The organism is Micromonospora sp. WMMD754 (assembly GCF_049315235.1).
GTDB lineage: Bacteria > Actinomycetota > Actinomycetes > Mycobacteriales > Micromonosporaceae > Micromonospora > Micromonospora sediminicola.
On sequence record NZ_CP186058.1, the window covers coordinates 5384132 to 5439141 of the forward strand.

The following is a 55010-nucleotide window of genomic DNA, read 5'->3' on the forward strand; positions in this document are numbered from 1 at the left end:
TTCCTGCACGGGTCGGCGATGGCGAAGGTGGTCAACGCAGGGACGAACCTGGGGGCGCTGGTGGTGTTCGGGGTGACCGGGCACGTGTGGTGGTTGTTGGGTGCGGCGATGGCGGTGTGCAACGTGGCGGGGGCGATGGTGGGCGCGCGGATGGCGTTGCGGCGTGGCGCCGGGTTCGTGCGGGTGGTGCTGCTGGTGGTGGTGCTGGCGTTGGTGGCGCGGCTGGGTTACGACCAGTGGACGGCGGTGCGGTGATGGCCGTGCGGGCGGAGCACGACCGGGCGGTGTTGGCCGGGTTGCTGGGTCGGGATCCGGTGTTGCACGCGTACCAGTTGGGTGATCTGGACGATTTCTTCTGGCCGTACACGTCGTGGTTCCGTCGTGGTGACGAGGTGGTGTTGCTGTACCACGGGGTGGAGTTGCCGACGTTGTTGGCGTTCGCGGCGCCGGAGCGGGTGGCGGCGTTGTCGGGGTTGCTGGTGGAGGCGGCGCCGGTGCTGCCGGCGCGGTTGTGGGCGCACCTGTCCCCCGGCCTGGAGGCGACGGTGTCGCGGTGGTACGCGGTGTCGGACGCGGCGGCGCACCTGCGGATGGCGTGGACGGATCCTCCGCGTGCGGCGGCGGTGCCGGCGGTGGGTGAGCCGTTGGGTCGGGTTGATCTGGCGGAGTTGCGGGAGTTGTACGCGGTGGCGTATCCGGGGAACTGGTTCGATCCGCGGATGCTGGACACCGGCCAGTACGTGGGGGTGCGGGAGCGGGGCCGGTTGGTGGCGGTGGCCGGGGTGCACGTGTGGTCGCCGCGGTGGCGGGTGGCGGCGTTGGGGAATGTGACGACGCATCCGGACGTGCGGGGGCGTGGTCTGGGGGCGGGTGTGGTGGCGGCGTTGTGCGCGCGGCTGCTGGCGTCGGTGGATCACGTGACGCTCAACGTGCGGGCGGACAACGCCGCGGCGGTGCGGTTGTACGAGCGGTTGGGGTTCACCGCGGTCGCCGGGTTCACCGAGTGCGCGTTGACCCGGCTGACCGGACCGGCGGCTGGGTCAGCGGGCGCGGCTGGGTGAGTCGAACCGGCCGGCGCGGATCTCGCGCAGCGCGCGGCGGCGGGTGTCGCCGCGCAGCGTGTCGACGTAGAGGCGGCCGCGCAGGTGGTCGGTCTCGTGTTGCAGGGCGCGGGCGAGGAAGCCGGTGCCGGTGACGGTGAGCGGTTCGCCGTGCTGGTCGACGCCGTGGGCGGTGGCGTGCAGCGCCCGGGGGGTCGGGAAGTAGAGCCCGGGGATGGACAGGCAGCCCTCGTCGTCGTCCTGGAGTTCCTCGGACAACTCCAGGGTGGGGTTGACCATGTGGCCGCGGTGGCCGTCGGCCTGGTAGACGAACACCTGGGCGTTGACGCCGATCTGCGGGGCGGCGACGCCGGCGCGCCCGGGTGCGCCGAGCAGGGTGTCCATCAGGTCCTGCACGAGGGTGCGCAGCTCGGCGTCGAAGCTGGTGATCGGCTCGCTGGGGGTGCGCAGCACGGGGTCGCCGATGATCCGGATCGGGCGCATAGTCATGCCCGGAAGGCTATCCGTTGCTTACCGGCTCGGGGTGCCCACCCGTCGGCGCGGCGGGCGGGTCGTAGGGTGGGCGCGCTGTCGGATCCGTCGTGGGAGGGGTGTGGCATGTATCCACCGGTCGAGCCGTACGCGCGGGGGATGCTGGACGTCGGTGACGGGCAGCGGATCCACTGGGAGACCAGCGGCAATCCCGACGGCCGTGCGGCGCTGGTGGTGCACGGTGGCCCCGGGTCGGGTGCGGGCGCGTCGTGGCGGCGGTTGTTCGACCCGGCCGCCTACCGGATCGTGCTGTTCGACCAGCGCGGCTGCGGGCGCAGCACCCCGCCGGTGTCCGATCCGGCCACCGACCTGTCGGTGAACACCACCGGGCATCTGGTGGCCGACATGGAGGCGCTGCGCGCGCATCTGGGGGTGGACCGGTGGTTGTTGTGCGGCGCCTCGTGGGGGTCGACGTTGTCGTTGGCGTACGCCCAGCGGCACCCGGATCGGGTGAGCGCGCTGGTGTTGTTCAGCGTGGTGGCCACGACCGCGCGGGAGGTCGAGTGGGTGACCCGGGACATGGGTCGGATTTTCCCGCAGCAGTGGGCGCGGTTCCGCGACGGGGTGCCGGAGGTCGACCGTGACGGTGACCTGGCGGCCGCGTACGCCCGGTTGGTGAACGACCCCGACCCGGCGGTGCGGGAGCGGGCGGCCCGCGACTGGTGCGATTGGGAGGACGTGCACGTCTCCCTGGCCGGCGGGTTCGCGCCGGATCCCCGGTTCGCCGACCCGGTGTTCCGGTTCGGGTTCACCCGGCTGGTCACCCACTACTTCGCCAACCGGGGGTTCCTGCCCGACGGGCAGCTGTTCCGCGACGCGGGCCGCCTGGCCGGGATTCCGGGGGTGATGGTGCAGGGCCGGTTGGACGTCAGTGGTCCGCCGGACGTCGCGTGGCGTCTGGCGCGGGACTGGCCGGACGCGCGGCTGGAGATCGTGGAGGCCGGTGGGCACGGCAGCGGGCACGGTGTGGGTGAGCGGGTGGTCGCCGCCCTGGACGCGTTCGCCGCCGCCTGAGCCGTCACCGGCTGCGGCCGCAGGGGTCAGCCGGCGGCGAGCAGGGCGCGCACCGGGGCGGCCTTGGCGGCGGCCTCGGCGACCTCGGCGGCGGGGTCGCTGCCCCAGGTGATGCCGCCGCCGGCCCACAGGTGCAGCCGGTGGGCGTCGGCGGCGGCGGTGCGGATGGTCAGTCCCAGGTCGAGCCGGCCGGGGCCGATCCAGCCGAGCGCGCCCATGCCGGCGCCGCGTCCGACCGGTTCCAGCGCGGCCAGGTGTGTCAGGGCGGCGTGTTTGGGTGCGCCGGTGACCGACCCGCCGGGGCTGACCGCGTGCAGCAGGTCGGCCAGGCCGAGGCCGTCGGCGGGCGCCGCGGACACGGTCGACTCGGCCTGCCACAGGTCGCACCAGCGGCGTACGGCGAACAGTTCGTCGACGCGTACGGAGCCGGTGCGGGCCACCCGGGCGAGGTCGTTGCGTTCCAGGTCGACGATCATCACGTGTTCGGCGCGTTCCTTGGCCGAGGCGAGCAGTTCGCGGCGGCCGGCGGGGGTGGCCGGGCGGGTGCCCTTGATCGGTCGGGTGACCAGGCGGCCGTGTTCCAGCGCGACGAGTGTCTCCGGGGAGGCGCAGCCGACCGCCCAGCCCGCGCCGGTGAGGGTGCCGCCGTAGCGGGCGCCGGGCAGCGCGGCGAGGCGGGCCAGCGCCGGGCGGGGGTCCCCGGCGTACGGGGCGGCGGCGTGGCCGACGAGGTTGACCTGGTAGACGTCGCCGCGTCCGATGGCGGCGCGGACGGCGTCGACGGCGGCGGCGTGCTCGGCGGCGCTCCAGCTGTCCTGCCAGTCCCCCAGCCACCATCGGTCGGGCGTCGGGCGGCGGGTGGGTGGCCGGTCGGTGTGGTGGTAGACGACCACGGCCAGGTCCGGCAGCGCGGGGGCGGGGCTCGGCGCGCCGGGTGGGGCGCCGAGCGTGTTCGCGCCGGCGGCGGCGGAGAGGAACAGCGCCGCGCCGCACACCCCGTCCGGCGTGTGCCGGGCGGGTCGGGCAAGGTCGTCGGTCGGTACGCCGTGCGCGGCGAGGAAGCGTTGCGCCAGCTCAGCGGGGTCGCCGCCGTCGCCGACGCGCCACTGCAGCCGGGCGGTCTCGACCAACCGGCCACGGCACGCGGAGGGCGCGCCGGGGGCATCGACCGGCACCTGTGGGAGCGCTTCCACAACGTCTGGCCGGTTCCGGCTCATCCGTTCAGCCGATTCTGGGTGAACAAGACGCATCCTTGCTCGATGCCGCTCAGTTTTCCTTGGTACTGTGCGTCACTGGTCATGTGAACCATGACACAGTGCCCCCACAGTCCGGAGAACCCGATGTGTCAGCACCAGCCCACCTGCCCCTCCGCCGACGCGACCGACCGAGAAGCCGCCCGCGTCCTCGCCTGCTTCCCTGAGCAGGGCTGGAGCCTGCTCTGCAACGGCGTCATCGTCTTCGAGGACACCGGTGAGCTGCTCCCCGACGGGCGGACCATCGCCCCGCACCGGGGACCGGCCCGCCACGCCCTCGTCGCCTGAGCGATCACGCAGCGTCAGTGAGCGTACGCGCCGACGGAGATCGTCGGCGCGCCGGCCGGGGCGGCCGTGTCCCCACCGCCCCGGCGCGATGCGCTCAGTCCTCCTCGAACGCCTCCGGCGCCGGACACGAGCAGACCAGGTTCCGGTCGCCGTACGCGCCGTCGATGCGCCGCACCGGCGGCCAGTACTTCCCCACCCGGTCCGTGTCGCCCGGGTAGGCGCCCACCGACCGCGGGTACGGGTGCGGCCACTCGTCGGCGGAGACCATCGCCGCCGTGTGCGGCGCGTGGGACAGCGGGTTGTCCCCCGCCGGCCACTGCCCCGAGCCGACCTTGTCGATCTCCGCGCGGATGGCGATCATCGCCTCGCAGAACCGGTCCAGCTCGGCCAGGTCCTCGCTCTCGGTCGGCTCCACCATCAGCGTCCCCGCCACCGGGAACGACATCGTCGGCGCGTGGAAGCCGTAGTCGATCAGCCGCTTGGCCACGTCGTCGACGCTCACCCCGGTCGCCTTGGTCAGCGGCCGCAGGTCCAGGATGCACTCGTGGGCCACCAGGCCCTTGTTGCCGGCGTAGAGCACCGGGAAGTGCGCGCGCAGCCGCGCCGCCACGTAGTTCGCGGCGAGCACCGCCACGCCGGTGGCCCGGGCCAGCCCGTCCGCGCCCATCATCCGCAGGTACGCCCACGGGATCGGCAGGATCCCCGCCGACCCGTACCGGGCCGCCGAGATCGCCGGCCGCCCGTCGGCCGGGTCGCCCGGCAGGAACGGCGCCAGGTGCGCCCGCACCGCCACCGGCCCGACGCCGGGGCCGCCGCCGCCGTGCGGGATGCAGAACGTCTTGTGCAGGTTCAGGTGCGACACGTCCGCCCCGAACTTGCCCGGCTTGGCGAACCCGACCAGCGCGTTGAGGTTCGCCCCGTCGACGTACACCTGACCGCCGGCGTCGTGGACCTTCGCGCACAACTGCGCGATGCCGGTCTCGTACACCCCGTGCGTCGACGGGTACGTCACCATGATCGCGGCGAGCGCGTCCCGGTGCTTGTCGATCTTCGCGTCGAGGTCGACCAGGTCGACGTTGCCGTCGGCGTCGCAGCCGACCACGACCACCCGCATGCCGGCCATCACCGCCGACGCGGCGTTGGTGCCGTGCGCCGACGACGGGATCAGGCACACGTCGCGGTGCCCCTGGCCGCGCTCGCGGTGGTAGGCGCGGATGGCCAGCAGCCCGGCCAGCTCACCCTGCGAGCCGGCGTTGGGCTGCACGCTGACCGCGTCGTAGCCGGTGACCTCCGCCAGCCAGCCCTCCAGCTGGGCGATCATCTCCCGGTAGCCGGCGGTCTGCGTGTCCGGCGCGAACGGGTGCACGTGCGCGAACTCCGGCCAGCTGATCGGCTCCATCTCGGTGGTGGCGTTGAGCTTCATCGTGCACGAGCCCAGCGGGATCATGCCCCGGTCCAGGGCGTAGTCGAAGTCGGCCAGCCGGCGCAGGTAGCGCAGCATCGCCGTCTCCGAGTGGTGGGTGCGGAACACCGGGTGGGTGAGGAAGTCCGACGTGCGGGCCAGCCCGCCCGGCAGGCCCGCGTCGACGTCCCCGTCGAACCCGTCGACGCCGAACGCCGCCCACACCGCCTGAAGGTGCGCGGCGGTGGTGGTCTCGTCGCAGGAGACACCGACCCGGTCGGCGTCGACCAGCCGCAGGTTCACGTTGCGCTCGGCGGCGGCGGCCACCACCTGCGCGGCGCGGCCCGGCACGGTCGCGGTGACCGTGTCGAAGAACGGCACGTCGGCCACGTCCACACCGCCGGCGCGCAGCCCGGCGGCGAGCCGGGCCGCCGCCTCGTGGGTGCGCCGGGCGATCGCGCGCAGCCCGTCCGGGCCGTGGTAGACCGCGTACATGCCGGCCATCACGGCGAGGAGCACCTGCGCGGTGCAGATGTTGCTGGTCGCCTTCTCCCGGCGGATGTGCTGCTCGCGGGTCTGCAACGCCAGCCGGTACGCCGGGTTGCCGTCGGCGTCGCGGGACACCCCGACCAGCCGGCCGGGCAGCATCCGCTCCAGGCCGGCGCGCACGGCCAGGTAGCCGGCGTGCGGGCCACCGAAACCCATGGGTACGCCGAAACGCTGGGTGGTGCCGGCGGCGATGTCGGCGCCGATCTCCCCCGGCGGGCGCAGCAGCGTCAGCGCCAGCAGGTCCGCCGCGACGGTCACCAGCGCGCCCACGCCGTGCGCCGCCTCGACCAGCGCCCGGTGGTCGCGGACCGCGCCGGACGCGCCCGGGTACTGCAGGTGCAGGCCGAAGAACTCCGCCGGCAGGTCGTCGCGCTCCACGTCGAGCACGCGCACCTCGATGCCGAGCGGCTCGGCGCGGCTGGTGATCACCGCGACGGTCTGCGGCAGCGCGTCGGCGTCCACCACGTACACCGGGCTCCTGCTCCTGGACGCGCGGCGGGCGAGGGTCATCGCCTCGGCCGCGGCGGTGCCCTCGTCGAGCATCGAGGCGTTCGCGGTGGCCAGGCCGGTCAGGTCGGTGACCATGGTCTGGAAGTTCAGCAGCGCCTCCAGCCGGCCCTGGCTGATCTCCGGCTGGTACGGGGTGTACGCGGTGTACCAGGCCGGGTTCTCCAGCACGTTGCGGCGGATCACCGCCGGGGTGTGGGTGCCGTGGTAGCCCAGGCCGATCATCGACACGGCGACGGTGTTGCGGGCCGCGAGGGCGCGCAGCTCCGCCAGGGCCTCCCGCTCCGAGGCGGGCGCGGGCAGGTCGAGGGTGCCGTGCCAGCGGATCACCTCGGGGATCGCGGCGTCCATCAGCTCGTCGACGGAGCTGTAGCCGACGGCCTCCAGCATCCGGCGCTCGTCGTCCGGGCCGGGGCCGATGTGCCGGTCGGCGAACTGCTCTGCGGTCATGGGCGGCGCTCCTTGTGGGGGCGAGGTCGACGGGTCGGCCTCCCCCTGAGTCGCGCTGACGCGCTCCACAGCGCCTGCCCACGTGGTCCTTTTGCCTGAGAGGTTCCGGGGAGAATCTGCCCCTTCGGCGCCGTCGGCGAGACGGTCTCTCCCACGTGGGTGGTACCGGCACCTCCCACGCTACCAGCGGGCGTGTTTCCGGCTCATGTCCCGGGGGTGATCACCGCGCCGCCGGCACCGGTTCGGCGAGCGCGGCGGTCAGCGCGGTGAGGGTGGCGCCCAGCGGGGCGTCCAGGCGCAGCGTGGCGTACCCGTCGCCGCGGGTGGCGCCCTGGTTGACGATGCCCACCGGGATGCCGTGCTTCGCCGCGCGCAACACGAACCGCCGCCCCGACATCACCGTCAGGGACGACCCCAGCACCAGCAGCGCCCGGGCCCGCTCGACCAGCGCGAAGCAGTCGGCCACCCGGGGCGCCGGCACCGTCTCGCCGAAGAACACCACGTCCGGTTTCAGCATGCCGGTGCCGCACACCCCGCAGTCGACGGCGCGGAACCCGGTCACCGCCTCGTCGGGCAGGTCCACGTCGCCGTCGGGATTGACGTGCGCCGCGACCGCGTCGAAGCCCGGGTTCGCCTCGGACAGGCGCCGGTGCAGCTCGTCGCGGCCGGTGGCGTTGCCGCAGTCCAGACAGGTCACCTCGTCGAGGCGGCCGTGCAGCTCGATCACCCCGGTGGCGCCCGCGGCGGTGTGCAGCCCGTCGACGTTCTGGGTGATGATCCCGTCGAGGAGCCCGGCGCGCTGCAGGCGGGCCACCGCCCGGTGCCCGTCGTTGGGCGCGGCCCGCGCGATGGTGTGCCACCCCAGGTGGCTGCGCGCCCAGTAGCGCCGCCGGGCCACCGGGTCGCGGGTGAACGCCTGGTAGGTCATCGGGGTGTGCCGGCGGGCCGCGCCGCTGGGCCCCCGGTAGTCGGGAATGCCCGACTCGGTGGACAGGCCGGCGCCGCTGAGCACCACCACACCCCCGGCGGCCACCAGCCGCGTCAACGCCTCGAACTCGTCACTCACCCGTCCATGCTCCCTCGCCCACCCCCACACCTCCCACCCCCGCTGCCCGCATCACTCGGCCGATCATGAGGGTGGCGCCGCCAACCTCATGATCGGCGGGGCCGGTCACCCGGCGGCGCACGGTGTGGCGGGCTAGGTTGAGGGCATGCGCGTCGTCATCGCCGGAGGCCACGGAAAGATCGCCAAGCTGCTGGAGCGGGAACTCGCCGGACGCGGGGACACCGCCGTCGGGTTGATCCGCAACCCCGAGCACGAGGCCGCGCTGCGCGCCGCCGGCGCCCAGCCGCTGGTGTGCGACCTGGAACACACCGACGTCGACACCCTCGCCGCCCACCTCGCCGGCGCCGACGCGGTGGTGTTCGCCGCCGGGGCCGGGCCGGGCAGCGGCGCCGACCGTAAGGACACCGTCGACCGGTGCGCCGCCGTGCTGCTCGCCGACGCCGCCGTCCGCGCCGGCGTCCGCCGCTACCTGCTGGTCTCCTCGATGGGCGTGGACGACCCGCCCGCCGCCGGCACCGACGCGGTGTGGGCGGCGTACCTGCGGGCCAAGAAGGCCGCCGAGGACGAGGTCACCGCCCGGGACCTGGACGTGACAGTGCTGCGCCCCAGCCGGCTCACCGACGACGAACCGGCCGGCCGGATCACCCTGGCCCGGCACGTCGACGCCGGCGCGGTCAGCCGCGCCGACGTGGCCCGGGTGCTGCTGGCCCTGCTGTACGCCCCGGGCACCGCCGGCCGCACCGTCGAACTCGTCGGCGGGGACACCCCCATCGCCGAGGCGGTCGGCGCCCTCGCCGGCTAGCTCCCGTCCGCGTCGAGGTAGGCGGCCAGCGCGGCGGCGCCGGTGAGCAGGGCCCGCCCGCGCGCCCCCAGCCGGGCCCGCCAGTCGCCCAGCACCGCGTCGAGGTCCGCCACACCCCCGGCGGCGCGGACCTCGACGAGCAGCGGGACGATCCGGGCCAGCGGGTAACCGCCGCGCCGCAGCTGACCCACCAGCAACGCGTCCCGCACGTCCGCCGGCCGGTACACCCGGTAACCGGTGCGCGGGTCCCGGCCCGGGCACAGCAGACCCGCGCGTTCCCACTGCCGCAGCGTGGCCGGCCGGACCCCCAGCCGGCGGGCCAGCGCACCGACGAACACCGCGCCGCGCCCCGACGCCACGTCCTCGCCGGTCCCGGCCGGCAGGTCCGCCAGCGCCGCCGCCACCGCGTCGAGGGTCCGGCGGTCGTCCAGCAACCGGGCGTGACCGGTGTCGACCAGCCGCAGCGCCTCGTCCACCGCACCCCGGTGCACCGCCCGCATGATCGCCGTCGCCGCCCGATGGCCGTGCCCGGCGACCAGGGCCAGGAACGCCCGCAACGCCGCCGCGTGCCGCGCGGTGTAGGTGCGGTAGCCGTGCCCGGTGCGCGCCGCCTCCGGCAACACCCCGGCCGCCTCGTAGTTACGCACCGCCTGCGTGGACACGCCGTACGCGCGCGCCAGGTCCACCGGCCGCAGCCGGTCCCGTGCCCGCGGGTGCCGCCCCACCACCCCGCCCGGATCATCGAAGATTCCACCGTCGACCCCGACGATACGGGCGACCGTCCGGCCCGGCCCACCGACGTCGGTGGGCCGGGCCGGACGGTCGGGGTGGGCCGGGCCGGCGGCTGAGGGCCTACCGCTGGTGACGCGGCAACGCCGGCTGCGCCGCGACGCCGCCCACCGGCGCCTCACGGGCGATCCGCTCCATCGTGCGCGCCAACTGCTCGCTGCCCTCGTCCAGGTGCCGGGCCGCCGCCTGCATGTGCGACATCATCATCTCGCCGAAGATCCGCAACGCCTCCCGCGCGGCCACCGAGTCGTCGAAGCTCCCGCCGGCGCTGCTGCGGTACTCCGCCACCACCCGCTCGGCCTCCTGCTTCGCCTCCTCCGCCGCCGCCCGCATGTAACTCTCGTACTGCGTCCGGGCGTACTCGGCAACCCGGCGGGCGTAGTCGTGGGCCTGCGCGATGATCTGCTCGGCCTCCCGCTGCGCCGCCGACAGCAGGTTGACCTCCTTCGCCGCCGGCATCGCCGGCTTGTCGGCGCTCGGGATCACCCCGTGCCGGTGCAGCTCCAGATGGTCGTTGAGCCGCTCGTTCTCCGCCCGCAGGTTCGCCACCTGCGCGGCCAGCAGATCCAACTCGTCGGCCACCTGCATCCGGAACCGGTCCACGTCGGCCTGCTCGTAGCCGCGGCGGGTGAACGCCGCCGACCCGAACTCCCACCGCCGCACCCGGTCGGGGGTCAGCCGCACCTGCACCGGCCCGGACACCTGCTGCGCGTCGTACCGGCTGATCGGAGTCGCACTCATTGGATACCTCCGTCAGGGGTCGTCACGGTCCGCCACGCCGGCCCGTACCAGTGCTTGCCGAAACCCTCGTGGTGCACCTGACCCGGCTGGTAGCCGGCACCGGTCAACGCCGCCACCGAATGGCTCACCATCTCGTCGGAGCCGCACACGTACACGTGCCGCGACCGCCAGTCCCCGTCGGCCAGCACCCGGTCGGCGAGCCGCACCGGCTCCCCCGGCCGCGCCGGATCCGACCCGGCCACGTACGACACCCGCAGCCACGGATGCGTCGCCGCCAACTTGTCGATCGCCTCGCTGTCGTAGAACTCGGTCCGCGAGCGGGCCCCCACGTACAGGTCCACCCGCCGCCCCGAACCCTCCGCCGCGACCTGCTCCACCAACGCCTTCACCGGCGCCCAGCCGGTGCCACCGGCCAGCAGCAACAGATCCGACGACCCGGCCGGCCACAACGTCAACCGGTCCCCCACCGGCGACGCCAGGTGGACCTGGTCACCGGTCGCGCACCCGTACACCAGCCGCGACGACACCGCGCCACCCGGCGCGGCCCGCACGTGCAACTCCACCGTCCCGTCCGGGCGCGGCGCGTTCGCCGGCGAGTAGTACCGCCACGACCGCACCGCCGGATGGGACACCCCGATCGACTGCCCCGGGGTGAACGGCAGCAGGTACTGCGGTCGCACCGTCAGCACCGCCACGTCGAACGTGCGCCGCTCGTGGGTCAGCACCTCGGCCACCCACCACGGCGGGGAGTGCGCCTCCGCCGCCTGCGCGGCCTCCGTCATCACCTGCGCCACCAGCCCGTACGCGGCCGCCCAGTCCGCGGCCAGCTCGTCGGTCCACGCCTCCGCGCAGAAGTGCCGCAACGTCTCCAGCAGCGCCGCACCGACCGCCGGGTAGTGCTCGGCGCGCACCGCGTACTTGCGGTGGTCCGCGCCGAGCTGCTGCAGGAACCCGACCAGCCGGTCCACCTGGTCCACGTGGGACACGATGTGCCCCAACGCCGACACCAGACGGTCGCGCTGCCCGGCCATGTTCGTGCCGAACATCTGCCGGGTCTCCGGATGCGCCAGGAACAGCGTCGAATAGAAGTAGAGCGGCACCTGGTCGCCGTGCGCGGCGACCAGGGCCCAGCTCTGCTTGAGCCGTGCCGCGTCCACGCTCAGGCGTTCCCCGCCGACACGACCTGCTCCCGCACCTGACCGAGCACCACCTGCACGTCGGCGATCACATCCGCCGGCACACCCAACTCCACCAACGTGGCGGTCAGGTGCTGCCCGACCTTCGCGTAGTGCTCCCCCGGGATGCGCAACGGCTGGTGCGCCTCGGCCAACCCCCGACCCGTGTACTCGTTCGGGCCGCCCAGCACGACCGCCAGCATCAGCGCCAGGTGCCGCCGCTGGTCGGCCATGTTCACGTCGGTGAAGTAGCCGGCGAGATCCGGGTCGGCGAGCACCTTGTCGTAGAACAGCTCCACCGCGGCCTTCACCGCCGCCGCGCCGCCGATGCGCTCGTAGTGGGAGATCGGGGTGGTCTCGTTCGTCACCGTCATGCTCGGTCCTTCCGAAGGGGTCCGCGGCAGCGCCGCGGCAGGGGCATCGCCAGCCGGCGCGGCGTCACACAGCGTTCCGCGATGACGTCGACACGCCGACGACCGTGAGGGACCATAGCGCGCCCGCCGCGACACTTCACGCCTGGCCTATCGGGTTCCCGACAACTGTCAACTACGGACAGTCAACACGTCCACCCAAGACGGTGAACACACCGCGAGCAGGCCGACACGCAAGGTCAACACGGCACGCCCACGGTCCCTTTCGGACATTGCCCCCGGACCGGCCGCGACCTGCACACATCCGCGACGGCCCGGCCCCGCCGGCAACGACGACCCCTACCTCGCCGCCGCCCACACACCCCGTCACCGAACGAGAAATCGCGCCGGGCCGCAAGGCCACGACGCGATCCCGTGCACGAGACGCCGACGGATCACCCGGCGCGACGCCGCGCCCGCCGCGCCGCCAACTCGTCCCCCACCGAATCCGCCTCCGGCTCCACCACCGCGGCGTCGTCCTGCTCCGGGACGCCCACCGGCTCCGCCGGCAGGTGCGACAACGAACCCTGGATCTCCTTGAACGCGCCACCGATCGCGATCCCGAACACACCCTGGCCGCCCTGCAACAGGTCGACCACCTCCTCCGGCGACCGGCACTCGTACACCGTCGTCCCGTCGGAGATCAACGTGATGCCCGCCAGATCGTCCACGCCACGCGACCGCAACGCCTCGATCGCCTTACGGATGTTCTGCAACGACACCCCGGCGTCCAGCAGCCGCTTCACGACCTTCAACACCACCAGGTCGCGGAACGAATACAACCGGGACGTCCCCGAACCCGACGCGTCCCGCACACTCGGCACCACCAGCGCCGTGCGGGCCCAGTAGTCCAACTGCCGGTAACTGATGCCCACCGCCGAACACGCGGTCACACCCCGGTAACCCACCTCGCCGTCACCGGCCTGCTGTTCCGCACTCGGACCAGGATCCCGCGGCTCGTGCATCCGGACCAACCTCCCCGCGCCCGTGCGGTGCCACGTCGACTCCCCGTACGCGCACCCCTCGACACGGCAACCCTAACGCCGGCCCCGCCCCCACACCGGCAGGAGACACCCGACACGCCGCGCCACCGGCCCACGACAGCACACACGGCGGCCAGTCGCCACCCACCGTGACCACCACCGCCGCGCACCCCGGCCACCCGGCCGGCACACTCAACCCGCGAAATCCTCCGGCCGCACCTGGTCCAGGAACTCGCGGAACTTCTCCACCTCGTCCTCCTGCTCGTCGGGGATCACGATCCCCGCCTCGCTGAGGACCTGCTCCGCACAACGAATCGGAGCCCCCACCCGCAACGCCAACGCGATGGAGTCACTCGGCCGCGCCGACACCCGCACCCCGTCACCGAGCAGCAGATCCGCGTAGAAGACGTTCTCCTTCAACTCGGTGATCTCCACCGCCCGCAACGGCGCCTGCAACGCCGCCAACACGTCCCGCAGCAGATCGTGCGTCAACGGCCGCGCCGGCTTGACCCCCTGCTGCTCGTAGGCGATGGCCGTCGCCTCGACCGCACCGATCCAGATCGGCAGATAACGGTCCCCCTCGACCTCCCGCAGCAGGACGATCGGCTGGTTGCTGGGCAACTCCACCCGAACTCCGACCACGCTCAGCTCGCGCACCGCCGCCTCCGTGTCGTCGTCACCTTCGCACCGCGCCCTTCCCTGCACGGTACACGGACCAGGACACGGGAGTCCCACGCGCTACGTGCACCACGCCTCGACGGACGGGCTTACCCCGGCAAGCCTACGACACGCTTCCCGCACCAGATCTTTCCGCGCCCACCCACGACGAAGGGCCGGGCACCCCACGGCACCCGGCCCCCCACCACCGACCTCACCGGCCCAACGTCGACCGCAGCCCCACCCGCACCAACGCCGCGTGCAACTGCTGCGACAACGCCGTCAACTCCCGCGCCGTCTCCGCCGCCCGGGCCCGAGCCGCCGGATCACTCTGCCGCACCAACGGCGCCACCAACTGCGCGAACAGACCGACCTCCCGATCCGCCGCCGACCGGTACGCCCGCAGGTGCCGCGGCTCCAACCCGTACGCCGCCAACCCCGCCACCGCACTCGCGATGATCAACGCGTCCGCGTCGTACCACCCCGGCGGATCCGACACCAGCACACCGAGCCGCTCCAACTCGACCAACGTCGACTCGTCGATCCCACTGCGGGAGATCAGCTCCGCCCGACCCAGCCGCACCTCCGACGACCCGACCGGCTGCACCGACTCCCGACCCGGAACCTCACCACCCGGACCGACCGCCACCAGATTCGGCCGCGACCGCCCCACCGGCGCATCCGAGACGTCCCACTCCGCCAACTGCTCCCGGATCACCCGCAACGGCAGATACTGATCCCGCTGCGCCGTCAACACGAACCGCAGCCGAGCCACGTCGTCCCAGCCGTACTTCCGATAACCCGCCGGCGTGCGCTGCGGCTCCACCAGGCCCTCGGCCTCCAGGAACCGCAACTTCGAGATCGTGACGTCCGGAAACTCCGCCCGCAACTGCGCCAGCACCTCGCCGATACTCATCAGCGCTGGCGCCCGCGCCGCCCCGGACGGCGTCGAAGCCGCAGGCTCGTTCACCCCCGGCCGGCCTCCTCCTCCGGGCGCGGACCGGCGATGAACACCACCCGGAACTTGCCGATCTGCACCTCGTCACCGTTGCTCAACGTCGCGGCCTCGACCCGCTCCCGGTTCACGTAGGTGCCGTTCAGGCTCCCCACGTCCCGCACCGTGAACGTCCCACCGTCGCGGTGGAACTCCGCGTGCCGCCGCGACACCGTCACGTCGTCGAGGAAGATGTCACTGTCCGGGTGCCGCCCACTCGTCGTCACGTCGTGGTCCAACAGGAACCGGGCACCCGCGTTCGGGCCCCGGCGAACCACCAGCAACGCCATACCCGGCGGCAACGAGCCGGACATGCGGCTCGGCACCACATCGGTGTCCGGGCCCTCCAGCACTTCGTCGAGCGAACCGAGATTGAGCGTCGAAGTGACGTCGAGCGGGGGGAACTCGTCGTCTGGGCGCGTCATGGGACCACCTCACGGATCTGTTCGGTCGGCGTCGGGGAATGGCGGGTCTGGCCGCCGGGCAAACCCACACCCGGCGGCTGGCTCCCCGTGCCCGGGAAGGCGCACTCCGCAACGCTCAAACTATTGGTTCTCGGTCGACTGGGCGAGCCTAGCCAGCGCCGAAATGCAGGGCAACCGGACGCGCGGAACCAAGCCCACCGCCCGGAACGACACGAACTCAGCTCTCGGTGAGCTCGCGGTACGCGTCAGCGGTCAACAGACCCTCGACCGCCGCCGGATCATCCGGAGTGATCTCCACCAACCACCCCGCACCGTACGGATCCGTGTTGATCACCTCAGGGGTGTCGGCCAACGCCTCGTTGCGCGCCGCCACCGTACCGCTCAACGGCGCGTAGATCTCCGACACGCTCTTCGTCGACTCGATCTCGCCCAGCGACTCACCCGCCGCCACCACCGCCCCGGCGTCCGGCAGCTGCACGAACACGATGTCACCCAGGGCGTCCTGCGCGAAGTGCGTGATACCGACGCGGACGACACCACCGTCACCACCGACCACCCACTCGTGCTCGGCGGTGTACCGCAGATCCTCAGGAATCACCAACTGCGTCCTTCGTCATCGGTGCACCGGAGAAACCGGCGCGGCCGCGGCCGGTCAGGAAACCGGCCGGGCGTGGTCCAGCTTGATCGGCGCGTGCAGCTGCGAAACCTCCACAACCTCACGATCCTCGGACGTCACGTTACCGCCGGCGTCCCGCACCGATGAGACCACCCCGCCCGGAATGTTCAAGGCCGTACGCATCGTCGCCGGATCACCGATCACCAGGATCGTGTACGGAGCACTCAACCGCCGCCCGTCCACCACCAGGCCACCACCCGAGCCGTCCACGAAATACGTCGACGCGATGATCCGCACCGCGGTGCCGTCCGCACCCTGGATCTGCATCGCCTCCGCGCCCGCACCCCGCAACTCCTGCACCGCGTCCAGGATCCGCGTCGACGACGTCGCCTTCTCCGGCCCGCGGAACTCCACCTCCAGGCCCGGCCCCACCGCCGGCAGCGTCCCCGCCAGGATGCCCAGCTCGTCCGCCCGCCGCGTCGCCTCCTCCAACGCCGCCTGCCGACCCTGCTCACCCGAACGCAACTGCCGCTGGCTGTCCTCCAACGCCTCGATGTCCTGCCGCAGACGCCGCTCCCGCGAATCCAGATCCGACGAGATCCGGACCAGGTCCTCCTCCCGCGTCGCCGCGAGCGTCGGATCCGTCGACGTCGTCTTCAGCTGCACCACCAACGTGAAACCCAACAACGCCAGCAACACCGCGATCATCGCGCCCGCCGACGTCAACCGCCGCGACACCGAAACCCGCTCCGGGCCCGGCTCCCCCGGCTCCACCTCCGGCTCAGGCTCCGGCTCGGGCCGGGGCGACACGACCGCGCCCGGCTCCTCAGCCGGCGCCGGCACGTCCTCCCGCTCCACCGGCGCCGCCGGCTCAGCCTCCGGCGCCAACGGGCTCAACTCGTCCGGATCCGGCGCGTCCGGACGCGGATCCGGCTCACCCGCCGGACCCGACGGCCGCCCCGGCCCCGCCGGCTGCGGCCACCCCGTACCCGTCTCCCTGTGCTCCTCGCTCATCGCCACCAACCTACGCCCGGAACAGGTGCCGGCGGATCGCCGCGACGTTTCCGAAGATGCGCACGCCCAACACGACCACCACACCCGTGGACAACTGACCACCCACGCCCAACTGGTCACCCAGGTACACGATCAGACCAGCCACCAGCACGTTCGAGATGAACGACACCACGAACTGCTTGTCGTCGAAGATCCGGTCCAGCTTCGCCCGCACCCCACCGAACACCGCGTCCAACGCGGCCACCACCGCAATCGGCAGATACGGCTGCAACGCCGCCGGCACCGTGGGGTCCAGATACACCCCGAGCACCACACCGGCGAGCAACGCCAGCACCGCGATCATCGGCCACCTCCGGAAGGGCTGGGAGAACCCGAGCCGGACGGCCCGGGACTGGACGAACCGGCGACACCGGAACCCGACGGACGAGGGCTCGGACTCGCCGGAGGCTCGGCGTAGCGTAGCTGTGGCTCAGGAGCCGCCGGCAGGGTGAGGTCGTCGACCTCCTTCACCGCGAACGACAACCCCGCCGTCCGCGCCAGGTACCGCATCAACTCCGCCGCCCGGCTGTCGTCGAAGCGGTCCCGCATCGACCCCGGCCCGATCGCCTGCACCTCGTACGGACTCGTCACCGGCCGGTAGTCCACCAGGATCGCCTCGCCCGCCTGCCGGATCGTCGTCGTCGCCGTCAACCGCTGCCCGTTGACCGCCACCGCCTCCGCGCCCGCCGCCCACAACGCGTTCGCCACCTTCTGCAGATCCGAGTACAACACCTGCGACGGACCCGCCTCCTCGCCCGTCACCGCGTCCTTGTCCCGCGGCGCGTCCGTCAACCGCACGACCACACCGTCCCCGCGCACCCGTCCCACGCCCGTACCGGCCTCCAGGTTGCGCAACCGGGACGCCTGCGACCCGCTCAACGCCGCGTCCCGCTGCCGGCCGACCTCCTCGCGCAACCGCTCCGCCCGCTCGGTCAACCGGTCGGTCTCCGCCTCCCGCTGCTTGATCTCGGCGATCAGCCCGGCCCGCGCCGTCGCCCGGCTCGGCTCCTCGGCCATCGTCTCCCGGTACGCCACCGCGAACAGGAACCCGATCACCAGCAGGACCACCAGGCTCACCGGACGACCCAGCACCGCACGCACCCGCGACACCGGACCCACCGCCCGCCGCGCCGCCGCGTCCCCGTAACCCGGATCGAGCGGATTGCGGAACAGCTCGGTCAGGAAGTCCGGCGCGTACACCCGGGCGGACGGGTCGCGCTCGCCGTCACGCGGCGACGGCGCCGTCACGCCGCCGCTCCCGTACGCCGCGCCCGCATCCCCCGGACCAGCCGGCGAGCCTGCACCACGTACATCGCGCCGGCCACCCAGTAGAGGACCAGGCCCCACCACGCCAGCCCCCAGCCGATCGCGCCGGCCGCCGTGGCCACACTCGGCGCCGCGTCCGCCAACAGCAGGAGCGGGAACGCCGCCAGCAGCAGGAACGTGGCGGTCTTGCCGACGTAGTGCACCGGCGGCGGGCCGTAGCCGTAGCGGCGCAGCACCCCCAGGGAGCCGAGCAGCAGCAGCTCGCGGGCCAGCAGCGCCGCGGTGAACTGCCAGGGCACCACCTCGCGGGCGGTGAACGCGAGCAGCGTGGCCAGGATGTAGAGCCGGTCGGCCAACGGGTCCAGCAGCTCGCCCAACCGGCTCACCTGGCGCAGTCGGCGCGCGATCCAGCCGTCGACCCAGTCGCTGGTGCCGCCCACGGCCAGCACCACGATGGCGACCACGTCGGCCCGGACCACCAGGAACAGGTACAGGAACAGCGGCACACCCAGGAGCCGGACGAAGCTGATCAGGTTGGGCAACGTGAGGACGCGGTCCCCCGCGACCGTCGCCGCATCCTCCGGGTGCTCCGCTGGAGCCGGCCGACGCGACACCGAACCCTCCCTCCGCAGCACGGTCCGGCAGCCGAACGTGCGGCCGCCGGAGGGACGTGCGCGTTGCCGGCCGGTCTGACGCCGGCGCCCTCTGCGATCCCGGGCTGGGACCTCCCCGATGCGGCCCACCATCGCTTCGATCATGGGCCGGCCAGTTGCGCTGCCACTATATCGGGCCGCCCGGTCCGCTTCGGCCGCCGCGCTGCGTCGCTGCTCAGCGTTGTCACGGTGGGCAGCGTCACAACCGCTAAGGCATCCTAGGACACTAGCTGGCAACCGGCGCGGGAGGTGGCACCTGCGGGACGCGGGAGGAGATCAGGCCGTGCGGGCGGTGGCGTCGGGCCCCGTCTGGGGCACCGTCGTCGTCGTGGCCGCCTGCCCGAACGCCAGGAGCGCCAGCAGCAGCTCGTGCTGCACCCGGTTGGGCATCCGGTCGAGCACCGCCTGGACGGCCCGGTGCCGCCGCTCCTGCAGCTCGCGCAGCAGGGTCTCGGCCGCCGCGGTGGGAACCAGCCGCACCTCGCGCCGGTCCCGCGGGTCGGCCACCCGGCGCAGCAGCCCGACCGCCTCGAGGCGGTCGCAGAGCCGGCTCGCCGACGAGGGCACCACGTCCAGCAGCTCGGCCAGCCGGTTCACGTTGGTGCCGGGGTGCGACACGATCAGCGACAGCACCCGCAGCTGGGTGGGCGAGACGCTGACGTTGTGGCGCGAGGTGGCGGAGTCGAGCACACCGATGAGCGCCTCGGCAGCCGCCTCGACGGCTGCGGCAAGATTCGGAGGTCGCTCCACCCGTTGTCCCCTGGGATCGTCCCGCTCGTGTTCGCTCCGCCGCTCCGCTCACTGCCCGGCGCTGTCGCCCGACCGGTCGGAACCGTGCCAGTCCAGGCAGACGACGACCGCGTCGTCGCGAAGATCCGCGTCGGCATGGTACGCGTGCAGTTCGCGCATCACCGTACCAACTGCCTCGGTCGCCGGCTGCAACCGAGTGGACCGCATCGACCGCGCCATCGCCCGCACACCGTACGGCTCCTGATCACCCGGCTCGGCCGCGTACACGCCGTCGCTGACCACGAACAGCCGGTCCCCCGGCTCCAGCGGGAACTCCTGCACGTCGTAGCGGGTCTCGGCGAACATGCCCAGCGGCAGCTGCTGGTCCAGGGTGACGCGGGTGACCCGGCCGCCGCGCAGCCGCAGCACGTGCGGGGAGCCGGCGTCCACCGCCCGCACCACACCCCGGCGGTCGTCCAGCTCGAGCAGCAGCGTGGCCACGTGCCGGTTGCCCCGGTGCTGGTAGAAGATGGTGTCCGAGGCCAGCTCCGCCTGCTCGACCAGGCTGCCCCCGGACCGGCGCGCGTTGCGCATGGCGTTCACGGTCATCGCGGTCAGCATCGACGCGGCCAGTCCGCTGCCGGTGCCGTTGAGCACCGTGACGGTGAGCCGGTCGCCGTCGACCGACCAGTCGAAGTGGTCCCCGCCGACGGTGTAGGCCGGCTCGAGCTGCCCGGCGAGCAGCACGTCGCCGTGCCGGACGCTGCGCCCGGGCAGCAGGTCCCACTGCATCTCCGCGGCCATGCTCAACCGTTCCCGGCGGCGGGCCCGGCGGTAGCGGTCGGTCTCCCGGTCGGCCGCGCGCATGGCCATCGCCACCTCGCCGGCGGCGTCGCGGGCCTCCTCGACGGTCGCCGCGTCCGGCGCGGCGGGCAGCTCCACCATCAGCACACCGAGTCGTTCCCCCCACACCGACAGCGGCAGGTAGGCCCGGCAGCGGCCGTCGTCGACGATGTCGAGCACGGGCTGCTGGCTGCTGAAACACCGCTGTGCCACGCCGTCGGAGCGGAGTCGGACGCCGTCGGGCCGGTCCGGTTCCCGCACCGGCCAGAGGCCGCTGGCGCGGTAGTCGGCGACGAACACCTCCGTCCGCGTGGCGCCGAGCGTCTGGCGGAGCACCGCGTCCGCGGTCTCCGCCACCTGGTCGGGCGGCGCCGTGCGCAGGGCACGCGACACCGATCCGGACGCCTCCGGCATGCTCATCCTCCGATGACGACTATTGCTACAAGGCAAACATCATACGGAGGGCCACCGACAACGCCCCGCCCCCACCTGGCTCAGTCGGCCGACCGCGAGGCCAGCGCGCCGTAGAACGCGTCGGGCACCGGCTCCGGCTCCCCCACCGGCCGCCACCGGGCCACCGGCACGATGCCGTCGGCGCTCGGTCGCCACCGGCCCAGCAGCGGCGCGAACTCCTCCGGCGCCCGCATCCGGAACTCCGGCCCCATCATCGCCAGCGCCTCCGGGTGCCCGGCCAGCTCCTCGCTGTCGAAGTCGATCGCCAGCCAACTGCCCGGCGCGGCCGCCGCGTACAGCTCGTCGAGCGTACGGGCCAGCGTGTCGTCGTCCAGGAACGCGACCAGCCCGAGGAAGACCACCCCCACCGGCCGCCTCCCCCACCCCGGTACGAACCGGTGCAGCTGGGCCGGGTCGACCGTGCCGATGTCGGCGGCGTCACCGTACCCGTAACCGGCGCGGTCGCTGCCGGCCAGCAGGCGCTGACCGAGCCGGACCGTCTCCGGGTCCACGTCGGTGTAGAGGACCGTGGCGTCCGGCGCGACCTCGTGCACGTTGCCGCAGGTCGGCACGCCGGCGCCGAAGACCAGGAAGCCGTCCACCCCGTCGGCGGCGACAGCCCGCACGGCGCGGCCGAGGAAGTCCCGCAACGACCGGAAGATCGCCGCACAGGGCCCGTACGCCGCCTCGAAGGCCGCGGCGGCGGCCACGTCCACCGGACGGTGGTGCCGGCCGCCGAGCCAGTGGTCGATCATGCGGGCGGTGCTCGGTCGCTCCGGCTGGGCCATCGACGAGGCTCCCTCCCCTGGGCGCTGGTGGCCAGCGTACCGACCGGTCGGCTCCGGCGGTATCGCTCCGGCGGGTCCCGCCGGCCGCGATACTGGCCGGGACGGCCGGCGACGAGGAGGTACCGCTGTGAACTCCGCGAACGGCGCGGCCGTGGTGGTCGGGGTGGACGGCTCGGAACCGGCCTCCCGGGCGGTGCGCCTGGCGGCCCGCGAGGCGGCCCGCCGCAACCGTCCGCTGCGGGTGGTGCACGGATTCATCTGGCCGCTGCTGCGCGTACCGGTGTCGGCGCCCGCGCAGAGCCCACCCGGCGCCGGCCTGCGCAACCAGGCCGAACAGCTGGTCGCCGAGGCGGTGCGGGAGGCCGAGGCGGAGTGCCCGGGGCTGCGGATCACCGGCGAGATCATCGACGGGGAGGCCGCCGCCGTGCTGCTCGGCGAGTCCCCCACCGCGGCCATGGTGGTGCTCGGCGACCGCGGACTCGGCGGTTTCGCCGCGCTGGTGGTCGGCTCGGTCGCCGTGCAGGTCGCCTCGTACGCCGACTGCCCGGTGCTGATCGCGCGCGGGACGGCACACGACGGCGGTCCGGTGGTGGTCGGGGTGGACGGCTCGGAGCTGTCCCGACCGGCCGTCGAGTTCGCCGCGGAGACCGCCTCGTCGCGGGGCGCGCGGCTGCACGCGGTGCACGCGTACACCCATCCGAGGTCGCAGGGCCCCGGGGACATGCAACCGCTGGTGTACGACGAGGGTCAGCTGCACGGCGAGGAGGACCGGGTGCTGGCCGAGTCGCTCGCCGGCGTCGAGGAGCGCTGGCCGGACGTGCCGGTGACCCGGGAGGCGGTCCACGCCCGCCCGGTCGCGGCGCTCACCACCGCCTCCCGCGACGCCCAACTGCTCGTGCTGGGCCGGCAGGGACGCGGCGAGCTGAGCGGGCTGCTGCTGGGGTCGGTCAGCCAGGCCATGCTGCACCGCTCCGCCTGCCCGGTCGCGGTGGTCCGCGCGCCCGACTGAGCGCCGCGGGCGCAACGGTTGGCCCCGCCCCGGGCGGGTAGACGGTGCCGACAGCCACAGCGACCGCAGGAGGCGACCATGCCAGGACCACGGCCGGGCAGCAACGCGTACGACAAGCAGCGGGCACGGCTGCGCGACCTCGTCGAACAGTCCGGACGCGCCGCCGACAAGGAGGCGAACCAGGTGGCCAACCGGATCCTGCAGGACGACCGGGGTCAACGCGGTGTCGTGCGGGGCGAACGCACCTACGGGCCCAAGGGCGAACGCGAGCCGGGCGACCCGAAGTGAGGGCGGCACCCCTGGTCGACGGCGCCATCGCGGGCGCCGTCGGCAGTGCCGTGCTCAACCTGGTCAGTTACCTGGACATGGCGACGCGGGCCCGCCCGGCCAGCACCACCCCGGAGACCACCGCCGGGAAGCTGGCCGACGTGGCGCACGTCGACCTCGGGCCGGCCGAGGAGGCGGCGAACCGTCGGGCCGGCCTGGGGCCGGTCCTCGGCTATGTCACCGGCATCGCCGCCGGCGCGGTGTTCGGCGCGTTCGCGGCCCGGCGTCGGGTGCCCCTGCCCCTGGCCGTGGTGCTGCTCGGCGGCGGCGTGATGGCCACCTCCGACGGCTCGATGACGTTGCTCGGGGTGACCGACCCGCGCACCTGGCGGCGGATCGACTGGGCCTCCGACCTGGTGCCCCACCTGGCGTACGGACTGACGGCCGCAGCCACCTGGCGGAGGCTGCGGCCGTCGTCGCGGCGCGGTTAGCGGTCGCTCTCGTCCTCGGCCACCGGCTCACCGGCCGGGCCGTACGGCGAGACCTGCCCCTTGGGCACCGGCCGGCCCACGTCCGCGTTGGACGTGCCCTTGTGACGCGGGTGTCCGGCCGCTCCCACAACACCCTTGCGGCTGTCCTGGCTGGTGGCGCCGAGGTCGTTCCGGCGCAGTTCCTCCTGCTGCGGCTTGACCACGGGTCTCTCCTTCCCGGTGGGGCGCACGGCGTGGACCGCGCACCTGACCCGGGTACCCGCCGCCGACCGGCGCATTCCGGCGCCGCCTGAGGGTCTGGGCCGTGCCCGGGCGGGTAACCGGAACGAATGGCGGACGATCGGAACGTGGCGCGGGCCCTGCTGGACCGGCAGTCCCGCACGTACGCGGAGGAGGCCGGGATCACGCTCGCCGACCGGCCCGGTCCGCTCTACCAGCTGCTGGTGCTCACCACGCTGTTGAGCACCCGGATCCGGGCGAGCGTGGCGGTGGCGGCGGCCCGGGAGCTGTTCGCCGCCGGCTGGCGCACCCCGCAGGCCATGGAGGCGGCGACCTGGCAGGACCGGGTCGACGCGCTGGGCCGGGGCCACTACCGGCGCTACGACGAGCGGACCGCCACCATGCTCGGCACCGGCGCCCGGCTCTGCCTGGACCGGTGGCACGGCGACCTGCGCCGGCTGCACCGGGAGGCCGGGGCGGACCGGGCCGCGCTGCGCCGCCTGCTCGTCGAGTTCCCCGGCATCGGCCCGACCGGGGCGGACATCTTCCTGCGCGAGGCGCAGGCGGTCTGGCCCGACGTGCGCCCGTACGCCGACCGGCGCACGCTGGCCGGCGCGCGGCGACTGGGCCTGCCGGCGAACCCGGGCAGCCTGGTCGGGCTGGTGGGTGAGGCCGACTTCGGCCGGCTGGCGTCGGCGCTGGTGCGGGTGGCGCTCGGCGAGGAGTCGGCGGGCGAGGTGAGCCGCACCGCCGCGGCGGCCCGCTGAGCCGGCGGGCTACTTGGCCGGGCCGGGCTTGGTGAGGTTCCAGGCCAGCAACGAGGCGAGCAGGGCGAGCAGCACCACGCCGCCGGAGACGCCGCTGCCCTCCCCGCCGCTCTCCCGGTGGCCGGTGGCCCCGAAGTAGATCACCGCCAGCCCGGCGAGCACGGTGACGAACGTCCGCAGTCCTCGGTCCTTCACGTCCCGGACGGTACGGCCGGCGGCCGCCGCGCGGGCACGGTTCGGGCGGGTGTCCCCCGTCCGGGTCAGTCGGGCGGGCAGCCGACGGCGGAACCGCGTAGCCGGACCCGGTGGATCGCCCGGCCGGCCACCTCGACCACCTCGACGGTGAGACCGGGCAGGCGGACCCGCTCCCCCGGCCCGTCGGGCAACCGGCCCAGGCCGGCCAGCACCAACCCGGCCACGGTGGTGTACTCGCGGGTCAGCGGGAAGGTCAGCCGCACCCCGGCGTCGGGCAGGTCGTGCAGCGGGAAGTCGCCGGGCAGCACCAACGCGCCGTCGGGCTCCCGCACGGCCCGACGGACGTCCCGGTCGGTCTCGTCGTACAGCTCGCCGACCACCTCCTCGAGCAGGTCCTCCATGGTGACCAGACCGTCGACGCCGCCGTACTCGTCGATCACCAGGGCCATCTGCTCGTGGCGCTGGCGCAGCTGCCGCATGGCGTCGGCGACCGGCAGCGTGCCGGGCAGCAGCACCGGCGGGCGGACGCACCCGTCGACGGCGGTCGCCCCGGCGTCCACCAGGTCGCGGATGTGCACCACGCCCCGCACGTCGTCGAGCCCGCCCGGGCCGGTGACCGGCGCCCGGGACCGGCCGGCGGCGGCCAGCCGGCGCATCGCCGCACCGGCCGGCAGGTCGGCCGGCAGCGTCATCACGTCCCGGCGGGCGACCAGCACCTCCCGCAACGTGCGACCGGCGATGTCGAACGCGCCGGCGAGGATCTCCCGCTGCTGCGCGGAGAGTCCGCGCTGGCTGACCAGCAGCTCCCGCAGCTCCTCCTCGGTCACCTCCTGCCGGCTCGCCCGCGGATCCCCGCCGGCGACCCGGACCAGCAGGTCGGTGGCGCGGCCGAGCAGCCACACCGCCGGCCGGGACAACCGGGCCAGCAGGTCCAGCGGGCCGGCGCTGAGCAGCGCCCACCGCTCCGCCGACTGCATCGCCAGCCGCTTCGGCGCCAACTCCCCCACCACCAGCGTGAGGAACGTCAACAGCACGGTCACGAGCAGCACCGCGACCGGGCGGGCGGCCCGGCCCAGGAAGCCCAGCGGACCGACGAGCGGCTCGGCCAGCGACACCGCCGCGGCGGCCGAGGCGAGGAACCCGGCCAGTGTGATGCCGAGCTGGATGGTGGCCAGGTAGCGGTTCGGCTCCCGGACCAGCCGGCTCAACCGGGCCCCGGAGCGCCCCGCGCGGCCCAGCCGGCGCAGCTGTCCCTCGCGCAACGTCACCAGCGCCATCTCGCTGCCGGACAGGGCGGCGTTGACCAGCACCAGGACCAGCACCAGCGCGACCTGCCCGGCCATCAGTCCGTCTCCAGGTCGTCGAGGGAGATGGCATGGGTCATCAGCCAGCGGGCCAGCGCGGCCATCCCGAACAGCCACAGCGGCGCCGACTCGGTGGTGCCGTTCGTGGCGAAGACGGCGAACCGCAGGTCCGGCGCCCGGTACGCCTCGATCCGCCACCGGTGGTTCTTGTCCCGCCAGACCGCGGAAGGGTCCATGGCGTCACGGTAGGTGACCGGGGCGGGCCGTCGGTGCGGGTTGGCTCAGCCGCCCGGCACGACGTACCCGCCGAGCAGGAGGCCGAGCACCGCCACCGCCAGCGACACCACGATCCCGCCGACGATCAGCCCACCGAACCCGCGCCAGCCGGAGCCACGCGTGCCGGTGAGTGGCGCCTCCGCCCGCCACCGCTCGCGCCAGGCCCAGGCCAGCACGCCGAGCGCGTACGGCAGCAGCCCGATCCAGAACCAGTACCAGCGCGTACCGGCCACCGGCGGTGGGCCGGCGACCAGCATGAGCAGCCAGCCGACGCCGATGGTCAACGCCAGCAGCCCCGCCGCGTCCGCGAGCGTGTCGGCCAGGCTGTCTTCACTCCGGGCGACGGCGGCGCGCGCCCGGGGGTCGGCGAGCGGGTCGGCCTCCTGGCCCGGGCCGGGTTCGGTCACCGGGCCGGGGTCGGCGGCGTCCTCGACGGGTCCGCCCCGCGGGACCGGCGCGGGCACGTACGCGTACCGGAACTGCCCGTCGGGTCGGGCCCAGACGACCGTCGACCCGCTCTGCGCGAACCGGGGCTCGGGTGGGCGGCCCCAGGGACCGCTGTCGTCCCAGCCGTCGGCCCGGGCGAGCGTCACCACCCGGCCCGCCGCCAGGTCGCGCTCCAGGTCGACCGCGTCGACCGAGCGCGGCGCGGTCCACCAGGCCAGCGCCGCCCAGACCAGCCAGCAGCCCAGCACGGCCAGCGGCAGCACGCGGTGGCGCAGCCGGGCACCGTCGGCCGGGCGGGGACGAGGGGCGTCGATCATGCCGTCACCCTGTCACCCGGACGCCACCGGTCAACCCGGCGGGCGGACCACCTGACGCGCGTCGTCGGGCAGTCGGCGGGTCGCCCCGCGCCGGTCCAGCAGCTCCAGCAGCGGCACCGCCACCCGACGGGTGGTGTCCAGCGCCTGCCGGGCGGCACTGAGCGTGAACGGCTGCGGCAGGCCGGCGAGGACCCGCACCGCGTCGTCCGGGGCGCCGGGCAGCAGCACGACGTTCTCGGCGAGCCGGAGCAACGCGCCCGCCCGCACGGCCGCGCCGATCTCCCGGGGACCCAGGCCGAGGTCGGCCAACCGGTGCGCCTCGGGCGCCTGGAACGGGCGGTCGCCGTACTCGGCGCGGACCCGGGCGACGGCCCGGGCGACCGGTTCCGGCAGCGTGTCGGCGGGCGCGGCGGTGACCAGGCCGTCGCGGAGCCGCAGCGGTGGGCGCAGCAGCGCCGTCACCAGCGTCCGGTCGGGCAGGCCGAGGCGGTGGCGCAGCACGTCGACCGGTACGCCCGCCGCCAGCGGGTGCTCCTCGGCGTGCCGGGTGACCTCCTCGGCGAGCCGCCGGCCGAGGTCGCGCCAGTGGTCGGGGTCGGCCAGCCAGTCCCCGGCCACCGGGACCGCGTTCGGCGGCACGCCCATCCGGGTCAGCTGCCCGGCCCGGACCAGCCGCCGCCGGCGCAGTTCCCCGGCCGGGTCGGGTCGCCCGTCCAGCCCGGCCAGCACGGCCGCCCGGGCGACCGCCGCGCCCCGGCGGCGCAGCGGCGGCGGGTCCACGTCCAGCACGGTCACCCCGCCGGCCACGTGGTGCCGGCCCGGGTCGCGCAGCAGGGCGCGGTCGCCGATCAGCAGGGGCAGCGGCCGGGACAGGCGCAGCCGTACGGTGTCCGGACCGAGCGGCCGGACCCGGGCGGGCACCGCCGCCGAGCCGACGTGCAGGGTGAGCGTCGCCGGCAGGTCGGCGGCCGGATCCCCGGCCAGGCGCACGTCGAGCAGGTCGGTGCGGCCGAACCGGCCGGGGCTGAGCAGGGCGTCGCCGCGACCCACCCGCTCGCGGGGCAGGCCGCGCAGGTTGACCGCCACCCGGGCCACCGCGTCGACGTGCGGCCGGGCGGCGCCCAGCGAGTGCAGGCCGCGTACCCGCACCGGCTCGCCGGTGCCGGCCAGTTCGAGTTCGTCGCCGACCCGCAGCCGGCCGCCGCCGAGGGTGCCGGTGACCACCGTGCCGCTGCCGCGCACCGTGAACGACCGGTCCACCCAGAGCCGGACCGGGGCGTCGCGGGCCGGCTCGGGCAGCCGGGCGACCAGGCGGTCGAGCGCGGCCCGCAGCTCGGGCAGGCCGGCGCCGGTCACCGCGGACGCCGCCACCGCCTCCACCTCGCCCAGCGAGGTCGCGGCGACCTCCGCGCCGGCGCGGGCCAGGGCCGGACCCGGGTCGGCCAGGTCGGCGCGGGTCACCACCAACAGCCCGTACGCGACCCCGAGCGCGTCCAGCGCGGCCAGGTGTTCGGCCGACTGCGGCATCCAGCCCTCGTCGGCGCCTACGACGATCATCGCGGCCGGGACCGGGCCGACACCGGCCAGCATGTTCGGCACGAACCGCTCGTGCCCGGGCACGTCGACGAACGCCAGGGTGCCGCCGGAGGGCAGCGTGGTCCAGGCGAAGCCGAGGTCGATGGTCATGCCCCGGCGGCGTTCCTCCGCCCACCGGTCCGGTTCCATCCCGGTCAACGCCCGGACCAGGGTGGACTTGCCGTGGTCGACGTGCCCGGCGGTGGCCACGACCCACACCCGCTCAGCCCTCCACGGACAGGATCGCCGCGCGGACGCGGTCGTCGTCGGCCTCCGGCACGGCGCGCAGGTCGAGCAGCAGCCGCCCGTGCAGCACCCGGCCGAGGACCGCCGGGTCGCCGGCGCGCAGCGGCGCCGCGTACCGCTCGGGCAGGCTCAGCGCCCACGAGTCGAGGTCGACGCCGGGCGCGCCGCCCCCGCCGACGACCGCGGCGACCGGCGTCACCTCGGCCTTGCAGCCGTCCTCGCCGAGCCGGTCGCGCAACCGCTCCACCCGGGCGCGCAGCCGGCCGGCATCGGCGTGCAGCGCCTCCCGGGTCGGAGTGGTCGGCGCGTGCAGCGTGGCGGCGAGCGCGGCGAGGGTGAGCTTGTCCACCCGCAGCGCCCGCGCGAGGGGATGCCGGCGCAGCCGCTCCACCAGGTCGGTCGCGCCGAGCAGCAGGCCGGCCTGCGGCCCGCCGAGCAGCTTGTCGCCGCTGGCGGTGACCAGGTGGGCGCCGGCGCGCAGCGTGGTGGCGGCGTCCGGCTCGTCGGGCAGCAGCGGGTCCGGGGCGAGCAGCCCCGAGCCGATGTCCGCGACCACCGGCACGCCGAGCGTGGCCAGGTCGGCCACCGGCACCGCCGAGGTGAAGCCGGTGACCACGAAGTTCGACGGGTGCACCTTGAGCACGAAGCCGGTGTCCGGGCCGACCGCGGCGGCGTAGTCGGCGCGGGTGGTGCGGTTGGTGGTGCCCACCTCGCGCAGCCGGGCACCGGTGCTGGCCAGCAGGTCGGGCAGGCGGAAGCCGTCGCCGATCTCGACCAGCTCGCCGCGGCTGACCACGATCTCCCGGCCGGCGGCGAGCGCGGTGGCGGCCAGCACCAGCGCGGCGGCGCCGTTGTTGACCACGTGCACGGCGGGCGCGTCGGGCACCGCGGCGGCGAGCGCGGCCAGCGCCTCCCGGCCGCGCCGGGCCCGCCGGCCGGTGCCGAGGTCGAGTTCCACGTCGGTGTGCCCGGCGGCGGCGACCAGCGCCCGCACGGCGGCCGGCGCGAGGGGAGCGCGGCCCAGGTTGGTGTGCAGCACGACGCCGGTGGCGTTGAGCACCGCGCGCGGCGTGCGGGCCGGCAGGGCGGCCAGCGCCGCGTCGCGTACCGCCTCGGGGGTGATCTCGCCCTGGCGGGCGCGGTGCTGGGCCGCCACGATCGCGGCCTTGACCCGGTCCCGGCCGAGCGTGCCGGCGGCGGCCGCCAGCGCCGGGTCGGCGAGCAGCGCGTCGGTGCGCGGCACCCGCCGCCGCGGGTCGACCTCACGCATCGGCGCTCCCCCGGACGGTGTGGCGGAGACGGACGGGAATCGAACCCGCCTGGCCCGGGTCCCGGACCACACCGGTTTTGAAGACCGGGAGGGGCACCAGCCGCCTGAACGCCTCCACGCAGCAGTCAACCACAGGGGCGGACCAACTGCCCGGCGAGGTGTCAGGCCCGCCGGTCGGCGCGTTCGCGTTGCGGCACGACCGTGTACTTCGGATCCCGGGCCGAGGCGACGCCGCCGTGGAAGATCCCGAAACGGGTGCAGACGGACGCGGCGAGCAGCGCGCCGCCGGAGATCGCGGACAGCAGCCGGCTGCGGCGGCCGACCAGCGCGCCGACCACCCCGGCCGCGGTCAGCGACCGGCCGGCCCGCAGCAACGCGCCCGGCGTGCCCTCGGTGTAGGGCTCGCTGAGCAGTCCGAGCCGGTTCTCCACCCGGTGCGAGCCCCACAGCTCCAGCGCCGCGCCGGCCACCGCGAGGCGCCGGGCCGGGCCGGCCTGCGCGCAGGGCGCGGCCAGCAGCCCCACGCCGGCGCCGCTGGCCAGCGCGCTGCCGGCGAAGATGGCCGGCAGTTCCGGGTACGCCTCGTGCCACGACGGCACCGCCGTGTCGGCCAGCAGCACCCCGGTGTACGTGGCCAGCGCCGGCGCGGTGACGGCGGCGACCAGCCCGGCGGCGTCGCCGACCGGGGGCAGCAGCCGGCGGCCCAGCCCGGGCACGCCGTGGCGCGGCAGCCGGGGTGCGGCCTCGGCGACCGCGGCCAGCCCGGCGGCCGGCCCGAACGCGGTGAGGATCCAGGTGCCCACCGACATCGGCGAGGTCAGCTTCGCCACCCGCAGCATGTGGTGGAACCGACTGGGGCGGCCCAGGTCGTTGACGAGGAAGTAGGCGCTGGCGCTCACCGCGGCGAGCGAGGTGACCCGGCCCGCGCGGCGCAGCGCCGGACGCCCGGTGAGCTGCCCGCCGGCGGCCAGCAGCGAGGACCCGGCGGCGAGCCCGCCGGTGAACAGGTACGCGGCGATGTCCCACCGCCACACCGGCGGCTTCAGGATCGGCCGGCCGTAGTAGGACGTGAACTTTGCCGGCGGGACGGTGAGCTGTTCGCCGCCGCCCTTGCCGCCACGGCGGCGACGGGTCGTCGGCGCGGCGTCGCGGGGCGGGTGCGGCGCCAGCCCGGCCTCGCGGGCGCCGGCGTCGGTGTGGCCCCCGCCCGGGCCGGTGCCGGTGGCCCGGCTGCCGTTGTCGCGGCCGCCCGGGCCCTGCTCCGCGGCGGCGTCACCCGGGTCGACGGCCCCGTCCCCTCCGGCTGCGCTGCCCGGCTCGGCGGCCAGCCGCTCCCGGAAGCGACGAAACAGGGCACCCACCGGGCGGTCCGGGCTCACGACGATCCTCCGACGAACGCGGCGACGGTCGCCGCCGCCATGGCCAGCGCGGCCAGCCCGGCCCGCTTCCACATCTTCGGCAGGTCCCGGGTGGTGACCACCGGGTCGGGCGGCAGCCCGTACACCTCGGGCTCGTCGAGCAGCAGGAAGAACGCGCCGTCGCCGCCCACCCCGTCGGTCGGGTCGTGACCGTAGAGGCGCGCCTCCGGGACCCCCCGCTCGTGCAGCGCGGCGACCCGGTCGGCGGCCCGCTCGCGCAGCTCGTCCAGCGGGCCGTACTGGATCGACTCGGTGGGGCACGCCTGCGCGCAGGCCGGGGTCATCCCGGCGCCGAGACGGTCGTAGCAGAGCGTGCACTTCCACGCCCGGCCGTCGTCCTTGCGCTGGTCGATGACGCCGTACGGGCAGGCGGGGATGCAGTAGCCGCAGCCGTTGCAGATGTCCTCCTGCACCACCACGGTGCCGAACTCGGTGCGGAACAGCGAGCCGGTCGGGCACACGTCCAGGCAGGCCGCGTGCGTGCAGTGCTTGCACACGTCGGACATCATCAGCCAGCGGAAGTCGGTGCGGCTCTCCGCGCCACTGCCCCGCCCGGGTGGCTGCGCGCCGGGCATGCCCAGGAACTCCGGGCCGGCCGCCATCCGCGCCGCCGCCTCGGGACGCCCCACCGGCAGACCCGGGTTGGTGCCGGTGTCGGGCGCGGTGGCGGCCCCGACCGACGCCGACGCCGGGCTGGTCGCCGGACCGGTCGGGTCGCCGGCGAACGGCGCGGTGCGGTGCCCCGCCGGCCGGGGCTGCTCGACGAACGCGACGTGCCGCCAGGAGTTCGCGGTCAGCGCGCCGGTGTTGTCGTACGACATGCCGAGCAGGTCGAAGCCCGAGTCCGGGACGCCGTTCCACTCCTTGCAGGCGACCTCGCACGCCTTGCAGCCGATGCAGACGCTGGTGTCGGTGAAGAACCCCATCCGGGGCGGCGCCTGCGTCCAGCCCGCGTCGGGGGCCGGGTCGAGCGGGCCGTACAGGCTGTTGGCGTCAGGCATCGTCTTCTCCGTCGCGCGCCGCGGCCTCGGGGGTCTGCTCGTCGGTGCTGCCGGCCGCGTTCTCCCCACCCAGCACGTCGGTGGTCACGATCGGCACCTTCCGGTCCGGGGTCATGCCGGCCCGCCGCTGGTAGTCGCCGACCAGGTCGAGCAGCGCCGGCCCGGTGGGACGCCGGCCCGGCCGGACGTCACAGGTGCCGATCTTGCTCTCCTGGATGAGCACGTTCGGGTCCAGGGTGATGCCGAACAGGTCGTTGGCCGAGTCGCCGGTGACCAGGCCCTCGCTGCCGAAGTGGTAGGGCAGCCAGACCTGGTGGATGATCCGGCCGTCCACCCGCAGCGGGGTGAGCCGGTCGGTGACCAGCACCCGCGCCTCGATCACCGCCCGCCCGCTGACCAGGTGCGCCCAGCCCAGGTGCGCCAGGCCGACCTCGGCGGCCAGTTCCGGGGACACCTCGACGAACATCTCCGGTTGCAGCTCGGCCAGGCGCGGCACGGTCCGGCTCATCCCGCCGGCGGTGTGGTGCTCGGTGAGCCGGCTGACCGTGAACACGTACGGGAAGACCCCACTGTGCGGCTCCGGCGGGCTCGGGTTGATCCGGTTCACCGGGTGCTCGTAGATCTTCCGGGTCGGGTTCGCCTGCTGCCCGTAGAGCGGGTTGCGCATCGGTGACTCGGCCGGCTCGTAGTGCGTCGGCAGCGGGCCGTCGAGCACGCCGCTCGGCGCGTACAGCCAGGCCTTGCCGTCGCCCTGCATGACGAACGGGTCGTCACCGGCGAGCGCCTCCGGCCCGGAGGCGTCGGCCGGTGGACGGTACGACGGCGGCTTCGTCTTCTCGAAGTCCGGCACGTCGTAGCCGGTCCACTCGCCCGCGTCCGGGTCCCACCAGACGTACTTCTTGCGTTCGCTCCACGGCCGGCCCTCCGGGTCGGCGGAGGCGCGGTTGTAGAGCGTGCGCCGGTTCGCCGGCCAGGCCCAGCCCCACTCGGCGGCCACCCAGTCCTGCTCGTGCCGGGACTTGCGGCGGGCCGCCTGGTTGACCCCGTCGGCGTAGACGCCGGAGTAGATCCAGCAACCGATGGCGGTGGAGCCGTCGGCCTTGGCCTCGCCGAACGCGTTCAGCGGACGGCCGGTGGCCACCTCGTAGCCGTTGATCTCCTTGAGCACCGCCTCGGCGCTGGGCTCGGCGTGCGGGCCCTGCGTCGGGTAGTCCCACGCCAGGTCCAGCAGCGCCCGGTCGCGCGGCTCGGTGGACTCGGCCAGCTTCTCCCGCAGCTTCCGGCCCAGGTGGTAGAAGAACCACAACTCGGAGCGGGCGTCGCCCGGCGGCTCGACCGCCTTCTCCCGCCACTGCAGCATCCGCTGCGTCTGGGTGAACGTGCCCTCCTTCTCCACGTGCGAGGCCGCCGGCAGGAAGAAGACCTCGGTGCGGCACTCCTGCGGCACGATCTCCCCGGTGGCGATCTCCGGGCTGTTCTTCCAGAACGTGGCGCTCTCGATCAGGAACAGGTCGCGCACGACCAGCCAGTCGAGGTTCGCCATGCCCAGCCGCTGGGCGCGGCCGTGCGCCGAGCCGACGGCCGGGTTCTGGCCGAGCAGGAAGTAGCCCTTGATGCCGCCGTCGATCATGTTGAGGACCTGCTGGTACGTCCCGTGGTCGCCGGTCATCCGGGGCAGGTAGCCGTAGCAGAAGTCGTTCTCCGGCGTCGCCGCGTCACCCCAGTAGGCCTTGAGCAGGCTCGCCGCGAACGCGCGCGAGTTGCCCCAGAAGCCCTTCTGCCCGGGGTGACGGATGCTGTCCACCCACTCGTCGAAGGTCGGGTGGTCGGCGTGGTGCGGCATCGGCAGGTAGCCGGGCAGCAGGTTGAACAGCGTCGGGATGTCGGTGGAGCCCTGGATGCTGGCGTGCCCGCGCAGCGCCAGGATGCCGCCGCCCGGCCGGCCCATGTTGCCCAGCAGCGTCTGGATGATCGACCCGGTCCGGATGTACTGCACCCCGACGCTGTGCTGCGTCCACCCGACGGAGTAGACCAGCGCGCCGGTGCGCTCCCGGCCGGAGTTCTCCGTCCAGGCGCGGGCCAGCTCCAGGAACTTCTCCTCCGGGATGCCGCAGACACGGGCCACCATGTCCGGGGTGTAGCGGGCGAAGTGCCGCTTGAGGATCTGGTAGACGCAGCGCGGATGCCGCAACGTCTCGTCCCGCTGGGTCTGCGCCGGCACCGGCTCGCCGTGCGACTCGTGCTCCAGCCCGGAGGCCGAGTCGCGCTCCTTGCCGGTGCCCCGGACCTTGGTGTTGCCCTCCTGGCCCTCGTACTGCCAGCTGGCGTGGTCGTACGAGCCGGTCTCCGGGTTGTAGCCGGAGAAGAGGCCGTCCAGGTCCTCGGTGTCGGCGAACTGCTCGCTGACGATGGTGGCCGCGTTGGTGTAGGCCAGCACGTACTCCCGGAAGTCCAGCTCGTTGTCCAGGATGTAGCGCACCACGCCGCCGAGCAGCGCGATGTCCGTGCCGGCCCGGATCGGCAGATACGTGTCGGCGAGCGCGCTGGTGCGGGTGAACCGCGGGTCGACGTGGAAGACCTTCGCGCCGCGCTTCTTCGCCTCCATCACCCACTGGAAGCCCACCGGGTGGGCCTCGGCCATGTTGGAGCCCTGGATGACGATGACGTCAGCGTTGGCGAGGTCCTGCTGGAAGTCCGTCGCGCCGCCGCGACCGAAGCTGGTCCCCAGACCGGGGACGGTGGCGGAGTGTCAAATGCGGGCCTGGTTCTCGATCTGGAGCGCCCCCATCGCCGTGAACAGCTTCTTGATGAGGTAGTTCTCCTCGTTGTCCAGCGTCGCGCCGCCGAGGCTGGAGATGCCGAGCGTCCGGTTGAGCGGTCGGCCCTCGTCGTCCACGTCCTCCCAGGTCTCCGCCCGGGCGGCGAGGATCCGGCCGGCGATCATGTCGAGCGCGACGTCGAGGTCCAGGTCCTCCCAGTCGGTCGCGTACGGCCGGCGGTAGCGGACCGTGGTCTGGCGCAGCGGGCTGGTCACCAGGCTCTTGCTGGCCGCGCCCTTCGGGCAGAGCCGGCCGCGGGAGATCGGGCTGTCCGGGTCGCCCTCGATCTGGGTGACCTGCCCGTCTTTGTGGAAGACCCGCTGGCCGCAGCCAACCGCGCAGTAGGGGCAGACCGAGCGGGCCATGCCGTCGGCGGTCTCGGTGCGGGCGGTCAGGTCGGCGGAGCGGGCCGACTGGGCGGCGGCGCCGCGACCGAGCGGGTCGGTGCCGGTGAGTTGCCGGTAGACCGGCCACCCCTGGATGAACGTCTTCAGACCCACCCGGGCACCCCCTCCCCGTCGAGAACGGCTCACCTCCTGCACATTAGGGCAGGCGGCCGACCCCCGCGAGTCGAGCCCGAAACAGCGCCGCCCCGACCTGTCGGTCGGGGCGGCGCTGGGCGTCGGTGTGCAGGTCGCCTCTCGGCGAGTGGCACGACGCGGCTCCAGCCGAACGGTATTCCGCGAAGGCAATTTAGGTGAGGCCCGGGGACACTGGACACACCGACGCTCTGCACAACGGTACCGGGGCCACGGTTCTTCCGCTGGCCGTCGTGACCCCGGTCACCGCCGGTCTCAGCTGTTCCAGTGCTGGGCGACGATGTCGGCGGCCTGCTGCTCCCACTGGGCGTAGTGGTCGGGGTAGGCCGAGACCTGGACGGTCTGCGCGGCGACGGTCAGCGGCATGTCCTGCCAGCCGTCGACCTGCTTGAGGGCCTTGAGGAAGGCCGTGGTCGAGTACTCGGGGTCGGTGATCTGCTCGACCGTGCCCCAGCCACTGGACGGGCGCTGCTGGAACAGGCCCTGGGAGTCGTGGTCGTTGCGATCGCCGAGGTGCCCGAGGTTCTCCAGCTTCGACTCCTGCAGGCTGGTCGCGATCGAGATGACCGCGGCGCGCTCGTCCATGCCGGCCTTCTTCGTGGCGGCGATGATCGCCTCGGCGTTGGCGGTCTGCTCGTCGGTGAGGTCGATGTGGGACTGGGCGCCCTGCACGCCGTGCGGGATCAGCGTCGCGGTGTCGAGGCGGCTCTGCACGGCCACGGCGCTCTCGCGCGGCGCGGGGGTGCCGTCGGAGTGGTTCAGCGGGCCGGCGGCGAGGCCACCGGCGACGGTCAGACCGGCGATACCGAGGATGCTCTTGCGCAGCATGGTGTTCATGGGGGCTCCGTTCGGGGGTCGACGCGCCCGGGGGGTGGGCACGCGAGCAGCCGTCAGGCGCTCGGAGAAGTCTTGGAGGGGAATTCCGGCGCGGCGCACGGGGCTCGGGGGGCCGGCTCGTGCGCACCGGGACCAGATATAACGACCGGCTGCCCGCCGTCATTCCGGCGGGGCGCGGTGCGCGCCTGCTCGGCCGTACCCCCTGTTCAACGCCCCCGCCCCCACACCGATTCCGCCTTCCGGGTGACCCCCACCACCCCAAACACCCCCAAACCGTGCACACCGCGCACGGGGCGGCGCGTGTTAAGCGGGGGCCCTTTTACTACCGGAGGCGTTAAGCAGGGGCCCTTCCTTACACCTCGGGCGGGGGCGGAGCGCGCGGGAGGGGTTACCCTGATGCCATGTCGGCCACCACCAGCGCGTACCTCGCCCGGCCCGGGCGACCCGCCGTGGTGGCACGCACCCTCGACGAGCTGGCCGGCCCCACCACCGGCATCGTCGAGCTGCCGGTGCGCCTGATGTGGAGCAGCGAACGCGCCTTCGACCTCGGCGACCCGGACGAGCTGCTCTGGATGTACGAGAACGTGCTGCGTGAGACCACCCGCGTGGCGGACCTGCGCGAGCTGATCCACGCGGGGACGCTGCGCCGGGTGTGGCCGCTGCTCAACCTGCCCCGGGGCGTCCGCCTGGCCTGGGAGGGCCGGCACCGGAGCCTGCGCGCCGCGTGACACATCCGCACGACTTCTACCGGGAGGTGGCCCGGGTCGCGCTCGCCGCCGCCGGCCGGCACCGGTTCGTGCTCGGCGGCGGGGTGGCGTGGGCGGCGCACGGCCTGGTCACCCGCCCCACCGAGGACGTCGACCTGTTCGCCGACGTGGAGGGCGCCCCCGCGGCGGCGGCGGACGGCGTGCGCGCCGCGCTGGAGCGGGCCGGATACCAGGTGCAGGACGCCGACCCCGGTGGCCTGGGCGAGGTGTTCGACGGCTTCGACCGGGACCTGCGCGACTTCGTGGTGCGCCGGGACGGCCGGGAGATCCGCCTCAGCCTGGCCCGCCTGGACCGGCACCGCAGCCCGGTGGTGATGGACCTCGGGCCGGTGATGGACGTGCGGGACCTGATCGCCAACAAGACCGCCGCGCTGGTCAACAGACGCGAGGTACGCGACTACATCGACGTCGCCGCCGCGCTGGACCGCTACGACGTGGCCGACCTGCTGGACCTGGCCCGGCAGGTGGACCCGGCGCTGGACGACGAGGACGTGCGCGCCGCCGGCCGCTACCTGGACGGCCTGGCCGACCGGCGGTTCACCCGCTACGGCCTGGACGCCGCGCGGATCGCCGAGGTGCGCCGCCGGATGGCCGTCTGGCCCCGCTGAGCGGCGGGGTTGGACCGCCGGCGGACGGCACCGTCACTTCGTCGGCTTGCCGCCGGTGACGCCGAGGATCTCGCCGGTGACGTAGCTGGACTCCTGGGAGGCGAAGAAGACGTACGCCGGGGCCAGCTCGGCCGGCTGGCCGGGACGCCCCAGCGGCACGTCGGTGCCGAACTGCTTCACCTTCTCCGTCGGCATGGTGGCCGGGATCAGCGGCGTCCAGATCGGGCCGGGCGCGACGGCGTTCACCCGGATGCCCCGCTCGGCCAGGTTCAGCGCGAGCGCCTTGCTGAAGTTGGCGATGGCCGCCTTGGTGGTGGCGTAGTCGAGCAGCTCCGGCGACGGGTCGAAGGCCTGGATCGACGAGGTGTTGATGATCGTCGAGCCCTCCTTCATGTGCGGCACGGCGAGCTTGCACAGCCAGAACATGGCGTACACGTTGGTCTTGAAGACCCGGTCGAACTGCTCGGTGCTGATGTCGAGCAGGCCGTTGTCCTGCGACATCTGGTAGGCCGCGTTGTTGACCAGGATGTCGATCCCGCCGAGGTCGGCGACCGCGCGCTCGACCAGCTCGCGGCAGTTGGCCTCCTCGCGCAGGTCGGTGCGGACCGCGACGCCCCTGCGCCCGGCCTGCTCGATCAGGGCGACCGTCTCGCGGGCGTCCGCCTCCTCCTCGTCGCCGAGGTAGGAGACCAGGACGTCGGCGCCCTCCCGGGCGAAGGCGATCGCCACGGCGCGACCGATGCCGGAGTCACCACCGGTGATCACCGCCCGCTTGCCGGTGAGCCGGTCGCTGCCCCGGTACGACTCCTCGCCGTGGTCAGGCTTCGGACCCATCTCCTGCTCGCTGCCGGGGGTGGACTGCTGCTGCGCCGGCTGGCCCGCGCGCTGGCCGTACTGCTCGGTGGGGTGCTGCTGGGTGAACTGGTCCTCGGTCATGACTGCGCCCCTACCCGGGAGACCTGCGGGAAAACAGCAGCGGGTGACGAGAGGCGGAACATCTCGGGCCGGTGTGGCGTGCGTGACAGGTGGTGGTTATGGTGCGCAACGGCGCCCACGAGGCGCGTACCCCCCATGGAAAGGCACCTCATGACCTCCTCCTCCGGCGCCTCGCGTCGACAGGTGCTGGCCGTGGCGGCCGCCGCCGCGACCGCCCCGCTGCTCGCCGGCGCGCCCGCCGAGGCGAAGCCGAAGCAGCCGAAGACCTGGGACCTGACCGTCCTCGGCACCTCGGACACCCACGGCAACGTCTACAACTGGGACTACTACAAGGACGCCGAGTTCGACGACAGCAAGCACAACGACGTCGGCGTCGCGAAGCTGGCCACCCTGGTCAACCAGATCCGCGCCGAGCGCAAGGGCCGGGCCACGCTGGTCCTGGACGCCGGTGACACGATCCAGGGCACCCCGCTGGCCACCTACTACGCCAAGCAGGAGCCGATCACCAGCACCGGTGAGACGCACCCGATGGCCAACGCGATGAACGTGCTGAAGTACGACGCGGTCACGCTGGGCAACCACGAGTTCAACTACGGGCTGCCGCTGCTGGCCACCTGGATCGAGCAGCTCGGCTTCCCGGCCCTCGCCGCCAACGCGATCAACGCGAAGACCGGCAAGCCGGCGTTCCTCCCGTACGTGATCAAGGAGGTCCGGCTCGGCGGCCACGGCGCGCCGAAGCTGCGGGTCGGCATCCTCGGCCTGACCAACCCCGGCGTAGCCATCTGGGACAAGGCCAACGTCGAGGGCCGCCTGGTCTTCGCCGACATGGTCGCCACCGCCGCCAAGTGGGTGCCGGAGATGCGCCGGCGTGGCGCCGACGTGGTCATCATCTCCGCGCACGGCGGCGACAGCGGCACCTCCAGCTACGGCCCGGAGCTGCCGAACGAGAACCCGACCGCGCTGATCGCCGAGCAGGTCCCCGGCATCGACGCGATCCTGTTCGGCCACGCCCACAACGAGGTGCCGGAGAAGTTCGTCACCAACCTGAAGACCGGCAAGGCGGTGCTCACCTCCGAGCCGTCGAAGTGGGGCCAGCGGCTCACCCGGATGGACTTCACGCTGACCCGGGAGAAGGGCTGCTGGAAGGTCGTCGACTCGTCGGCCACCACGCTGAACACCAACACCGTGGTCGAGGACCCGGCGGTGCTCGCGGCCGTCCGCGGCCAGCACGCCAAGACCGTCGAGTACGTCAACCGGGTGGTCGCGCGGTCGAGCGTGGAGTTGTCCGCCGCCGAGTCGCGGTACAAGGACACCCCGATCCTCGACTTCATCAACCACGTCCAGACCGAGGTGGTCACCGCGGCGCTGGCCGGCGGCGCGTACGCGGGCCTGCCGGTGCTGTCGATCGCCGCGCCGTTCAGCCGCACCGCGGTCTTCCCGCAGGGTGACGTGCGGATCCGCGACGTGGCCGGCCTCTACGTCTACGACAACACCCTGGAGGCGGTCGTGCTGACCGGCGCCGAGGTGAAGGCGTACCTGGAGTACTCGGCGAAGTACTTCGTCACGGTCCCGGTGGGCGCGCCGGTCAACCCGGAGACCATCAGCGACCCGGCGGTGCCGGACTACAACTACGACGTCTTCTCCGGCGTCGACTACGACATCGACATCTCCAAGCCCGTCGGCCAGCGGATCACCCGCCTGGTGCTGGCCGGCACCGACACCCCGGTGGCGGCGGACGCGCAGTTCGTGGTGGCGGTGAACAACTACCGGCGCAGCGGCGGCGGCAACTTCCCCGGCATCGTGAAGACGCAGGTCTACAACGCGCAGCAGGAGATCCGCCAGCTGCTCATCGACTGGGCGCAGGCCAAGGGCGTCATCGACCCGGCCGACTTCTTCGTGCCCAACTGGAAGCTCGTCCGCGAGGGCGTGCCGGTCTTCTGATCCACCCCGGCGGCTGGCGGGGTCCGCCCCGTCAGCCGCCGGCGCGCAGGTGCCACTCGGACTCGCCGCCCGCCGGGTCCGGCCGGTCCGGGCGGGTGTCCGTCTCGGTGGACTCCGCACGCTCCTCGGGGCGGACCCGGTTCGGCAGCTCGCCGAAGCGGACATGCCGCAGGAACGCGTACTCCTCGTCGGTGAACGGCTCACCCCGCTCGCTCATGCCCGCATTGTGCGCCCGCCCGGCCGGGACCGGTATCAACCGGGACGGCACGGGTATGCCGCCGCGAGACCGACGGCGACGAGGTGGAGGGCGACATGCGCGCGGTACGGATGACCGCACCCGGGGTGCTGGAGCTGGCCGAGGTCCCCACGCCCGAGGCCGGGCCCGGTGAGGTGCTGCTGCGCGTCGGCGCGGTCGGCGCCTGCCACTCCGACCTGCACATCCTCGACGCGGCGGCGGGGATGTTCCCCACCCCGATGACGCTGGGCCACGAGATCGCCGGCACGGTCGAGGCGGCCGGGCCCGGCGTGGACGGCTGGTCGTCCGGGGACCGGGCCGCGGTCTACGGCATCATCGGCTGCGGGCGCTGCCGGGCCTGCCTGCGCGGCGAGGAGAACCGGTGCCGGGTCACGCCGGTCGGCGGCATCGGGCTCAGCCGCGACGGCGGGCTGGCCGAGTACGTGGTGGTGCCCGCGTCCCGGCTGCTGCACGTGGGCGACATGGACCTGACCCAGGCGGCCCCGCTGACCGACGCCGGGCTGACCCCGTACCACGCGGTGGAGCTGGCCCGGCCCCGGCTGCGGCCCGGCACCACCTGCGTGGTGATCGGCATCGGCGGGCTGGGCCACATGGCGGTGCAGATCCTGCTCGCCACCACGGCGGTGCGGATCGTCGCGGTGGACACCAACGTCGCCGCGCTGGACCTGGCCAGCCGTCTCGGCGCCCACCACGTGGTGCAGGCCGGCCCCGACTCGGTCGACAAGATCCGCGACCTGGTCGGCCCGCCGCCGGACGGCGCGGACGTGGTGCTCGACTTCGTCGGCGCGCAGCCCACGCTGGACACCGCCCGGCAGGTCGTCGCGACCGGCGGTCAGCTGCTGCTCGTGGGCCTGGCCGGTGGCACGCTTCCGGTCCGGCCGGTCGCCGACGAACCGCCCACGGTGCCGCTGGAGACCGGCGTGGTGGTCCCGTTCTGGGGCACCCGCGCGGAACTCCAAGAGGTCGTCGCGCTGGCGCGGGACGGCCGGCTGCACGCCGACGTGCAGACGTTCCCGCTGGCCGAGGCGCCCGAGGCGTACGAGGCGTTGCGCCGGGGCGACATCCACGGCCGGGCGGTCATCGTCCCCTGAGCGGGGGCAGCCGGTCGAGCACGGCGAGCGCGGCCCGCACCGGCCGCCGGTCGAGCACCTCGGCGAAACTGGCCCGCCCCTGGCAGAAGCGGGCGAACATCCGCCAGCCGGGCGGGCTGGCCAGCATCGCGTGGAACACGTCGGGGCGGCGTTCGAAGACCTCCAGCAGCCGGTGCCCGGCGCGCATCTCCGGCACCAGCCGCCGGTGGACCTCCCGCCCGTACGCGTCGAGGTCGCCGGCCGCGACCGCCTCGCCGGCCAGCCGACCGGAGCGCAGCGCGTAGCTGATCCCCTCCCGGCTCCACGGCTCCAGCAGGCCGGCCGCGTCGCCGGCGACCAGGACCCGCCCGTGGCGCAGCGGTGAGTCGTCGGCGCGGCAACGGGTGAGGTGGCCGGAGTCGTGCTCGGGGGTCACCCCGGACAGCCCCGTCCGCTCGACGAAGTCGCGCAGGTAGGCCCGGGTCCGCTCGCCCTCACCCCGGGCGGAGATGACGCCGACGGTGAGCCGGTCGCCCTTGGGGAAGACCCAGGCGTACGAGCCGGGCACCGGCCCCCAGTCGATCAGCAGCCGGCCCCGCCACCGCTGCTGGTCGGCGGCGGACGCCGGCAGCTCCAGCTCCAGCCCGAGGTCGACCTGGCGGAACCGCACCCCGACGTGCCGGGCGGTCACCCCGGAGGAGCCGTCCGCACCGACCACCGCACGGGCGTGCACCACCTCGCCGTCGGCCAGCCGCAGGCGTACCCCGTCGGGGTCCTGCTCCACCGCGCGGACCGCGACGCCCTCGCGGACCTGGGCGCCGGCCGTGACCGCGGCGGCGCGCAACCGGTGGTCGAACTCCTCCCGGCGGATCATGGTGACCAGCGGCGCGGGATGCCGGCGGGTGAACGCCCGTCGCCCGTCCCGGGTGAACGTGACCCGGTCGACCCGGTCGTGCGCGGGCACCTCGATCCGCCCGTCGACCTCGGCCAGCGAGGTGCCGATCAGGCCGCCGCCGCAGGTCTTGTACCGGGGGTGGGTGGCCCGCTCGACCACCAGCGTGCGCACACCGGCCCGGGCCGCCGCGACGGCGGCGGAGAGTCCGGCGGGCCCGCCACCGACCACGACGAGGTCCCAGATGATCACGGGTGCAGCCTAGCCGGGACCGCCCGGCAGGACCCTCGATCGGGTGGGCATCAACGTCGGCGGCCCGGGTAACCGCCGGTCGCCGGCCGTCTGCCGATCGGACGGTCCACGCCGAGGAGGGACGCGATGCCTCAGGTCCAGTTGTCCGCGGTCGAGGAACGGGTGTACCAGGCGGTCTCCGCGCTGGAGGTGCGGGGACACGTCCCCTACCCGGACCTGATCGCCGAGGAGACCGGAATGACCGAGGAGGAGCTGCGGGAACCGCTGCACGCGCTCACCGAGCGGGGACTGCTGCACCGGGAGGACTCGCCGATGTCCGGCCTGGACTTCGGACCGCGGTGGTGCGCACGCCAGACGGCCTGATCGCGTCGTTTGCCCCACCGGGGGCCGGGTAGCGATCGGGGATGCGTGATCGACGGTCGGTGGGGGGCGCGATGAGCGGGGACCGGTCGTCGACGCCGGTGCAGGACACCGGGTACGACGACCGGCGCCGCTGGCGCGCGCTCGGCGTCGGCCTGGTCGCGGCGTTCATGACGCTGCTGGACGTCAGCATCGTCAACGTCGCCGTGCCGTCCATCGACCGGGCGCTCGGCGCCACCCCGAGCGACCTGCAGTGGGTGCTCTCCGGGTACGCGCTGACGTTCGGCCTGGTGCTGGTGCCCGCCGGGCGGTTCGGCGACGCGCGTGGCCGACGTACCGCCTTCGTGGTCGGGGTGGGGCTGTTCACGCTGACCAGCGCGCTGGCCGGCCTGGCCACCTCACCGACCTGGCTGATCATCGCCCGACTGGTGCAGGGTGCCGCCGCCGGCGTGGTCAACCCCCAGGTCAGCGGCATGATCCAGCAGCTGTTCCGGGGCGCCGACCGGGGCCGCGCGTTCGGGCTGCTCGGCGCCACCATCGGCATCTCCACCGCTGTCGGCCCCCTGCTCGGCGGGCTGCTCATCCAGCTCGGCGGCGCCGAACACGGCTGGCGGTGGGTGTTCTTCGTGAACATCCCGGTCGGCATCGTGGCCATGGTGCTCGGCTGGCGTCTCGTGCCGGCCCGGCCGACCGGCCAGCCCGACCGGCACCGGCTCGACCCGGTCGGCGTGCTGCTGCTCGGTGTCGGCGTCACCGTGATCCTGCTGCCGCTGGTGCAGCGGGAGCAGTGGCAGGGCTCGGCCAAGTGGTTGCTGATCCCCGTCGGCCTGCTGCTGCTGGCCGCGTTCGCGCTCTGGGAGCGCCGCTACGCCCGGCACACCCAGCCGCTGTTCGACCTGCGGCTGTTCACGCTGCGCTCGTACACGCTGGGCGCGCTGATCGGCCTGATCTACTTCGCCGGCTTCACCGCGATCTTCTTCATCTTCACGCTCTACCTGCAGATGGGCCTGGGTTACAGCGCGCTGGTCGCCGGCCTGGCGATCACCCCGTTCGCGCTCGGCTCGGCGGTCGCGTCGGCGCTGGGCGGACGGGTGGTCACCCGCTACGGCCGGCCGCTGGTCGCCGTCGGGCTGGCGGCCGTGGTGCTCGGACTGGTCGCGACGGACCTGGTGCTGACCGGTGGGCCGCACGACGACGTGCCGCTGCGGACCGCGCTGCCGCTGCTCGTCGCCGGCCTCGGCAGCGGCCTGGTGATCGCGCCGAACCAGACGCTCACGCTCTCCGAGGTGCCGGTGCCGATGGCCGGAAGCGGCGCCGGCATGCTCCAGACCGGGCAGCGGATCGGCTCGGCCGCCGGGATCGCGGCGGTCGGCGCGTTGTTCTTCTCCACCCTGGCGGCGAACCGGGGCGACTGGTCGGTGGCGTTCCGGCACTCACTGCTGCTGGCCGCCGGGATCATCGTGCTGGCGCTGGTCGCCGCCCTGGTGGACGTCCTCTTCGGTCACCGGAGCTCCGGCGCCCCGTCGCGGTCCTGACCGGTCGGCGCCCTCGCCGCCGGGCAGCAGGACCGTGGTGAGCAGCCGGCGGCTGCGCCCGGGGCCGGCGGGCAGCGCCGCGTACTCGGCGAACAGGCCGCGGAACCGGGCGACGAACTCGGCCGTCTCGGCGTCGCTGGCGTGGAAGGCGTTCTGCCGGTAGCCGGCCTGGTCGCGGCCCAGGTCACCGCCGCCGCCGTCGAGGTAGCGGTCGAAGTCGGCGAGCAGACCGGAGACGAACGTGAGGAACGCCTGGCGGTGCCGTTGCGGGCTCATGGCGCGCGCGGTCTCCGCGTCCACCGACGCCGCCACCTCGTTCAGCCGGTAGCTCCGTTCGACGGCGCCGCGCGCCCGCCGCTCCCCCACCACGTGCAGCACGTCGTGGTCGACCAGCGTGGCGACCTGCCGATAGAGCGTCGCCGCTGGGACGTCGCTCAGCTCCGCCCGCAGGTCGGTGGTGGTCAGCGTCCGGCCGCCGAGGAACGCCTGGACGACACGCAGCCGGATCGGGTGGAGCAGCAGCTCCGTGGTGTCGAGCACCACAGGCACCTCCCTGTTCTTCTCATCAGCGGTAATGTTATCAGCAGCGAGAACAAATGAGGAGGAGCCCCGATGGCCACCGTCCACCTGACCGCCGACCGGATCCACGTCCGCCTCACCGCCGCCGAGAAGGTCTGGGCCCTGCGTGGCGACCTGTCGTTCCCCCGTTCCGCCGTCCGGACCGCCACCGTCGTGCCCGACGGTCTGCACGCGACCCGCGGCCTCCGGGCGCCCGGGCTCGGCGTGCCCGGGCTGCGCAAGGTCGGCACCTGGCGCGGCGCGGCCGGCCGGCAGTTCGTCAGCGTCCGCACCGGCCAGCCCGCCGTCCGGATCACCCTCACCGACCAGCGCTACGACGCCCTGCTCATCGGCGCCGACGACGCCGCGGCGCTCGCCGAGGCGGTGCGCGGGTGAGCACCGGGCGGCCCCTGGAGTTCACCTCCCACGGCCACCGGCTGGTCGGCACGCTCACCCGGCCCGACGGCGCCGGCCCGCACCCCGGAGCGTTGCTGCTGCCCGGCTCCGGCCCCCTGAACCGCGACGGCGACCACCGTCGCCTCCCCCTGGGGATCCAACGCGACCTGGCGGCGGCCCTGGCCGACGCCGGAACGGCCACCCTCCGCTACGACCGCCGGGGCGTCGGCGACAGCACCGGCGAGTTCCTGCGTACCGGGTTCCACGACAACGTCGAGGACGCGGCGGCCGCGCTCGCCGCGCTCGCCGCGGACCCGGCCGTCGACTCCCGGAAACTGTTCCTGGTCGGGCACAGCGAGGGCGCCCTCACCGCGGTGTCGCTGGCCGCCCGAGGCGTCCCGCTGGCCGGGCTGGTCCTGCTCGCCGGCACCGGCCGCACCGGCGCCGAGGTCCTGCGCCGGCAGGCGGCGCTGCTGCTGCCCACGCTGCCCGCGCCGGTACGCCTGCTGCTCCGGCTCACCCGCACCGACCTGGAGGCCAAGGTCGCCCGCAACCACGAGAAGATCCTCGCCACCACCGCGGACGTGGCCCGCATCGGCGGGCAGCGGGTCAACGCCCGGTGGATGCGGGAGTTCCTGCGGTACGACCCCCGGCCGGACCTGGCCCGGGTGCACGTCCCCGTCCTCGCGGTCACCGGCGACAAGGATCTGCAGACCGACCCGGCGGACCTGGCCGTCATCGCCGCCGCCGCGGGCGGGCCGGTGCTGACCCGACTGCTCCCCGACGTCACCCACGTGCTGCGCCGCCAACCCGGGCCGCCGTCGCTGCGGGCGTACCGCCGCGAGGTCCGGGAACCGGTCCACCGGTCCGTGCTCGACGCGGTCGTCTCGTGGCTCACCGCGCGGGCCGCCGACGTCGCCTGACAGTGCCCCGGCGGACGACCGACAGACGAACCGACAGGGAAGAAGCGGCGAAATCCACGCTCGGGGGCAGCGCGACGGACGTCGACAGCGGTAGATACAAGGGTCATGACGAACACCCTCGACCGTCGCACCCTGCTGCGCCTGGCCGGAGCCTCCGCCGGCACCGCCGTGCTCGCCGGCGCCACCCTGGCCGGCACCTCCCCCGCCGGCGCGGCCACCGCCGCGTTCCGCCACGGCGTCGCCTCCGGTGACCCGCTGCCGGACGGGATCCTGCTCTGGACCCGGGTCACCCCCACCCCCGACGCGCTGCCCGGCTCCGGCGCCGGCCCGGACGTGGAGGTGACCTGGCAGGTCGCCGCCGACCCGGACTTCGCCGCGCCGGTGGCCGCCGGCACGTTCCCCACCGGGGCGGCCCGCGACCACACCGTGAAGGTCGCCGTCTCCGGTCTCGACCCGGCGACCACCTACTGGTACCGCTTCGGGTACGCCGACGCCTGGTCGCCGACCGGCCGCACCACCACCGCCCCGCCCGACGACGCGGCGGTGGACCGGCTGCGGCTGGGCGTGGTGTCCTGCGCCAACTGGGAGGCCGGCTACTTCGCGGCGTACCGGCGGCTGGCCGACCGGGACGACCTGAACCTGGTCGTCCACCTCGGTGACTACCTCTACGAGTACGGGACCGGCGAGTTCACCGCCGCCGGCCGGGTGGTGCGGCCCACCCAGCCGCCGCACGAGGTGCTCACGCTGGCCGACTACCGGATCCGGCACGCGCTCTACAAGACCGACCCGCACCTGCAGGCGCTGCACGCGGCGGTGCCGTGGATCATCACCTGGGACGACCACGAGGTGGCCAACGACGAATGGTCCGGTGGCGCGGAGAACCACACGCCCGGCACCGAGGGACCGTTCGCCGACCGGCTCGCCGCCGCCCGGCAGGCGTACCTGGAGTGGATGCCGGTGCGCGTCGGCGTCGACGGGGCGATCTACCGGCGGTTCCGCTTCGGCCGGCTGGCCGAGCTGTCCATGCTGGACCTGCGCTCGTACCGGTCGGCGCAGGCCACCGGCACGGCCGTCGACGACCCGGCCCGCACGATCACCGGCGACGCCCAGATGGCCTGGCTGAAGGCCGGCCTGTCCGGGTCCACGGCCCGCTGGAAGCTGGTCGGCAACCCGGTGATGATCGCCCGGGTGGACGTCGGCGCCATGCCGGCGTGGCTGCTCGGCCCGCTCGGCAAGCTGCTCGGCATCCCGGAGAACGGCGCGGTGCTCAACGCCGACCAGTGGGACGGATACAACGCCGACCGCAACGAGCTGGTGGACCACATCCGGGCCACCGGCACGCGGGACGTGGTGTTCCTGACCGGCGACATCCACACCTCGTGGGCCAACGAGGTCACCACCCGCGCCACCGGGTCGGCCAACCCGGCCGCGGCCGAGTTCGTGGTGCCGTCGGTGACCAGCGACAACGTCAACGACTTCCTGAAGCTGCCGGCGGGCAACGCGCTGAGCCAGCTCGGCGCCGGCCTGATCCGGTCCACCAACCCGCACGTGCGGTGGACCGAACTCGACGGACACGGGTACGGGGTCTTCGAGGTGACCCCGCAGCGCTGCCGGATGGACTGGTACCACCTGGCCGACCGCACCAGCAGCACCAGCGGCAGCCGGTGGGTGGCCGGCTGGTCGGTGGGGGCCGGGTCGTCCCGGCTGCGGGCCGAGGCCGCGCCGGCCTGACCCCTTGCCGGCACGCGCGAAGGCCGGCACCCCGGGTTCGGGGTGCCGGCCTTCGGTCTTACTTGGTCCAGTGCTCGGCCACGATGTCGGTGGCCTGCTTCTCCCACTGGGCGTAGGCGTCGGGGTAGGCGGAGACCTGGACGGTCTGCGCGGCCTCGGTCAGCGGCATCTTCTCCCAGCCGTCGACCTGCTTCAGGCCCTTGAGGAACGCCAGGGTCGAGTACTCGGGGTCGGTGATCTGCTCCGGCGTGCCCCAACCGGAGGAGGGGCGCTGCTGGAACAGGCCCAGCGAGTCGTGGTCGTTGCGGTCGCCGAGGTGGCCCAGGTTCTCCAGCTTCGACTCCTGCAGGCTCGTGGCGATCGAGATGACCGCGGCCCGCTCCGGCAGACCGGCCTTCTTCGTCGCGGCGATGATCGCCTTCGCGTTGGCCAACTGCTCGTCGTTCAGGTCGATGCGCGACTGCTCACCCTGCACGGACGCGACAGCCACGACCGGCTTGGCGGCGGCATGGGCGGTGTCGGCGTGGGCGGCGACCGGACCGGCGAACACACCACCGGTGAAGGCCAGACCAGCAATACCGAGAACGCTCTTACGCAGGATCGTGTTCATGAGAGGGCTCCATTCGGGGGTCAACACACCCGGGGGGGGGTGTGGGCACCGTCAGGCGCTCAAAAAAGTCTTGGGGGGATCCGGCTGGCTCGCGGGGCGGGGGGCCTCGTCACGGCGCCGGGATGATGTGTAACGACCGGCTACCGGCCGTCATTCCCCGGGGGGCGGGGACACGGCGGTGCGGGCGGGGTTCGCCTGCTCGGTCGTTCACCGGGTTACAACGCCGCCCACCCGCCGGCGATTCCACGCCCCGGGTGCCGCCCACCACCACCGAACCGGACACCCACCCCACCCGGGCAGCCGGGCAACCATGGGTGATCCCGACACAGGAGACACCCAGCCCGATCCACCCGTCGCCCGTTGACTCCCGTCGGCGGAACGCCGCGGGTGCGTACCGGCCTCGGAGACACCCATGACGTTCCACCGACCGCCCGTTGATCTCGTTGGTGGAACGCTACGGGTGCCTCTCGACCTCGGAGACACCCATGGCGTTCCACCCACCGGCCCACCAGCCGAGCGCGACGGACGGGGAGGTGGAACGGCCGGCCCCGGAAGCCGGGGCCGGCCGTTCACGCGTGACGGGTCACCACACCTGCTGGACGATGTCCGCGGCCTGCTCCTCCCACTGCGCGTACGCGTACGGGTAGGCGGACACCTGGACCGTCTGCGCCGCGGCGGTCAGCGGCAGGTCCTGCCAGCCGCCGACGTTCTTCAGCGCGCCGAAGAACGCCTTGCTGGCGTACTCGGGGTCGGTGATCTGCTCGGACGTGCCCCAACCGGACGACGGGCGCTGCTGGAACAGACCCTCCGAGTCGTGGTCGTTGTACGCGCCGAGGTGACCGAGGTTGTAGAGCTTGGACTCCTGCAGGGAGGTGGCGACGCCGATCACGGCGCCCCGCTCCCCCACGCCGGACTCCTTGGCCGCCTTGACGATGGCCTTGGCGTTGTCGAGCTGGGCGTCGTCGAGCGGGATACGCGACTGCGCGCCCTCGACGCCGTGCGGCATAAGCCGGTCCCGCGCCGGCCGGTCGGCCTTGCTCGGCACCTTGTCGCTGCCGGTGGTCAGGCCGGACTTCACCGTCTCGGTGGCGGTCTTCTTGCCGGTGGCCAGGTCGATGGCGGCCTTGGCGCCGGCGTGCGGTCCGCTGGTCACCGGGGCGGCGACGGCGGTGGGGCCGAAGGCCAGCCCGCCCAGGGCGGCCACGCCCGCGACGGTCAGCACGGCGCGGCGGTTCTGGGCCAGGTCGGTGGTCCTGGCGACGGCGGTCTTCGCGATGGCGGGGAGCCATCGGGTGAAGTGCTGCTTCACGATGGTTGCCCTTTCGATCGTTACGACGCGCTCCGGGGTGAGCGCCCCTTGGCGGACTACCGGCGGGTACGGGGTTTGCGATGCCGGCGGTACGGGGAACACAACCCGCTCGACGTGTCGGTCATTCCGGATATGCCAGGCGCGGCGAGAGCTGCGGTCCAGGTCACCCGGGGTATCGGACAGCCCGGCCCGGCCCGTGTCGGAACGGGACGATCAGGCCGGACGGCCGAACCGGACCAGCACGTGCCAGAGCTGCTTGAGGTGCTGGTGGGTCACCTCGGCCGGCCCGCGGTCGGCCCAGCGCTGCGGCTCGCGTACCAGGGATGCGGCGGCGCGACCGACGAGCGCCGCGTGCAGCGGCTCCCCCGGCCGGGCGAACTCGGCGTGCACGCGGGCGGCCAACGGCGGGATGTCCGGTCCGCGGAACTCGGCGTCGACGTCGTCCACGGCCAGTTCGAAGCCGGCGTGCCAGCGCAGCGCGAAGCCGTGCCGGGCGGCGATCGCGGCCAGCAGCCGTCCCTCGCGGGTGCCGCGGAAGGACGGGTCGCAGACCACGGCCTCGACGTCGCGGGCGAGACTCAGCTCGCCGTGCACCTGCGCCTCGATGTAGTCGTCCAGCGCGCGACCGGCCTGCTCGGACGCCCGTTCACATCGGCGCAGGAGTGCCCGCAGCAGGGTGCCGGTGTCCATTCCGGCCACCCCCAGGCTGATGCCCGTCCCCTCGGTCGCGGTCAGCAGCGCGGCGAGGACCGGCTCGAAGACGACGGCGGTGCCGACCTCGGTCGGCCCGAGGTGACTGTCGCCGAAGCAGAACGTGGCGCGGGCCAACGCCTCCGGACGCAGCCGCAGGTGACAGGAGCCGAACCGGGGACAGGCACCGTCCGGATGGTCGAGCAGGTTCAGGCCGCCGTACCTGGGACGCTCGGCGGGGAGCACGCCGGGACGCTGGTACGCGCCGCCGAAGAGCGCGGCCTCCCACACGTCCCGGTCGCCGCCGGGGAACGCGGTCAGCCCACCGTTGCCGATGCCGGTCTCGAACTGGCTGCGGTAGACGCCCTCCTCGTCGAGTGCCTCGGCCACGGTGCGGCCGTCGCGCAGCAGCCGGTCCGGGTGAAAGTTGAGCGTCAGCCGGCCGTGCGCGGTCACCGCCGCGAGGACCTCCTCGTACCGGTAGGACGTGCCCGAACCGGCGAGATGCTTCGCGATGACGGCGAGCGCCGCCGGGCGGTCGCGCATGGCGACGTCACGCACGTGTCGCAGCGCGGCGGACTGGGCTTCGGTCAGGACGGTCCCCGGCACGGCGTCGAGTATCGCCGGCCCGGCGTCCGGGCGGCGAGGGGTTTCTTCCTGGAGTACGGCGGGGCGGTGTACCTCTGCTCCGCCGTGGTCGACGATCCTAACCGTGGGCGGCGGCGCCGAGGCGGGCCAGCAGGTGCGCGTTGCCGCCGGTGGCCGCGAGTTGGCGCAGCAGCTGATCCAGGCCGGCCTGACGGTCCAGGGTGGACAGCGCCGATCGCAGTGCCCGCAGGCGGTGCCGCTCGACGTCGGTGCAGAGCAGGTCGTCCCGCCGGGTGCCGGAGGCCCGCAGGTCGACGGCCGGGAAGGTCCGCCGGTCGGCGAGCGCGCGGTCCAGCCTCAGCTCGGCGTTGCCGGTGCTCTTGAACTCCTCGAAGATGAGGGTGTCGGCGGCCGAGCCGGTCTCCACCAGGGCCGAGGCCAGGATGGTCAGCGAACCGCCCTCCTCGATCGCGCGGGCCGCGGCGAGCAGCTGCTTGGGCGGGGTCAGCGCGGCCACGTCGACACCACCGGAGAGCGTACGCCCGGCCGAGCGGACGGTGAGGTTGTAGGCACGACCGAGGCGGGTCAGCGAGTCGAGCAGCACGACCACGTCGTGCCCCAGCTCGACCAGACGCTTCGCCCGCTCGATCGCCAGCTCCGCCACGGTGGTGTGGTCCTGCGGCGGACGGTCGAACGTGGCCGCGACGACCTCGCCCTTCACCGACCGGGACATGTCGGTGACCTCTTCCGGCCGCTCGTCGACCAGCACCACCATCAGGTGGCACTCCGGGTTGTTGCGGGTGATCGCGTCCGCGACCGCCTGCAGCACCATCGTCTTACCGGCCTTCGGCGGCGACACGATCAGCGCCCGCTGACCCTTGCCGATCGGCATCACCAGGTCGATCACCCGGGTGGTCAGGATGTGCGGCTCGGTCTCCAGCCGCAGCCGCTCCCGTGGGTACACCGGCGTGAGCTGGTAGAAGTCGCGCCGCCGGCGGGCCTGCTCCGGCGGCACGCCGTTGATGCCGTCCAGCCGCTCCAAGGGCACCGGCCGGCCCGGACGCGGGGCGGCGAGGACCGTGCCGGTGACCAGGTCACCGCGGCGCAGGCCGTGCCGGCGCAGCTGACCGGCGGCGAGGTGGACGTCGGCGGCGGACGGCAGGTAGCCGTCCACCCGGAGCCACGCGTGCCCGTCGACGATGTCGACGACACCGCTGACGGGACGTGATGCGGAGGTCATGGGGGTTGCCTTTCGGGACCGTGCCGGCCGGTGCGGACGGCAGGGGAAGGAGTGCCTGCGGGAACCCTCCGGGCGGAAAGCCGGGGATGCGACCACGGGCGGAGAGCCGGACAGGACCGGCCACCTGGGGAAGATCGGACGTCGGGCGGCGCCGTGCGCCGGCTTCCGGGTCCACAGGCAGGCTAGCCCCTCGGCGGCGCGGCGGGCAAGCGGATCGGCGCCCCGGCGCGGCGTTACAGTGAGGCACGCGTCCACCGGGAAGGCTCGCACCGTGACTGCTACGACCGTGGTCGACCAGGTCGATCTGGGGGACCACGTCTGCTGGATCCACGACGACGACGGCGACGCGCTCGACACGGTCGGCCGTTTCGCCGCCACCGGGCTGCGCCGCGGCCACAAGGTGGTCTGCTTCACCGAGACGTCCACGCCGCAGGCGGTCCGCGCCCGTGTCGACGCCGTCGGCGTGCCGACCGAGGCCGCGGTGGCGGCGGGCCAGCTGCGCATCCTGCCCGCCGTGGAGGCCTTCCTGGCCGGGGGCCGGCCGACCCCGGCCGCCATGGCCGAGGCCGTGCGCGACGAGGTCATCCGGGCCCGGCGGGAGGGCTATCCGGGGATTCGCCTCAGCGGCGACATGACGTGGGTGCTGGGCACCGCCGTGAGCCTCGACGAGCTGCGCCGCTACGAGCAGGCGCTCAATCCCCTCTTCCCGGACGGCCGGGTCGCCGGCCTGTGCCTGTACGACCGGCGCCGGTTCCCCGCCGAGCAGTTGCGGATCCTCGCGGCGGCCCACCCGGGCACCGCCGGGCCGCATCCGCCGCGCACCTGGTCCCCGCTGCTGCGCGCGTACCGGACCGGCGACCCGCCCGGCCTGAGGCTGGTGGGGCAGGTGGACCGCAGCAACCGCGACGCGTTCATCGCGCTGCTCGCCGACCTGACCGCCGGGGAACGCGCGCCGGCCGGGCCGCCGGTGCTGGACCTGACCGACATGAGCTTCGCCGACGCCGGCGCCGCCACCGAGCTGGCCCGGGCCGACCGGGCCAGCCACACCGGCATCCGGCTGGTCGGCTGCCGGCCGGCGCTGCACCGGCTGCTGCACGTGCTGGGCGGCGTGACCTCCGGGGCCCCGGCATGAGCGCGCCGACCGCTGTGGGGCTGCGGCACGAGCTGTCGTTCTACACCGACGCCGCGAGCCTGCTGGCGGTCGCGGTGCCGTTCGTCCATGAGGGACTGGCGGCCGGTGAGCCGGTGCTGGTGGCCGCGCCGGCGCCCCGGCTGGCGTTGCTGCGCGCCGCGCTCGGGCCGGCCGCGGACACGGTCGGATGGGCCGACATGGGCGAGGCCGGGCGCAACCCGGGACGGATCATCCCCTGGGTGCTCCAGGCGTTCGCCGACCGGCATCCCGGCCGGCGGGTGCGGGTCATCGGCGAGCCGATCTGGGCCGGACGCTCGGTGGAGGAGTACCCGGCCTGCGCCCAGCACGAGGCCGCGATCAACGGGGCCCTGGCGGACCGGGCGATGACCGTCCTGTGCCCGTACGACGCCGGCCGGCTCGAGCCGGGGGTGCTCGCGGAGGCCCGCTGCACCCATCCGACGCTCGTGGAGCGTGGTGGGCGCCGCCGCGTCGCCGGGTACGCGCCGGCGGAGGTGATCGCGCGGCACAACCGACCGCTGCCCGCACCCGACGGGCCGGTGTCGGTGCTCCGCTACACCCTGGACACGCTGCCGGAGGTCCGCCGCTTCGTCGCCGGGCACGCGAGCGCCGGCGGGCTGGACGCGGACCGGGTGGCCGACCTGCAGATCGCGGTCACCGAGCTGGCCACCAACAGCATCGCCCACGCCGCCGGCTCGGGGAC

Annotated in this window: 58 protein-coding genes, 1 tRNA gene, 1 pseudogene and 1 riboswitch (2 of these 61 running past the window's edge); of the genes and pseudogenes, 20 read left to right on the forward strand and 40 right to left on the reverse strand. The window is 74.1% G+C overall.

Annotation, left to right across the window (positions count from 1 at the left end; all coding sequences use genetic code 11):
* A protein-coding gene (locus ACN27B_RS25230) for a sulfite exporter TauE/SafE family protein (protein WP_176558786.1) crosses the window boundary here: on the forward strand, window positions 1-255 show its 3' end. 522 nt of this gene lie to the left of the window's left edge; the window shows 255 of its 777 coding nt (coding positions 523-777); its start codon lies off the left edge, out of view; its stop codon occupies window positions 253-255.
* On the forward strand, window positions 255-1061 hold the full coding sequence (locus ACN27B_RS25235; protein WP_253866436.1) for a GNAT family N-acetyltransferase: 807 nt from the start codon (window positions 255-257) through the stop codon (window positions 1059-1061). The genes ACN27B_RS25230 and ACN27B_RS25235 overlap by 1 nt, the downstream gene beginning before the upstream one ends.
* On the opposite strand, the gene def is transcribed toward ACN27B_RS25235, so the two are convergent.
* Complete coding sequence (def, locus tag ACN27B_RS25240; RefSeq protein ID WP_091574413.1) at window positions 1041-1550, reverse strand: peptide deformylase; 510 nt, start codon at window positions 1548-1550, stop codon at window positions 1041-1043. The two genes, ACN27B_RS25235 and def, sit on opposite strands and share 21 nt — an antisense overlap.
* A gap of 108 nt (window positions 1551-1658) precedes the next feature.
* On the opposite strand from def, the gene pip reads away from it, so the two are divergent.
* A complete protein-coding gene (gene pip / locus ACN27B_RS25245; protein ID WP_099160942.1) occupies window positions 1659-2606 on the forward strand; it encodes a prolyl aminopeptidase in 948 nt (315 codons plus the stop codon).
* 26 nt (window positions 2607-2632) lie between these two features.
* Here the strand turns inward: pip and ACN27B_RS25250 are convergent, their stop codons facing one another.
* The gene (locus ACN27B_RS25250; RefSeq protein ID WP_099160941.1) at window positions 2633-3823 is read right to left on the reverse strand and encodes a chorismate-binding protein; all 1191 of its coding nucleotides are present in this window, start codon (window positions 3821-3823) and stop codon (window positions 2633-2635) included.
* Window positions 3824-3946: 123 nt separating this feature from the next.
* On the opposite strand from ACN27B_RS25250, the gene ACN27B_RS25255 reads away from it, so the two are divergent.
* The gene (locus ACN27B_RS25255) at window positions 3947-4147 is read left to right on the forward strand and encodes a DUF5999 family protein (RefSeq protein ID WP_013286363.1); all 201 of its coding nucleotides are present in this window, start codon (window positions 3947-3949) and stop codon (window positions 4145-4147) included.
* A 94-nt stretch (window positions 4148-4241) separates the two neighbouring features.
* Here ACN27B_RS25255 and gcvP read toward each other — a convergent pair whose 3' ends face one another.
* Complete coding sequence (gcvP, locus tag ACN27B_RS25260) at window positions 4242-7055, reverse strand: aminomethyl-transferring glycine dehydrogenase (protein ID WP_422741714.1); 2814 nt, start codon at window positions 7053-7055, stop codon at window positions 4242-4244.
* Window positions 7056-7128: 73 nt separating this feature from the next.
* Window positions 7129-7219, reverse strand: a riboswitch (glycine riboswitch).
* Between the two features lie 56 nt (window positions 7220-7275).
* Window positions 7276-8121, reverse strand: coding sequence for an NAD-dependent protein deacetylase (locus tag ACN27B_RS25265; protein WP_422741715.1), 846 nt, complete (start codon window positions 8119-8121; stop codon window positions 7276-7278).
* Between the two features lie 145 nt (window positions 8122-8266).
* Between ACN27B_RS25265 and ACN27B_RS25270 the strand changes: the two genes are divergently transcribed.
* A complete protein-coding gene (locus ACN27B_RS25270) occupies window positions 8267-8923 on the forward strand; it encodes an NAD(P)H-binding protein (protein WP_422741716.1) in 657 nt (218 codons plus the stop codon).
* Here the strand turns inward: ACN27B_RS25270 and ACN27B_RS25275 are convergent.
* From ACN27B_RS25275 to ACN27B_RS25350, 16 genes are all read right to left on the reverse strand, one after another.
* On the reverse strand, window positions 8920-9609 hold the full coding sequence (locus ACN27B_RS25275; protein WP_422741717.1) for a MerR family transcriptional regulator: 690 nt from the start codon (window positions 9607-9609) through the stop codon (window positions 8920-8922). The genes ACN27B_RS25270 and ACN27B_RS25275 overlap by 4 nt on opposite strands.
* A gap of 166 nt (window positions 9610-9775) precedes the next feature.
* Window positions 9776-10453, reverse strand: a complete 678-nt coding sequence (locus ACN27B_RS25280; RefSeq protein ID WP_099160937.1) for a DivIVA domain-containing protein — start codon at window positions 10451-10453, stop codon at window positions 9776-9778.
* The gene (locus ACN27B_RS25285; RefSeq protein ID WP_099160936.1) at window positions 10450-11610 is read right to left on the reverse strand and encodes a globin domain-containing protein; all 1161 of its coding nucleotides are present in this window, start codon (window positions 11608-11610) and stop codon (window positions 10450-10452) included. Before ACN27B_RS25285 ends, ACN27B_RS25280 begins: the two co-directional genes overlap by 4 nt.
* 2 nt (window positions 11611-11612) lie before the next feature.
* Window positions 11613-12002: a group I truncated hemoglobin gene (locus tag ACN27B_RS25290; RefSeq protein WP_099160935.1), complete on the reverse strand. Its 390-nt coding sequence runs from the start codon at window positions 12000-12002 to the stop codon at window positions 11613-11615.
* A gap of 431 nt (window positions 12003-12433) precedes the next feature.
* On the reverse strand, window positions 12434-13003 hold the full coding sequence (locus ACN27B_RS25295; RefSeq protein WP_099160934.1) for a MerR family transcriptional regulator: 570 nt from the start codon (window positions 13001-13003) through the stop codon (window positions 12434-12436).
* Between the two features lie 210 nt (window positions 13004-13213).
* Window positions 13214-13678 (reverse strand): bifunctional nuclease family protein, encoded by a 465-nt coding sequence (locus ACN27B_RS25300; RefSeq protein ID WP_091577612.1) that lies wholly within the window; start codon window positions 13676-13678, stop codon window positions 13214-13216.
* A gap of 214 nt (window positions 13679-13892) precedes the next feature.
* Window positions 13893-14594, reverse strand: coding sequence for a MerR family transcriptional regulator (locus ACN27B_RS25305; RefSeq protein WP_172967978.1), 702 nt, complete (start codon window positions 14592-14594; stop codon window positions 13893-13895).
* A 50-nt stretch (window positions 14595-14644) separates the two neighbouring features.
* Window positions 14645-15097, reverse strand: a complete 453-nt coding sequence (odhI, locus tag ACN27B_RS25310) for an oxoglutarate dehydrogenase inhibitor Odhl (protein WP_007071101.1) — start codon at window positions 15095-15097, stop codon at window positions 14645-14647.
* A gap of 217 nt (window positions 15098-15314) precedes the next feature.
* Complete coding sequence (gcvH, locus tag ACN27B_RS25315) at window positions 15315-15695, reverse strand: glycine cleavage system protein GcvH (RefSeq protein WP_091574402.1); 381 nt, start codon at window positions 15693-15695, stop codon at window positions 15315-15317.
* 54 nt (window positions 15696-15749) lie between these two features.
* A complete protein-coding gene (locus ACN27B_RS25320; protein WP_099164577.1) occupies window positions 15750-16727 on the reverse strand; it encodes a DUF881 domain-containing protein in 978 nt (325 codons plus the stop codon).
* A gap of 10 nt (window positions 16728-16737) precedes the next feature.
* On the reverse strand, window positions 16738-17070 hold the full coding sequence (locus tag ACN27B_RS25325) for a small basic family protein (protein WP_007071104.1): 333 nt from the start codon (window positions 17068-17070) through the stop codon (window positions 16738-16740).
* Entirely contained in the window at window positions 17067-18014 is a 948-nt protein-coding gene (locus ACN27B_RS25330) for a DUF881 domain-containing protein (RefSeq protein ID WP_091574401.1), read from the reverse strand. Before ACN27B_RS25330 ends, ACN27B_RS25325 begins: the two co-directional genes overlap by 4 nt.
* On the reverse strand, window positions 18011-18646 hold the full coding sequence (locus ACN27B_RS25335) for a CDP-alcohol phosphatidyltransferase family protein (RefSeq protein WP_099160932.1): 636 nt from the start codon (window positions 18644-18646) through the stop codon (window positions 18011-18013). The genes ACN27B_RS25330 and ACN27B_RS25335 overlap by 4 nt, the downstream gene beginning before the upstream one ends.
* A gap of 315 nt (window positions 18647-18961) precedes the next feature.
* The gene (locus ACN27B_RS25340) at window positions 18962-19435 is read right to left on the reverse strand and encodes a MarR family transcriptional regulator (RefSeq protein ID WP_099160931.1); all 474 of its coding nucleotides are present in this window, start codon (window positions 19433-19435) and stop codon (window positions 18962-18964) included.
* A 48-nt stretch (window positions 19436-19483) separates the two neighbouring features.
* On the reverse strand, window positions 19484-20671 hold the full coding sequence (locus ACN27B_RS25345) for a PP2C family protein-serine/threonine phosphatase (RefSeq protein WP_422746068.1): 1188 nt from the start codon (window positions 20669-20671) through the stop codon (window positions 19484-19486).
* Between the two features lie 80 nt (window positions 20672-20751).
* Window positions 20752-21498: an SAM-dependent methyltransferase gene (locus tag ACN27B_RS25350; RefSeq protein WP_099160930.1), complete on the reverse strand. Its 747-nt coding sequence runs from the start codon at window positions 21496-21498 to the stop codon at window positions 20752-20754.
* Window positions 21499-21625: 127 nt separating this feature from the next.
* Here ACN27B_RS25350 and ACN27B_RS25355 point away from each other — a divergent pair, with 127 nt between their 5' ends.
* From ACN27B_RS25355 to ACN27B_RS25365, 3 genes are all read left to right on the forward strand, one after another.
* Window positions 21626-22507: a universal stress protein gene (locus tag ACN27B_RS25355; RefSeq protein WP_099160929.1), complete on the forward strand. Its 882-nt coding sequence runs from the start codon at window positions 21626-21628 to the stop codon at window positions 22505-22507.
* 78 nt (window positions 22508-22585) lie between these two features.
* The gene (locus tag ACN27B_RS25360; protein WP_091574395.1) at window positions 22586-22795 is read left to right on the forward strand and encodes a phosphatidylethanolamine-binding protein; all 210 of its coding nucleotides are present in this window, start codon (window positions 22586-22588) and stop codon (window positions 22793-22795) included.
* Window positions 22792-23265 (forward strand): hypothetical protein, encoded by a 474-nt coding sequence (locus ACN27B_RS25365; protein WP_091574394.1) that lies wholly within the window; start codon window positions 22792-22794, stop codon window positions 23263-23265. Before ACN27B_RS25360 ends, ACN27B_RS25365 begins: the two co-directional genes overlap by 4 nt.
* Here ACN27B_RS25365 and ACN27B_RS25370 read toward each other — a convergent pair.
* Window positions 23262-23468, reverse strand: coding sequence for a hypothetical protein (locus ACN27B_RS25370; protein ID WP_091574393.1), 207 nt, complete (start codon window positions 23466-23468; stop codon window positions 23262-23264). The genes ACN27B_RS25365 and ACN27B_RS25370 overlap by 4 nt on opposite strands.
* A 126-nt stretch (window positions 23469-23594) precedes the next feature.
* Here ACN27B_RS25370 and ACN27B_RS25375 point away from each other — a divergent pair, with 126 nt between their 5' ends.
* Window positions 23595-24251, forward strand: a complete 657-nt coding sequence (locus ACN27B_RS25375; protein WP_422741718.1) for a hypothetical protein — start codon at window positions 23595-23597, stop codon at window positions 24249-24251.
* Between the two features lie 9 nt (window positions 24252-24260).
* Here ACN27B_RS25375 and ACN27B_RS25380 read toward each other — a convergent pair whose 3' ends face one another.
* From ACN27B_RS25380 to ACN27B_RS25430, 11 genes are all read right to left on the reverse strand, one after another.
* Window positions 24261-24446, reverse strand: a complete 186-nt coding sequence (locus tag ACN27B_RS25380) for a hypothetical protein (protein WP_091574391.1) — start codon at window positions 24444-24446, stop codon at window positions 24261-24263.
* A gap of 65 nt (window positions 24447-24511) precedes the next feature.
* Window positions 24512-25789: a hemolysin family protein gene (locus ACN27B_RS25385; RefSeq protein WP_099160928.1), complete on the reverse strand. Its 1278-nt coding sequence runs from the start codon at window positions 25787-25789 to the stop codon at window positions 24512-24514.
* Window positions 25789-25986, reverse strand: coding sequence for a hypothetical protein (locus ACN27B_RS25390; RefSeq protein WP_099160927.1), 198 nt, complete (start codon window positions 25984-25986; stop codon window positions 25789-25791). Before ACN27B_RS25390 ends, ACN27B_RS25385 begins: the two co-directional genes overlap by 1 nt.
* Window positions 25987-26031: 45 nt before the next feature.
* Complete coding sequence (locus tag ACN27B_RS25395; RefSeq protein WP_099160926.1) at window positions 26032-26790, reverse strand: hypothetical protein; 759 nt, start codon at window positions 26788-26790, stop codon at window positions 26032-26034.
* A 30-nt stretch (window positions 26791-26820) separates the two neighbouring features.
* Window positions 26821-28584, reverse strand: a complete 1764-nt coding sequence (selB, locus tag ACN27B_RS25400) for a selenocysteine-specific translation elongation factor (protein ID WP_099160925.1) — start codon at window positions 28582-28584, stop codon at window positions 26821-26823.
* A gap of 4 nt (window positions 28585-28588) precedes the next feature.
* The gene (gene selA, locus ACN27B_RS25405) at window positions 28589-29881 is read right to left on the reverse strand and encodes an L-seryl-tRNA(Sec) selenium transferase (protein WP_422741719.1); all 1293 of its coding nucleotides are present in this window, start codon (window positions 29879-29881) and stop codon (window positions 28589-28591) included.
* A gap of 20 nt (window positions 29882-29901) precedes the next feature.
* A tRNA-Sec gene (locus ACN27B_RS25410) sits at window positions 29902-29997 on the reverse strand.
* A gap of 45 nt (window positions 29998-30042) precedes the next feature.
* Window positions 30043-31260: an NrfD/PsrC family molybdoenzyme membrane anchor subunit gene (gene nrfD / locus ACN27B_RS25415; protein ID WP_422741720.1), complete on the reverse strand. Its 1218-nt coding sequence runs from the start codon at window positions 31258-31260 to the stop codon at window positions 30043-30045.
* Window positions 31257-32300 (reverse strand): 4Fe-4S dicluster domain-containing protein, encoded by a 1044-nt coding sequence (locus ACN27B_RS25420; protein ID WP_357630253.1) that lies wholly within the window; start codon window positions 32298-32300, stop codon window positions 31257-31259. Before ACN27B_RS25420 ends, nrfD begins: the two co-directional genes overlap by 4 nt.
* Window positions 32293-35619, reverse strand: coding sequence for a formate dehydrogenase (gene fdh / locus ACN27B_RS25425; protein ID WP_422741721.1), 3327 nt, complete (start codon window positions 35617-35619; stop codon window positions 32293-32295). Before fdh ends, ACN27B_RS25420 begins: the two co-directional genes overlap by 8 nt.
* Window positions 35620-35913: 294 nt before the next feature.
* On the reverse strand, window positions 35914-36495 hold the full coding sequence (locus ACN27B_RS25430) for a hypothetical protein (protein ID WP_099160919.1): 582 nt from the start codon (window positions 36493-36495) through the stop codon (window positions 35914-35916).
* Between the two features lie 401 nt (window positions 36496-36896).
* Here ACN27B_RS25430 and ACN27B_RS25435 point away from each other — a divergent pair, with 401 nt between their 5' ends.
* Both ACN27B_RS25435 and ACN27B_RS25440 read left to right on the forward strand, forming a co-directional pair.
* Window positions 36897-37223, forward strand: a complete 327-nt coding sequence (locus ACN27B_RS25435; RefSeq protein ID WP_099160918.1) for a hypothetical protein — start codon at window positions 36897-36899, stop codon at window positions 37221-37223.
* A complete protein-coding gene (locus ACN27B_RS25440) occupies window positions 37220-37870 on the forward strand; it encodes a nucleotidyl transferase AbiEii/AbiGii toxin family protein (protein WP_091574379.1) in 651 nt (216 codons plus the stop codon). The genes ACN27B_RS25435 and ACN27B_RS25440 overlap by 4 nt, the downstream gene beginning before the upstream one ends.
* A 33-nt stretch (window positions 37871-37903) precedes the next feature.
* Here the strand turns inward: ACN27B_RS25440 and ACN27B_RS25445 are convergent, their stop codons facing one another.
* Entirely contained in the window at window positions 37904-38806 is a 903-nt protein-coding gene (locus ACN27B_RS25445) for an SDR family oxidoreductase (RefSeq protein ID WP_099160917.1), read from the reverse strand.
* Between the two features lie 150 nt (window positions 38807-38956).
* Here ACN27B_RS25445 and ACN27B_RS25450 point away from each other — a divergent pair, with 150 nt between their 5' ends.
* Window positions 38957-40747: a bifunctional metallophosphatase/5'-nucleotidase gene (locus ACN27B_RS25450; RefSeq protein ID WP_422741722.1), complete on the forward strand. Its 1791-nt coding sequence runs from the start codon at window positions 38957-38959 to the stop codon at window positions 40745-40747.
* Between the two features lie 31 nt (window positions 40748-40778).
* Here ACN27B_RS25450 and ACN27B_RS25455 read toward each other — a convergent pair whose 3' ends face one another.
* Window positions 40779-40964, reverse strand: a complete 186-nt coding sequence (locus ACN27B_RS25455; RefSeq protein WP_099160915.1) for a hypothetical protein — start codon at window positions 40962-40964, stop codon at window positions 40779-40781.
* Window positions 40965-41059: 95 nt separating this feature from the next.
* Between ACN27B_RS25455 and ACN27B_RS25460 the strand changes: the two genes are divergently transcribed.
* Window positions 41060-42094: an NAD(P)-dependent alcohol dehydrogenase gene (locus tag ACN27B_RS25460; RefSeq protein ID WP_091577607.1), complete on the forward strand. Its 1035-nt coding sequence runs from the start codon at window positions 41060-41062 to the stop codon at window positions 42092-42094.
* Here ACN27B_RS25460 and ACN27B_RS25465 read toward each other — a convergent pair.
* Window positions 42081-43217, reverse strand: a complete 1137-nt coding sequence (locus ACN27B_RS25465) for a geranylgeranyl reductase family protein (protein WP_099160914.1) — start codon at window positions 43215-43217, stop codon at window positions 42081-42083. The two genes, ACN27B_RS25460 and ACN27B_RS25465, sit on opposite strands and share 14 nt — an antisense overlap.
* A gap of 126 nt (window positions 43218-43343) precedes the next feature.
* On the opposite strand from ACN27B_RS25465, the gene ACN27B_RS25470 reads away from it, so the two are divergent.
* Both ACN27B_RS25470 and ACN27B_RS25475 read left to right on the forward strand, forming a co-directional pair.
* A complete protein-coding gene (locus ACN27B_RS25470) occupies window positions 43344-43580 on the forward strand; it encodes a hypothetical protein (RefSeq protein WP_091574374.1) in 237 nt (78 codons plus the stop codon).
* 71 nt (window positions 43581-43651) lie between these two features.
* Window positions 43652-45112 carry an MFS transporter gene (locus tag ACN27B_RS25475; RefSeq protein ID WP_422746070.1) on the forward strand — a complete coding sequence of 487 codons (1461 nt, stop codon included), beginning with the start codon at window positions 43652-43654 and terminating at the stop codon, window positions 45110-45112.
* Here ACN27B_RS25475 and ACN27B_RS25480 read toward each other — a convergent pair.
* A complete protein-coding gene (locus ACN27B_RS25480; RefSeq protein WP_396822669.1) occupies window positions 45011-45652 on the reverse strand; it encodes a helix-turn-helix domain-containing protein in 642 nt (213 codons plus the stop codon). The genes ACN27B_RS25475 and ACN27B_RS25480 overlap by 102 nt on opposite strands.
* 72 nt (window positions 45653-45724) lie before the next feature.
* Between ACN27B_RS25480 and ACN27B_RS25485 the strand changes: the two genes are divergently transcribed.
* From ACN27B_RS25485 to ACN27B_RS25495, 3 genes are all read left to right on the forward strand, one after another.
* Window positions 45725-46066, forward strand: coding sequence for a hypothetical protein (locus tag ACN27B_RS25485; RefSeq protein ID WP_422741723.1), 342 nt, complete (start codon window positions 45725-45727; stop codon window positions 46064-46066).
* Complete coding sequence (locus ACN27B_RS25490; RefSeq protein WP_422741724.1) at window positions 46063-46989, forward strand: alpha/beta hydrolase; 927 nt, start codon at window positions 46063-46065, stop codon at window positions 46987-46989. The genes ACN27B_RS25485 and ACN27B_RS25490 overlap by 4 nt, the downstream gene beginning before the upstream one ends.
* A 105-nt stretch (window positions 46990-47094) precedes the next feature.
* On the forward strand, window positions 47095-48720 hold the full coding sequence (locus ACN27B_RS25495) for an alkaline phosphatase D family protein (RefSeq protein WP_396822667.1): 1626 nt from the start codon (window positions 47095-47097) through the stop codon (window positions 48718-48720).
* Between the two features lie 58 nt (window positions 48721-48778).
* On the opposite strand, the gene ACN27B_RS25500 is transcribed toward ACN27B_RS25495, so the two are convergent.
* The 4 genes and pseudogenes from ACN27B_RS25500 to rho all read right to left on the reverse strand — a co-directional run.
* Window positions 48779-49330 carry a hypothetical protein gene (locus tag ACN27B_RS25500; RefSeq protein ID WP_422741725.1) on the reverse strand — a complete coding sequence of 184 codons (552 nt, stop codon included), beginning with the start codon at window positions 49328-49330 and terminating at the stop codon, window positions 48779-48781.
* A 583-nt stretch (window positions 49331-49913) separates the two neighbouring features.
* Window positions 49914-50639 carry a hypothetical protein gene (locus ACN27B_RS25505; RefSeq protein ID WP_099160907.1) on the reverse strand — a complete coding sequence of 242 codons (726 nt, stop codon included), beginning with the start codon at window positions 50637-50639 and terminating at the stop codon, window positions 49914-49916.
* A gap of 213 nt (window positions 50640-50852) precedes the next feature.
* Window positions 50853-51938: a DUF3626 domain-containing protein gene (locus tag ACN27B_RS25510; protein ID WP_422741726.1), complete on the reverse strand. Its 1086-nt coding sequence runs from the start codon at window positions 51936-51938 to the stop codon at window positions 50853-50855.
* Window positions 51939-52035: 97 nt separating this feature from the next.
* Window positions 52036-53139, reverse strand: a pseudogene (rho, locus tag ACN27B_RS25515) (transcription termination factor Rho); the annotation flags it as partial.
* Window positions 53140-53428: 289 nt separating this feature from the next.
* On the opposite strand from rho, the gene ACN27B_RS25520 reads away from it, so the two are divergent.
* Entirely contained in the window at window positions 53429-54289 is an 861-nt protein-coding gene (locus ACN27B_RS25520; protein ID WP_172967782.1) for an MEDS domain-containing protein, read from the forward strand.
* On the forward strand, window positions 54286-55010 hold the 5' portion of the coding sequence (locus ACN27B_RS25525; RefSeq protein WP_099160905.1) for a sensor histidine kinase. It continues 217 nt past the right edge of the window; the window shows 725 of its 942 coding nt (coding positions 1-725); it begins with the start codon at window positions 54286-54288; its stop codon lies off the right edge, out of view. Before ACN27B_RS25520 ends, ACN27B_RS25525 begins: the two co-directional genes overlap by 4 nt.

What these genes read in the sequence shown, in the direction of transcription:
- ACN27B_RS25305 (WP_172967978.1), bottom strand. Translation starts at nt 14,594, where the DNA reads ATGAGTATCGGCGAGGTGCTGGCGCAGTTGCGGGCGGAGTTTCCGGAC.
- ACN27B_RS25250 (WP_099160941.1), bottom strand. Translation starts at nt 3,823, where the DNA reads ATGAGCCGGAACCGGCCAGACGTTGTGGAAGCGCTCCCACAGGTGCCG.
- ACN27B_RS25255 (WP_013286363.1), top strand. Translation starts at nt 3,947, where the DNA reads ATGTGTCAGCACCAGCCCACCTGCCCCTCCGCCGACGCGACCGACCGA.
- ACN27B_RS25475 (WP_422746070.1), top strand. Translation starts at nt 43,652, where the DNA reads ATGAGCGGGGACCGGTCGTCGACGCCGGTGCAGGACACCGGGTACGAC.
- ACN27B_RS25495 (WP_396822667.1), top strand. Translation starts at nt 47,095, where the DNA reads ATGACGAACACCCTCGACCGTCGCACCCTGCTGCGCCTGGCCGGAGCC.
- ACN27B_RS25350 (WP_099160930.1), bottom strand. Translation starts at nt 21,498, where the DNA reads ATGGCCCAGCCGGAGCGACCGAGCACCGCCCGCATGATCGACCACTGG.
- ACN27B_RS25420 (WP_357630253.1), bottom strand. Translation starts at nt 32,300, where the DNA reads ATGCCTGACGCCAACAGCCTGTACGGCCCGCTCGACCCGGCCCCCGAC.
- ACN27B_RS25450 (WP_422741722.1), top strand. Translation starts at nt 38,957, where the DNA reads ATGACCTCCTCCTCCGGCGCCTCGCGTCGACAGGTGCTGGCCGTGGCG.
- ACN27B_RS25485 (WP_422741723.1), top strand. Translation starts at nt 45,725, where the DNA reads ATGGCCACCGTCCACCTGACCGCCGACCGGATCCACGTCCGCCTCACC.
- ACN27B_RS25290 (WP_099160935.1), bottom strand. Translation starts at nt 12,002, where the DNA reads ATGACGGTGACGAACGAGACCACCCCGATCTCCCACTACGAGCGCATC.
- pip (WP_099160942.1), top strand. Translation starts at nt 1,659, where the DNA reads ATGTATCCACCGGTCGAGCCGTACGCGCGGGGGATGCTGGACGTCGGT.
- ACN27B_RS25295 (WP_099160934.1), bottom strand. Translation starts at nt 13,003, where the DNA reads ATGCACGAGCCGCGGGATCCTGGTCCGAGTGCGGAACAGCAGGCCGGT.
- def (WP_091574413.1), bottom strand. Translation starts at nt 1,550, where the DNA reads ATGACTATGCGCCCGATCCGGATCATCGGCGACCCCGTGCTGCGCACC.
- ACN27B_RS25270 (WP_422741716.1), top strand. Translation starts at nt 8,267, where the DNA reads ATGCGCGTCGTCATCGCCGGAGGCCACGGAAAGATCGCCAAGCTGCTG.
- ACN27B_RS25430 (WP_099160919.1), bottom strand. Translation starts at nt 36,495, where the DNA reads ATGAACACCATGCTGCGCAAGAGCATCCTCGGTATCGCCGGTCTGACC.
- odhI (WP_007071101.1), bottom strand. Translation starts at nt 15,097, where the DNA reads ATGACGCGCCCAGACGACGAGTTCCCCCCGCTCGACGTCACTTCGACG.
- ACN27B_RS25500 (WP_422741725.1), bottom strand. Translation starts at nt 49,330, where the DNA reads ATGAACACGATCCTGCGTAAGAGCGTTCTCGGTATTGCTGGTCTGGCC.
- ACN27B_RS25345 (WP_422746068.1), bottom strand. Translation starts at nt 20,671, where the DNA reads ATGCCGGAGGCGTCCGGATCGGTGTCGCGTGCCCTGCGCACGGCGCCG.
- ACN27B_RS25460 (WP_091577607.1), top strand. Translation starts at nt 41,060, where the DNA reads ATGCGCGCGGTACGGATGACCGCACCCGGGGTGCTGGAGCTGGCCGAG.
- ACN27B_RS25385 (WP_099160928.1), bottom strand. Translation starts at nt 25,789, where the DNA reads ATGGCCGGGCAGGTCGCGCTGGTGCTGGTCCTGGTGCTGGTCAACGCC.
- ACN27B_RS25395 (WP_099160926.1), bottom strand. Translation starts at nt 26,790, where the DNA reads ATGATCGACGCCCCTCGTCCCCGCCCGGCCGACGGTGCCCGGCTGCGC.
- ACN27B_RS25320 (WP_099164577.1), bottom strand. Translation starts at nt 16,727, where the DNA reads ATGAGCGAGGAGCACAGGGAGACGGGTACGGGGTGGCCGCAGCCGGCG.
- ACN27B_RS25455 (WP_099160915.1), bottom strand. Translation starts at nt 40,964, where the DNA reads ATGAGCGAGCGGGGTGAGCCGTTCACCGACGAGGAGTACGCGTTCCTG.
- ACN27B_RS25325 (WP_007071104.1), bottom strand. Translation starts at nt 17,070, where the DNA reads ATGATCGCGGTGCTGGCGTTGCTCGCCGGTGTGGTGCTCGGGGTGTAT.
- ACN27B_RS25375 (WP_422741718.1), top strand. Translation starts at nt 23,595, where the DNA reads ATGGCGGACGATCGGAACGTGGCGCGGGCCCTGCTGGACCGGCAGTCC.
- ACN27B_RS25445 (WP_099160917.1), bottom strand. Translation starts at nt 38,806, where the DNA reads ATGACCGAGGACCAGTTCACCCAGCAGCACCCCACCGAGCAGTACGGC.
- ACN27B_RS25280 (WP_099160937.1), bottom strand. Translation starts at nt 10,453, where the DNA reads ATGAGTGCGACTCCGATCAGCCGGTACGACGCGCAGCAGGTGTCCGGG.
- ACN27B_RS25390 (WP_099160927.1), bottom strand. Translation starts at nt 25,986, where the DNA reads ATGGACCCTTCCGCGGTCTGGCGGGACAAGAACCACCGGTGGCGGATC.
- ACN27B_RS25435 (WP_099160918.1), top strand. Translation starts at nt 36,897, where the DNA reads ATGTCGGCCACCACCAGCGCGTACCTCGCCCGGCCCGGGCGACCCGCC.
- ACN27B_RS25470 (WP_091574374.1), top strand. Translation starts at nt 43,344, where the DNA reads ATGCCTCAGGTCCAGTTGTCCGCGGTCGAGGAACGGGTGTACCAGGCG.
- ACN27B_RS25360 (WP_091574395.1), top strand. Translation starts at nt 22,586, where the DNA reads ATGCCAGGACCACGGCCGGGCAGCAACGCGTACGACAAGCAGCGGGCA.
- gcvP (WP_422741714.1), bottom strand. Translation starts at nt 7,055, where the DNA reads ATGACCGCAGAGCAGTTCGCCGACCGGCACATCGGCCCCGGCCCGGAC.
- selA (WP_422741719.1), bottom strand. Translation starts at nt 29,881, where the DNA reads ATGCGTGAGGTCGACCCGCGGCGGCGGGTGCCGCGCACCGACGCGCTG.
- ACN27B_RS25235 (WP_253866436.1), top strand. Translation starts at nt 255, where the DNA reads ATGGCCGTGCGGGCGGAGCACGACCGGGCGGTGTTGGCCGGGTTGCTG.